Source organism: Paenibacillus lycopersici (assembly GCF_010119935.1).
Classification (GTDB): Bacteria; Bacillota; Bacilli; order Paenibacillales; family Paenibacillaceae; genus Paenibacillus_Z; species Paenibacillus_Z lycopersici.
This window is the reverse complement of the sequence record NZ_CP048209.1, coordinates 467,501-525,171: the sequence shown is the minus strand read 5'-3', so window position 1 is coordinate 525,171 and position 57,671 is coordinate 467,501. Positions and strand designations below refer to the sequence as shown.

Annotated in this window: 46 protein-coding genes, 4 tRNA genes and 1 other RNA gene (2 of these 51 running past the window's edge); 6 read left to right on the top strand and 45 right to left on the bottom strand. The window is 56.3% G+C overall.

Annotated elements, in window-relative coordinates; translation table 11 throughout:
* On the top strand, window positions 1-750 hold the 3' portion of the coding sequence (locus GXP70_RS02365; RefSeq protein WP_162354997.1) for a sensor histidine kinase. 666 nt of this gene lie to the left of the window's left edge; only the last 750 of its 1,416 coding nucleotides appear in the window; its start codon lies beyond the left edge, outside the window; the stop codon is at window positions 748-750.
* A gap of 122 nt (window positions 751-872) precedes the next feature.
* On the opposite strand, the gene GXP70_RS02360 is transcribed toward GXP70_RS02365, so the two are convergent.
* A complete protein-coding gene (locus GXP70_RS02360) occupies window positions 873-6,050 on the bottom strand; it encodes a cadherin-like beta sandwich domain-containing protein (RefSeq protein ID WP_162354996.1) in 5,178 nt (1,725 codons plus the stop codon).
* A 174-nt stretch (window positions 6,051-6,224) separates the two neighbouring features.
* On the opposite strand from GXP70_RS02360, the gene GXP70_RS02355 reads away from it, so the two are divergent.
* Window positions 6,225-6,557 (top strand): FAD-dependent oxidoreductase, encoded by a 333-nt coding sequence (locus tag GXP70_RS02355; RefSeq protein WP_162354995.1) that lies wholly within the window; start codon window positions 6,225-6,227, stop codon window positions 6,555-6,557.
* 488 nt (window positions 6,558-7,045) lie between these two features.
* On the opposite strand, the gene GXP70_RS02350 is transcribed toward GXP70_RS02355, so the two are convergent.
* The 10 genes from GXP70_RS02350 to GXP70_RS02300 all read right to left on the bottom strand — a co-directional run bounded on the left by GXP70_RS02350 (window position 7,046) and on the right by GXP70_RS02300 (window position 21,274).
* Window positions 7,046-8,857 (bottom strand): S-layer homology domain-containing protein, encoded by a 1,812-nt coding sequence (locus GXP70_RS02350; protein ID WP_162354994.1) that lies wholly within the window; start codon window positions 8,855-8,857, stop codon window positions 7,046-7,048.
* 94 nt (window positions 8,858-8,951) lie between these two features.
* Window positions 8,952-12,125 (bottom strand): Ig-like domain-containing protein, encoded by a 3,174-nt coding sequence (locus tag GXP70_RS02345; RefSeq protein ID WP_162354993.1) that lies wholly within the window; start codon window positions 12,123-12,125, stop codon window positions 8,952-8,954.
* 405 nt (window positions 12,126-12,530) lie between these two features.
* Entirely contained in the window at window positions 12,531-12,827 is a 297-nt protein-coding gene (locus GXP70_RS02340) for a hypothetical protein (protein WP_162354992.1), read from the bottom strand.
* Between the two features lie 108 nt (window positions 12,828-12,935).
* Complete coding sequence (locus GXP70_RS02335; protein ID WP_162354991.1) at window positions 12,936-13,205, bottom strand: RQC-minor-1 family DNA-binding protein; 270 nt, start codon at window positions 13,203-13,205, stop codon at window positions 12,936-12,938.
* An 828-nt stretch (window positions 13,206-14,033) separates the two neighbouring features.
* Complete coding sequence (locus tag GXP70_RS02325) at window positions 14,034-14,981, bottom strand: DUF3800 domain-containing protein (protein WP_162354990.1); 948 nt, start codon at window positions 14,979-14,981, stop codon at window positions 14,034-14,036.
* Between the two features lie 390 nt (window positions 14,982-15,371).
* Window positions 15,372-15,736, bottom strand: a transfer-messenger RNA (tmRNA) gene (ssrA, locus tag GXP70_RS02320).
* A 242-nt stretch (window positions 15,737-15,978) separates the two neighbouring features.
* Window positions 15,979-16,458: an SsrA-binding protein SmpB gene (gene smpB / locus GXP70_RS02315; protein WP_162354989.1), complete on the bottom strand. Its 480-nt coding sequence runs from the start codon at window positions 16,456-16,458 to the stop codon at window positions 15,979-15,981.
* Window positions 16,459-16,600: 142 nt separating this feature from the next.
* Window positions 16,601-19,756 carry a ribonuclease R gene (rnr, locus tag GXP70_RS02310; RefSeq protein ID WP_162354988.1) on the bottom strand — a complete coding sequence of 1,052 codons (3,156 nt, stop codon included), beginning with the start codon at window positions 19,754-19,756 and terminating at the stop codon, window positions 16,601-16,603.
* 229 nt (window positions 19,757-19,985) lie between these two features.
* The gene (gene secG, locus GXP70_RS02305) at window positions 19,986-20,222 is read right to left on the bottom strand and encodes a preprotein translocase subunit SecG (protein ID WP_162354987.1); all 237 of its coding nucleotides are present in this window, start codon (window positions 20,220-20,222) and stop codon (window positions 19,986-19,988) included.
* Window positions 20,223-20,338: 116 nt separating this feature from the next.
* Entirely contained in the window at window positions 20,339-21,274 is a 936-nt protein-coding gene (locus tag GXP70_RS02300; RefSeq protein WP_162354986.1) for a phytanoyl-CoA dioxygenase family protein, read from the bottom strand.
* A gap of 189 nt (window positions 21,275-21,463) precedes the next feature.
* Here GXP70_RS02300 and GXP70_RS02295 point away from each other — a divergent pair, with 189 nt between their 5' ends.
* Window positions 21,464-22,405, top strand: coding sequence for an AraC family transcriptional regulator (locus GXP70_RS02295; protein WP_162354985.1), 942 nt, complete (start codon window positions 21,464-21,466; stop codon window positions 22,403-22,405).
* A gap of 275 nt (window positions 22,406-22,680) precedes the next feature.
* On the opposite strand, the gene GXP70_RS02290 is transcribed toward GXP70_RS02295, so the two are convergent.
* The 7 genes from GXP70_RS02290 to GXP70_RS02260 form a co-directional block, all read right to left on the bottom strand.
* On the bottom strand, window positions 22,681-23,448 hold the full coding sequence (locus tag GXP70_RS02290; protein WP_225442637.1) for a sugar phosphate isomerase/epimerase family protein: 768 nt from the start codon (window positions 23,446-23,448) through the stop codon (window positions 22,681-22,683).
* Between the two features lie 183 nt (window positions 23,449-23,631).
* Window positions 23,632-24,924 (bottom strand): phosphopyruvate hydratase, encoded by a 1,293-nt coding sequence (eno, locus tag GXP70_RS02285; RefSeq protein WP_162354983.1) that lies wholly within the window; start codon window positions 24,922-24,924, stop codon window positions 23,632-23,634.
* Between the two features lie 100 nt (window positions 24,925-25,024).
* Window positions 25,025-26,560 carry a 2,3-bisphosphoglycerate-independent phosphoglycerate mutase gene (gpmI, locus tag GXP70_RS02280; protein ID WP_162354982.1) on the bottom strand — a complete coding sequence of 512 codons (1,536 nt, stop codon included), beginning with the start codon at window positions 26,558-26,560 and terminating at the stop codon, window positions 25,025-25,027.
* A gap of 1 nt (window position 26,561) precedes the next feature.
* Window positions 26,562-27,314, bottom strand: a complete 753-nt coding sequence (gene tpiA / locus GXP70_RS02275) for a triose-phosphate isomerase (protein WP_162354981.1) — start codon at window positions 27,312-27,314, stop codon at window positions 26,562-26,564.
* A 38-nt stretch (window positions 27,315-27,352) separates the two neighbouring features.
* Complete coding sequence (locus tag GXP70_RS02270; RefSeq protein WP_162354980.1) at window positions 27,353-28,534, bottom strand: phosphoglycerate kinase; 1,182 nt, start codon at window positions 28,532-28,534, stop codon at window positions 27,353-27,355.
* Between the two features lie 365 nt (window positions 28,535-28,899).
* Window positions 28,900-29,904 (bottom strand): type I glyceraldehyde-3-phosphate dehydrogenase, encoded by a 1,005-nt coding sequence (gene gap, locus GXP70_RS02265; protein ID WP_162354979.1) that lies wholly within the window; start codon window positions 29,902-29,904, stop codon window positions 28,900-28,902.
* A gap of 126 nt (window positions 29,905-30,030) precedes the next feature.
* Window positions 30,031-31,068: a sugar-binding transcriptional regulator gene (locus tag GXP70_RS02260; RefSeq protein ID WP_162354978.1), complete on the bottom strand. Its 1,038-nt coding sequence runs from the start codon at window positions 31,066-31,068 to the stop codon at window positions 30,031-30,033.
* Window positions 31,069-31,337: 269 nt separating this feature from the next.
* Here GXP70_RS02260 and GXP70_RS02255 point away from each other — a divergent pair.
* The 3 genes from GXP70_RS02255 (at window position 31,338) to sda (ending at window position 32,897) form a co-directional block, all read left to right on the top strand.
* Window positions 31,338-31,412 (top strand) — tRNA-Arg (locus tag GXP70_RS02255).
* A gap of 342 nt (window positions 31,413-31,754) precedes the next feature.
* Window positions 31,755-32,336, top strand: coding sequence for an ATP-dependent Clp endopeptidase proteolytic subunit ClpP (gene clpP / locus GXP70_RS02250; protein WP_318652431.1), 582 nt, complete (start codon window positions 31,755-31,757; stop codon window positions 32,334-32,336).
* Between the two features lie 243 nt (window positions 32,337-32,579).
* The gene (gene sda / locus GXP70_RS02245) at window positions 32,580-32,897 is read left to right on the top strand and encodes a sporulation histidine kinase inhibitor Sda (protein ID WP_162354976.1); all 318 of its coding nucleotides are present in this window, start codon (window positions 32,580-32,582) and stop codon (window positions 32,895-32,897) included.
* A gap of 103 nt (window positions 32,898-33,000) precedes the next feature.
* Here the strand turns inward: sda and GXP70_RS02240 are convergent, their stop codons facing one another.
* The 27 genes from GXP70_RS02240 to GXP70_RS02110 all read right to left on the bottom strand — a co-directional run.
* Window positions 33,001-33,774 (bottom strand): SIMPL domain-containing protein, encoded by a 774-nt coding sequence (locus GXP70_RS02240; protein WP_162354975.1) that lies wholly within the window; start codon window positions 33,772-33,774, stop codon window positions 33,001-33,003.
* Window positions 33,775-33,952: 178 nt separating this feature from the next.
* The gene (locus GXP70_RS02235) at window positions 33,953-34,222 is read right to left on the bottom strand and encodes an HPr family phosphocarrier protein (RefSeq protein WP_090583454.1); all 270 of its coding nucleotides are present in this window, start codon (window positions 34,220-34,222) and stop codon (window positions 33,953-33,955) included.
* 100 nt (window positions 34,223-34,322) lie between these two features.
* Window positions 34,323-35,252, bottom strand: coding sequence for a DNA-binding protein WhiA (whiA, locus tag GXP70_RS02230; protein ID WP_162354974.1), 930 nt, complete (start codon window positions 35,250-35,252; stop codon window positions 34,323-34,325).
* A 6-nt stretch (window positions 35,253-35,258) separates the two neighbouring features.
* Window positions 35,259-36,245 (bottom strand): gluconeogenesis factor YvcK family protein, encoded by a 987-nt coding sequence (locus GXP70_RS02225; protein WP_162354973.1) that lies wholly within the window; start codon window positions 36,243-36,245, stop codon window positions 35,259-35,261.
* 8 nt (window positions 36,246-36,253) lie between these two features.
* Window positions 36,254-37,141: an RNase adapter RapZ gene (rapZ, locus tag GXP70_RS02220; protein ID WP_162354972.1), complete on the bottom strand. Its 888-nt coding sequence runs from the start codon at window positions 37,139-37,141 to the stop codon at window positions 36,254-36,256.
* Window positions 37,142-37,406: 265 nt separating this feature from the next.
* Window positions 37,407-38,357, bottom strand: a complete 951-nt coding sequence (locus GXP70_RS02215; protein WP_162354971.1) for an ROK family glucokinase — start codon at window positions 38,355-38,357, stop codon at window positions 37,407-37,409.
* Between the two features lie 405 nt (window positions 38,358-38,762).
* A complete protein-coding gene (gene trxB, locus GXP70_RS02210) occupies window positions 38,763-39,710 on the bottom strand; it encodes a thioredoxin-disulfide reductase (RefSeq protein ID WP_162354970.1) in 948 nt (315 codons plus the stop codon).
* Between the two features lie 32 nt (window positions 39,711-39,742).
* Window positions 39,743-41,485, bottom strand: coding sequence for a tetratricopeptide repeat protein (locus GXP70_RS02205; protein WP_162354969.1), 1,743 nt, complete (start codon window positions 41,483-41,485; stop codon window positions 39,743-39,745).
* 311 nt (window positions 41,486-41,796) lie between these two features.
* Window positions 41,797-42,747, bottom strand: coding sequence for a ribose-phosphate diphosphokinase (locus tag GXP70_RS02200; protein ID WP_162360259.1), 951 nt, complete (start codon window positions 42,745-42,747; stop codon window positions 41,797-41,799).
* 332 nt (window positions 42,748-43,079) lie between these two features.
* Window positions 43,080-43,769, bottom strand: coding sequence for a bifunctional phosphoribosyl-AMP cyclohydrolase/phosphoribosyl-ATP diphosphatase HisIE (gene hisIE, locus GXP70_RS02195; RefSeq protein WP_162354968.1), 690 nt, complete (start codon window positions 43,767-43,769; stop codon window positions 43,080-43,082).
* On the bottom strand, window positions 43,766-44,524 hold the full coding sequence (gene hisF / locus GXP70_RS02190; RefSeq protein WP_162354967.1) for an imidazole glycerol phosphate synthase subunit HisF: 759 nt from the start codon (window positions 44,522-44,524) through the stop codon (window positions 43,766-43,768). Before hisF ends, hisIE begins: the two co-directional genes overlap by 4 nt.
* Window positions 44,525-44,633: 109 nt before the next feature.
* On the bottom strand, window positions 44,634-45,272 hold the full coding sequence (gene hisH / locus GXP70_RS02185) for an imidazole glycerol phosphate synthase subunit HisH (protein WP_162354966.1): 639 nt from the start codon (window positions 45,270-45,272) through the stop codon (window positions 44,634-44,636).
* Entirely contained in the window at window positions 45,273-45,872 is a 600-nt protein-coding gene (gene hisB, locus GXP70_RS02180) for an imidazoleglycerol-phosphate dehydratase HisB (protein ID WP_162354965.1), read from the bottom strand. It abuts the gene before it with no gap.
* Window positions 45,873-45,918: 46 nt separating this feature from the next.
* Window positions 45,919-47,202: a histidinol dehydrogenase gene (gene hisD / locus GXP70_RS02175; RefSeq protein ID WP_162354964.1), complete on the bottom strand. Its 1,284-nt coding sequence runs from the start codon at window positions 47,200-47,202 to the stop codon at window positions 45,919-45,921.
* Between the two features lie 70 nt (window positions 47,203-47,272).
* Window positions 47,273-47,944, bottom strand: coding sequence for an ATP phosphoribosyltransferase (gene hisG / locus GXP70_RS02170; RefSeq protein WP_162354963.1), 672 nt, complete (start codon window positions 47,942-47,944; stop codon window positions 47,273-47,275).
* A gap of 6 nt (window positions 47,945-47,950) precedes the next feature.
* Window positions 47,951-49,186: an ATP phosphoribosyltransferase regulatory subunit gene (locus tag GXP70_RS02165; RefSeq protein WP_162354962.1), complete on the bottom strand. Its 1,236-nt coding sequence runs from the start codon at window positions 49,184-49,186 to the stop codon at window positions 47,951-47,953.
* Window positions 49,187-49,306: 120 nt separating this feature from the next.
* The gene (locus GXP70_RS02160; protein ID WP_225442636.1) at window positions 49,307-50,452 is read right to left on the bottom strand and encodes a polysaccharide deacetylase family protein; all 1,146 of its coding nucleotides are present in this window, start codon (window positions 50,450-50,452) and stop codon (window positions 49,307-49,309) included.
* 6 nt (window positions 50,453-50,458) lie between these two features.
* Window positions 50,459-50,950 carry an acyltransferase gene (locus GXP70_RS02155; RefSeq protein WP_162354961.1) on the bottom strand — a complete coding sequence of 164 codons (492 nt, stop codon included), beginning with the start codon at window positions 50,948-50,950 and terminating at the stop codon, window positions 50,459-50,461.
* Window positions 50,951-50,955: 5 nt separating this feature from the next.
* The gene (ppaX, locus tag GXP70_RS02150; RefSeq protein WP_162354960.1) at window positions 50,956-51,612 is read right to left on the bottom strand and encodes a pyrophosphatase PpaX; all 657 of its coding nucleotides are present in this window, start codon (window positions 51,610-51,612) and stop codon (window positions 50,956-50,958) included.
* A 17-nt stretch (window positions 51,613-51,629) separates the two neighbouring features.
* A complete protein-coding gene (gene lgt / locus GXP70_RS02145) occupies window positions 51,630-52,667 on the bottom strand; it encodes a prolipoprotein diacylglyceryl transferase (protein ID WP_162354959.1) in 1,038 nt (345 codons plus the stop codon).
* Window positions 52,668-52,732: 65 nt separating this feature from the next.
* A complete protein-coding gene (hprK, locus tag GXP70_RS02140; protein WP_162354958.1) occupies window positions 52,733-53,671 on the bottom strand; it encodes an HPr(Ser) kinase/phosphatase in 939 nt (312 codons plus the stop codon).
* Between the two features lie 194 nt (window positions 53,672-53,865).
* A complete protein-coding gene (locus tag GXP70_RS02135) occupies window positions 53,866-54,987 on the bottom strand; it encodes an ABC transporter ATP-binding protein (RefSeq protein ID WP_162354957.1) in 1,122 nt (373 codons plus the stop codon).
* A 90-nt stretch (window positions 54,988-55,077) separates the two neighbouring features.
* A complete protein-coding gene (locus GXP70_RS02130; protein ID WP_162354956.1) occupies window positions 55,078-56,229 on the bottom strand; it encodes a PucR family transcriptional regulator in 1,152 nt (383 codons plus the stop codon).
* A 134-nt stretch (window positions 56,230-56,363) separates the two neighbouring features.
* Window positions 56,364-57,128, bottom strand: a complete 765-nt coding sequence (locus GXP70_RS02125; RefSeq protein ID WP_318652401.1) for an MraY family glycosyltransferase — start codon at window positions 57,126-57,128, stop codon at window positions 56,364-56,366.
* A 323-nt stretch (window positions 57,129-57,451) separates the two neighbouring features.
* Window positions 57,452-57,527, bottom strand: a tRNA-Lys gene (locus GXP70_RS02120).
* A 10-nt stretch (window positions 57,528-57,537) separates the two neighbouring features.
* A tRNA-Tyr gene (locus GXP70_RS02115) sits at window positions 57,538-57,621 on the bottom strand.
* A 38-nt stretch (window positions 57,622-57,659) separates the two neighbouring features.
* Window positions 57,660-57,671, bottom strand: a tRNA-Phe gene (locus tag GXP70_RS02110) (it continues 64 nt past the right edge of the window).

Below are 57,671 nucleotides of genomic sequence, written 5' to 3'. Positions count from 1 at the left end.
ACGAGGCATTATAATTCGATGGCCCAGCGAATCCATTCCCAATTCGGAGAAATCCAGCAGTTCGAGAATAAACGCAAGCTCCTTCTATCTAACCTGTCGCATGATTTGCGAACGCCCCTGACGACAATGCTGGGCTGCGCCGAGATGATTCGCACAGGCAATTATACGGACCAGCAAGAGCTCCAGACCAGGGCCAAAATCATTCTCCAGCGCTGCCGATATATGGACAAGCTGTTGGATCAAATGCTTGAAGTCTCCCGTCAAGACGAGGAAGTCGTCGCTATTCATCTGGAGAATCATAATTTATCGGAGATCATTCGTAAAATCGCGGTGGAATACATCATGATACTCGATGGAGATCAAGTGGAGTTGGACGTCGAAATGCCCGATGCGGATATTCATCTCCTTATCGATGCTCCGCTTATCGAGAGAGCATTGCGCAATCTCATGGACAATGCGCTCCGATATGGCAAGGATGGGCACTATCTCGGCATTGAGCTGACAGCGGACGATCAGGCAGCTGCCATCATCGTTAAGGATAAGGGCAAAGGAATTCCCGTCGAGCATCAGAAGCACATCTTCGAACGCTTCTACCGCGTGGACGGCAGCCGAAAGGGAGAAGGATTGGGAATCGGCTTATCTATCGTCAAGGATATCTCCCTGGCCCACCAGGGCACTCTGGAAATGAACAGTATACCGGACGCGGAAACGACGTTTCGGATCCGGTTACCTATCTCTCCGCCGATTTAGACGACTTCCCGCGCTCTCTCGTCAAGCTGGGAACGACCGCTTGCAATCGGTCTGAAATCTACCGTAACAAAATCCGCATGAATCGGGGACTGCCGACTCATGCGGATCGTATTGAATCTCATTTAAATGTCTAACCATCCAAGCGCTTGCAGCGTTCTAATAATAACGGCCGCCGCTTGCTCGCGCGTCGTCGTCTCCTTCGGGCTGAACGTATCCGCACCTGTTCCTGTCATGATGTTAAGTCGTATCATCGTCCTCACACTTTCCAGGTAGGCCGCTTGTATGCTTCCGACATCTTGATACGCTTCCAAATCGACATATTTACCGGGGATCGGAACATGCTCCATCGTCAATGCGGCCGCCAACATGCTCGCCATCTCCTCGCGTGTCAGCGGTCGATTCGGCAGAAAAATCCGACCGCCTGCAAAATCCAACAGTCCAAGCGACTTTGCATCCACTACCGCTTCGGAATACCATGCGTCGGGCTTTACATCGTTATAGGGTGACGAGCTGTCAGCGGAACCGCCGCGTCCTAATGCCCGAACGAGCATTGTAACGAACTCCGCCCGCGTTACCGTTCGAGCCGGTTCGAACTTGCCATCTCCCGTACCTTGAATAATCCCCTTCGATGCGGCCAGCTCAATGAGCGGCTTCGACCATCCTCGATTAACATCCTTAAAACTTATTGCATGGTCCACTACGACATAGACACTATTCGAGTAAGAGCGGATCAACGCGTACGTTAGCCCGTCGATCGATACGGTTCGGGCAGGGACAAACTCGTACTGCTTCGTCGTTTCGTTGTAGCGGAACGCGCCCCATTGCTTCGGCATGCCGCTAACGCGCCCGGACAATGGAAGGATTCGGGTAATCGCCTGCGAGAAGCGCTCCACCGTACCGATCGATTGGCCCGTCTTCCTATTCACGATCTCCAGGTGAAAATCAACCATATCGCTTATCGCTTCACCACCCGGCAGGTCCTCTTCAAGCGCGGACTGAAGGGTTGGATCCTCCGATCTATCGGTCAATACGAACTTGAAGCCGAGATCGGCAGCCTGCAGATTGTACTTCGCCATCCATTTCGGCAATTCCGGAATGATTAATGCTAAATCGACCGGTACTTGGTAGCTCCCGTATGGCGTCTTCAATTCGAGATAGAAACCGGGATTCTGTATGGCCAGCTCCGTCAAAACACTCGCGGGAATATTAACAATGACGACACCATCTTGCGGCGTTGCTTCAAGCGCAGCGTATGGCTGATTGGTATCGATGTCTTCCAAATCGAATTCTTGCCCATTCAAATCGATAACCGGCTGATCGTCGACCAACGGGATGTTCACCGGCGGCATCGCTCCCCCGCCTATGGCAGGCGCTGCAGCTCGAGCGATCTTGACCTTATACGTATTCGTTACATTGTCATTTGTCCTGACGATGATAGCAATCTCATTGCTCCCCACGACCAGCGGGAGTGAAAAAGCTGCCGTACCGCTCGACATATCGAATGGTCCGCCTATGAGCGTTCCGGAGCTATTATAGACACTTACCGTCATCTCGCTCATGTCTTCATCAGGCGCCTCAATCGTAACTGTCACGTTATCGACGCTATTGTCCACGCTTGATGTATAGTCGGTTCTGAACGGTTCGAACCCCGGGCTTAGCGTACCGTTCGATAAGACTAACCCGCTTAAATCCGCACCGTTGCTGAGTGCTGCCCGCGTTACCGTAACCGTGTATGTTCTGGACACGCCGTCCTGCGCCGTCACGAGGATCGAGATCGTATTGCTCCCTACGCTCAGCGGAAGCGATGGCGACTCTGCCCCGCCGGTCAACGGATGCGGCCCGCTCGCTAATGTACCGTCACCATCATAGACGCTTGCCGCAGCCGTGGCATTGGCAGCATCCGAGAATGTCGCCGTCACCGTGATGCTGCTCACGCTATTGCCCACGGCTGCCGTATACGTTCCCCCGAACGCCGGGGTAAGCGTGCCGCTCGATAACGTTAAATGACTCAATTCCGCGTTGCTGCTTGCGCCTCGCGTTACCGTTACCGTGTATGTCTTCGTCGTTCCATCCTCTGCCGTAACCGACAGACTAATCGTGTTGCTCCCTACGCCAAGCGCCAGTGACGGCGATGCCGTGCCGCTGGCTACCGGCGACGGGCCGCTTACCAACGCTCCGCTTCCGTTGTACAGGCTGACCGTAATTGTTGCATGCGACGGATCCGCTGCCGTCGGCTTAATCGTAACGCTGCTAACGTTATTGTCCACGCTCGCCTTGTACGTCCCGGGAAGGAACGACGGCGTTAACATGCCGCCCGACAACTCCAAATCGCTCAAGTCCGCGTTGCTGCCCGCTGCCCGCGATACCGTTACGGTGTACGTCTTGATCGTTCCATCCTCGGCCGTGACCTTCACCGCGATCGCATTGCTGCCCGCTGCCAGAGGAATTGTAGATGTTCCCCCGCTAATGATCGGTTCATCATTCACGCTCACCGCCGCACGGCCATCTTCTGTCGTCGGCGTCAATGTGATGCTGTTCACGCTGTTTCCTACAATTGACGTATAGCTGGTCGTATCTGCATCGAACACCGGGCTTAGCGTACCGCCTGACAGGATCAGTCCACTCAAATCCGCACTGCCGCCCAGTGCCGCTCGCGTCACTGTTACCGTATACGTTCGAAGTGAGCCGTCCTGCGCCGTCACGAGGATCGAGATCACGTTGCGCCCTACGCTCAGCGGCAGCGATGTCGACTCTGCCCCGCTGGCCAGCGTATGTGGACCACTCGCTAATGTACCGTCATTATCATAGACGCTTGCCGCAGCCGTGGCATTGGCAGCATCCGAGAATGTCGCCGTTACCGTGATGCTGCTCACGCTATTCCCCACGGCTGCCGTATACGTTCCCCCGAACGCCGGGGTCAATGTGCCGCTCGATAACGTTAAATCACTCAATTCCGCGTTGCCGCTTGCGCCTCGCGTTACCGTTACCGTGTATGTTCTCGTCGTTCCATCCTCGGCCGTAACCGACAGACTAATCGTATTACTGCCTACGTCAAGCGCCAGTGACGGCGATGCCGCACCGCTGGCTACCGGCGACGGGCCGCTTACCAGCGTGCCGCTTCCGTTGTAAAGGCTAACCGTGACCGTTGCATGCGCCGGATCCGCTGCCGTCGGCTTAATCGTCACGTTGCTTACGTTATTGCCCACATTCGCCTTGTACGTTCCAGGTAGAAACGATGGCGTTAACATGCCGCCCGATAGCTCCAAACCGCTCAAGTCCGCATTGCTGCTCGCTGCTCGCGATACCGTTACGGTATAGGTCTTGACCGTTCCATCCTCGGCCGTGACCTTCACCGTTATCGCATTGCTTCCCACGATGAGCGGAAGCGATGCGGAAGCTCCGCCGCTGGTCACCGGCACGTCATTCACGCTCACGGCTGAACTGCCGTCAGCTACCGTTGGCTTTACCGTAATACTGCTCACGCCATTGCCTACACTTGCCGTATAATTGGTCGTTTCTGCCCTAAACGTCGGGCTTAGCGTGCCGTTCGACAGGACTAACCCGCTTAAATCCGCATTTGAGCTTATCGTTCTCGTTACATTGATTGTATAAGTCTTCGTCGTTGTTCCATCCTGCGCCGTCACATCGATCGTAATCGCAGTAATGCCGACCGCAAGCGGAATCAGTGGTGACGCAGCGCCATTCGCAACCGTCGCCCCGTTCACCTTTACAGTCGCCATTGCATCCGCCATGGTTGGCGTCACCGTTATTTCACTCTGGCTTGCATTCGCTGTATAGCTCGTTATGTTTGGGGCGAACGCCGGACTTAGCGGGCCGCCCGATAACGTCAGTTGACTTAGATTGGCGTTACTGCTGCGCAATCGCTCGATGGTTATCGTGTATGTCTTCGTCGTTACGCCATCCTCTGCCAAGGCCGCTAGCGTAATCGTATTACTCCCTACATCCAGGGTGATATCTCCCGACTGGGATCCGCTAGCAACGCTCTCTCCGTTTACCTTCACCGTTATTAAAGAATCCGACGTCGTTGGCGTCACGCGAATACTGCTAACCCCATTAACGACACTCGCCGCGTATTCAAACGTGCCGGGTGCGAACGCTGGGCTTAACGTACCGCTCGACAGCACGATATTGGTTAAACTCGCATCGCTCGAAGGGATGTAAGTGACTTGCTTGCGTATCGCATAGTTGTATTTATCGGCAATATACATGTCCCCGCCGCTAGACATTGCCAATCCGGCAGGCCCGTCTATTTCCGCAAGTTTACCTGGAGCTCCATCCCCCGAATAACCGGCTGTCCCCGTTCCCGTTATTGTCATGATTATGCCGTTGGGTATCACTTTTCTAATCCTGTTGTTGTCAGTATCGGCGATATACAAATTCCCGCTGCCGTCAACTGTTATACCTTCCGGTTCATTCAATTGCGCATCAACTGCCAAACCGCCGTCACCTGAATAGCCATCGGTACCAGACGTCCCTGCCACAGTGCTAATATTACCGCTTATATCTACTTTCCTTATCCGATTATTATACGTATCGGCAATATACAGATTGCCAGCGTCGTCTACCGCCACTGCATTCGGATAATATAGTCTTGCGTCAACGGCTGGTCCGCCGTCGCCCGAATAACCACTATCATCGGATCCCGCTACCGTCGTTATGAAGCCAGTCGTATCAACCTTCCGAATCCGATGATTGGATGTGTCGGCAATGTATAAATTCCCGGCACTATCTACCGCCACCCCGCTTGGACTGCTTAGCGCAGCATCAACAGCCGGGCCGTTGTCGCCGGCATAATCGCTGCTTCCGGTTCCCGCGATCGTGGTAATCACGCCATCCGGCGCTACCCGCCGTACCCTATTGTTATATTTATCGGCAATATACAAATTACCGGCACTATCTATCGCCACTCCTGCCGGGCTGCGCAGCTCGGCTTCGACAGCTTGCCCTTCGTCTCCGGCATAACCATAATTGCCGTTTCCCGCCACCGTACTGATAGACCCGTCAGTTAATACCTTGCGTATCTTGTTGTTGTCCGTATCCGCGATATACAAATTCCCGCTGCCGTCTACAGCTACCGCCGACGGGTTCGATAATTCGGCATCGGTAGCCGAACCTCCGTCTCCCGAATCGCCATAATTGCCTCCGGCAAAGGTATAAATCTCTCCGCCGGTCCCTGCAAAAACACGTGCGTCTCGGATCGGAATCAGCCCTGTTAATAGTTCTGTCACTAGTAAACAAACCGCAAACAGCATCAACAAGCGACGAATTTTAAAGCCCATAGCATCTACCCCTCCGTCTTTGATAATTACCATTAATGAACATAACATTGGAAAGATAGGCGACAACATTAATGAATTCTTAAAAGAATTTGAGTGGCCTGTGCGCAGTAGTCACAACGCGGTTGCGCTTAAAAAAGAAAAAGCGCCTGCCTCTCGCAGCATTTCAACGAGAAGATGAAGAAGGAGAACGTCCAGGTCTATTACGATTGCGAATTTATCGGCGTCGTTCACGAGGACGGCCGGATCCGGTCGGTCATCGTCTCGACGCGCGAAGGGCTGAGGGCGTTCGAGGGCGAACGGTTCATCGATTGCACGGGCGACGCACGGGTGGCGATCGATGCGGGCGTTCCATACCGTACCGGGCGGGACGAGGACAGCCTGACGCAGCCGATGACGCTGATGTTCACGATGCGGAACACCGGCAAGCCGGTGACGCCCGTGCCGCCGGAGGGCTGCTACGTCTACAACGACGTGTCCGACCTGCCGCAAGGACGCCGTCGACGCTAATGAAACAAGCCGGCTTCTGGCCGTAAACCGCCAACGCTAAAGAACCAAGTTAACGCTATTTACTTCTATTGCCGTTTTTCTGAATCGTAACGAATCCTAATGACGTTAATGGGCGTTTCAGCTTCACTTGGGGGGCATTCCCCCCAAATAAGCCGTCTCTGATTCGTTACTTTCCTCCGGGAAAGCAATAGAGGCGAATAGGATGCTTACGATTCGTTAACAATTTTTGGGATTCCATGCTTTCGTAGCAGGCGAATGCTGTATTCCCAGTCCACCGACAGTGAACAGGTGAATGCTGTACTCCCTGTCTGTCGACAGTGAACACAAACCAATCACCAAGCCTATGCTTCCGTTGCTGGCGAATTGCGAGATGGACAGCGCTTCCGACGCACTTCACAGGATTAAATAAAAAAGCCCCCGCAGCCTAAACACCTTTTTCGAAGTGTCCAGTCTATGGGGGCCGGCTTACTCGGTCTTTCTAAACTATTTTAACGAGAAGCCAGTTGAATTTGGTCGTACGCCCAGTAAGCGGGAGGAACATCTCTCCATGTTACTGAAGCGGTATGCCGGGAGCCTGTAATCCCCAGCATTCGATTGACGATCGTTACCGCCTCAGCTCGCGTTAATGGCTGATCCGGGCGGAACATCCCATCCTTATACCCGCTCATTAATCCCTCTGCCTGAGCCGCGCCAATGGATGCGGAAGCCCAGTGCTTCGCCGTATCGCCGAAGGCAGCCGGTTGGGCTTCAAGATGCCTGATACGGGCGATCATGTCCGCGACTTCCGCACGGGTAATCGGGGAGTCCGGGTGAAATGTACCGTCCGGGTAGCCGACCATGAACTGATTCCCCACCATAGCTTGAATGGATTGCATCGCCCAATAGGTTGAAGCCACGTCCGAATACGCTTTCCAACCCTCTGCGCTTGTCAACGGAAGAATTCGTGTCAGCATGGAGGCCCACTCTGCGCGGGTGATCGGACTATCGGGACGGAACGTGTCGTCCGGATAGCCGTTCATATACCCTCCGGCGCTGCTGCTCGCAGTATGGTTATTGGTCATATCGAAGCTCAATTCCACGATCGTCTGTCCAACGTGAATGACGCCATTGCGAATATAACTGGTATCCCCGTGATTCTCGTCTCGCGGATCCTTACGGCTGTCATAGGTTTGATAACCGTCTTTCTTCGCAATCATATAGTAGTCCCCGTCCGGGAATACCATCCAGCCGTAACGTCCATCCGTTGTACTGATTTGCGGATTGCGATTTTGGTTGGGATCGAACTCCGAAAGCTCCGGCAATGCAACAAGCGTATCCGGCGTTCTTCCCTTGCTGCGGTTCAATTCCGTGTCTGCCCAGTAGAGCTGGGCGTTCACATCGGCAATCGGCTGCTTCGTCACATGATCGGTAATCACGCCATACGGATCGATCAAATCGAGCTCCATCGAGGCCGTTCCATTGGCATGCACCGTTAATTTCCCTGGCTGTCCTGCCAACACTTGTCCGTCTGGGGCAATAACATTCATGACGAGCGAATATTGTCCTGCTGCGACGTTGCTGCCAATGATAAACTGACCATCCGGCCCGATCGTAATATCGGGGATACCGGTCCCCCCCGGCGCCGCCGAAATCTTAACTTTCAAGGTCACGTTAGATCCTAGCATCTTCGTTAAAGCAGCTGGACTGTTGGAATCCGTTGTCACTTGTCCAACGATCGGGTTAGAGCTATGAGAACTGCTCCCCTGTTTGAATGAGGCAATCGCTTGGTCCAACTGTATTTGCACATCTTGGGTCGACTTATACCCGGATATCGGTTTGTTGTCTATCAGTCGTTGGCATACTTGATCCTGCACGTCATCCGTTAATGCATGATACGCATCGTAATGAAGGCTTGGCTGGTCGGTATCACCGACCAGTAACGTCCATAACGAAAATGAATCTGACAGGCTGTTCAGATTGATCATGAACGATCTTTGCTGCATCCCGCTCGCAAACGTATCGCGTAAATCAGCGATGCTGGAATACCCGGCAGGGGGGCGATTGGCGATTAACCAATCGGCGAGAAAGTCTTTATCCGCCTGTTTAAAGGTCGCGTAGTCATTAAATCCCGCCGAAACGTAAAACAGGGTATCCTTGTAGGCAACCATGGCAGATTCCATCGTTGTGATGTCCGTTGGGCGATTAAATGAATTCAGACCTGAATCGTCCGGGGTTGCAAAAGCGGATACGGGCAGGATCAAGGTTAGAATCATGGTCACGCTCACGAGCAGTCGTTTGAGTACGTACGTAATGTTATTCACCCTCTTCAATAAATAGAAACGACATGCCTAAAGCCTGCTAGGATGGAAACGCCCCGGTATGAAGAACGCTATTCTTCATACCGGGCGCTGACGATTATGGCGTGTGCAGCCCAATTAAGGCATACGATAGCGGGAGCTTATTCCATTCGCCGGCCTCCGAGTAGGTTTGCGAGCCGCTCCAGATCCCCGACTTCCGAATGAGTGTCCCGCCGCCAGGCATAAACTGATCATGCGAGGCCGGGTCGCCTAACACGTCGACGATTTGTCCGTTCTTCTTCAAGACGTAAGCAACCACGTTGTAATTGGCCGGATCATACAGCATCGTGTCGATGTTATAATACGTTGCGTTGGTCAAATCGAAAAAGTCCTCGAATATGGTATCGATTGCGATGTAAGGGTTGAACCAATACGGAGCCTTTGGACCCTGTGTATTAATGAGCAGCATTGGATTAGGCTCGATGACCAGCTTATTCGTTTTCTTCATCCATTTGTAGACATCAAGCTCATAGCCAGCCCCATTGTCCGGTTGATTAATAGCGCCATTGTAGTACATTTGAAGCGCTATCCTCCCATTCCCACCGTCCAAGTATTGGGAGAAGTACAAGCCTTGGGGACCCTGAGCATCCGCAACCACGCGAATGACGGCTGCTTGGCCATCTGCGCCAATTACCCATGTGTACATAGGAAGCGTATTAAGCGCGAGCGAAGTGCCTGACATGGCGGCAGGTCCCGTAAAGGTGGAATCCGGTGTTCCCATATACGTCGTGAATGAAGTCTGTCCTGGGAAAAGGGTAGATAAATCGTACGATAGAGGATCTTTGACCCCTTGCTTGGTGTGTACCGTAATCATCCCGCCAGGGACAAGCGGTGCCGTGCGTACCGTAAACGTGTACGTTCCGATGCCGCCGTTACTATCGTCGGCCGAGATCGTAACCGTCGTGCTCCCCGCCTTAATACCCGGCGAGAGCGTCAAGTCGCTGCCATTTACAGAAACCGCAGCCGCATCGGAGTCTGCGGCAGTAGCCGTGAATTGCAATATATCGCCGTCTTCGTCTTCAAACAATTGCGATAGATCGTAGGTTCGCGGATTGGTAACCCCGGACGTTAACACTTGTTCATAGATGGCAGCAACGGCCGTCGGCGCATGATTATTCGAAGCTGCGTTTACCGTGACCACGAAGCTAGTTGCAACCGTTCCTCCCTGCCCGTCGTCCGCCGTCACGTTGATCGTACTCGTTCCTTGGGCAAGCGGTGCAAGGGTTAATGTATGGCCCGAGACGTCGGCGGTTACCTTGTTGGGGTCAGACGAAACAGCAGCGAACGTCAATGTGTCTCCGTCACTATCGGCAAAGACCGTGCTTAGATCTAGAGTGGTGTTGCTTGCTCCCACTGTCGTCGTTTGGTCTGAAACAGGATTGGCAACCGTAGGCGCATGATTCACCGGCGGTGCTGCGTTTACCGTGACCACGAAGCTAGTTGCAACCGTTCCTCCATGCCCGTCGTCCGCCGTCACGTTGATCGTACTCAATCCTTGGGCAAGCGGTGCAAGGGTTAATGTATGGCCCGAGACGTCGGCGGTTACCTTGTTGGGGTCAGAGGAAGCAGCAGAGAATGTCAATGTATCTCCGTCACTGTCGGCAAAGACCGTGCTTAGATCTAGAGTGGTGTTGCTTGCTCCCACTGTCGTCGTTTGGTCTGAAACAGGATTGGCAACCGTAGGCGCATGATTCACCGGCGGTGCTGCGTTTACCGTGACCACGAAGCTAGTTGCAACCGTTCCTCCTTGCCCGTCGTCCGCCGTCACGTTGATCGTACTCGCTCCTTGGGCAAGCGGTGCAAGGGCTAATATGTGGCCCGAGACGTCGGCGGTTACCTTGTTGGGGTCCGACGAAACAGCAGAGAACGTCAATATATCTCCGTCACTGTCGGCAAAGACCGTACTTAGATCGATGGTGGTGCTGGTAGCCCCCACTGTCGTCGTTTGATCCGAAACAGGATTGGCAACCGTAGGCGTATGATTCACCGGCGGTGCTGCGTTTACCGTGACCACGAAGCTAGTTGCAATCGTTCCTCCTTGCCCGTCATTCGCCGTCACGTTGATGGTACTCGTTCCTTGGGCTAGCGGTGCAAGGGTTAATGTGTGGCCCAAGACATCGGCAGTTACCTTCTGGGCGTCCGAGGATGTAGCAGAGAACGTCAATGTATCTCCGTCACTGTCGGCAAAGACCGTACTTAAATCTATGGTGGTGCTGCTAGCTCCCACTGTCGTCGTTTGATCCGAAACAGGATTGGCGACCGTTGGCGCATGATTCACCGGCGGTGCTGCGTTTACCGTGACCACGAAGCTAGTTGCAACCGTTCCTCCTTGCCCGTCGTCCGCCGTCACGTTGATCGTACTCGATCCTTGGGCAAGCGGTGCAAGGGTTAATGTGTGGCCCAAGACATCGGCAGTTACCTTCTGGGCGTCCGAGGATGTAGCAGAGAACGTCAATGTATCTCCGTCACTGTCGGCAAAGACCGTACTTAAATCTATGGTGGTGCTGCTAGCTCCCACTGTCGTCGTTTGGTCTGAAACAGGAATGGCAACCGTAGGCGCATGATTCACCGGCGGTGCTGCGTTTACCGTGACCACGAAACTAGTTGCTATCGTTCCTCCATGCCCGTCGTCCGCCGTCACGTTGATCGTACTCGTTCCTTGGGCAAGCGGTGCAAGGGTTAATGTATGGCCTGAGACATCGGCGGTTACCTTCTGGGCGTCCGACGAAACAGCAGCGAACGTCAATGTGTCTCCGTCACTATCGGCAAAGACCGTGCTTAGATCTAGAGTGGTGTTGCTTGCTCCCACTGTCGTCGTTTGGTCCGATATAAGATTGGCGATCGTAGGAGAGTGGTTGGCCGAGACAATAACATTAAAACTGGTCGTTGTCCTTCCCGCGTTGCCGTCATTTACAGCAATTTGTATTTTGCCTGTTCCTGGTGACAGCGGCGTTACTGTTAATTGAGCGCCACTTACGGCTACCGATGCAATCCCTTTGTTCATGGATACCGCGGTGAAGCTCAAGGTGTCCCCGTCCGCATCAGAAAAGTAGGGGCTTAAATCGATTAGAACGCTGTTTTGACCTAAAGTAGCAGCTTGATCGATGATTGGCTTCACTACGACTGGCGCATGATTCGCATTAGCGGCGAAAGCTACGGGAACAGCCCCATTTAAGATCGCAAGGATAGCACTGCCGCATAATGCCTTTTTGAATTTCTTTCGTGAAAGCAACGGATTTCCCCCTATAGTGCTACAAATTCAATCCCACTTGAAAAACCACGGCCACGACGAACGAATCTTGTTGAACGATAAGGCTGACCTTATTGGACTTCCTGGAAACTGCGATTTTATGACCTAATTATACCAATAATTCGACATATTTCTACAAAAATATTCGACGGTGTTCTACCAATTCCTTTATAACTGTGACACTGTCATAGCTATACTTTCAGCAATCATCGCTTGAGCTTTCCTCAACGCAAAAAAAGCCAGCCGTATGCGGCTGGCTTTCATGTTGAGGGAGGCGAGCCGTGGCTAATCCAAACCATCTTCGTTGAAATCGACGTGTATGATTTCATCCCGGCTACAGGCCGCCTCCAGCGTTGTTAAACATCTAGCTTAACTCTTCATAACTGGTTACCTTTGTTTTAAAAGCGGTAAATCCGCCATCAACAGATAAATACCGCCGGTTAAATATACGTCTTGAGCTAAATACAAAATAAAACGAGCGATATCCTCGGGCTCGGCAATACGCGTCAAATGCAGAGACTCTATGGCCCGACGCGACTCGGGAGCCGACAGCCATTCTTGTTGTACCTCCGATGTACCACCGTCTTCGCTTCTGATTTTTGCGCATGCGCTACTCCCCTCCTTATTGGCGCAGACGGACTTTTTCCAAACAGTCGATACATCTTTCCGGAAGCCGTAAGCCATCGCTCATATAATAATCCGTTCCTCAGCGCATCAATCACGTTACGTATCTCAGTTTGAACTTTCTTGGAATCGACATGTTCCCACAGCGTCAGGAAAGGAATGTACTTCTTATAAGGGCAGCTTACCGCTCATCATTATTTGCAAAAATCCGGTATGAATCATTTGATCCACTTTATCCATGATCTGCTCCAATGAGAGATCCTTGTAATATCCGTATGAAGGATTCCGTTCCAGCCCCAACTCCAGCAGCTTTCGTTCTTTCGAACCCTTTAATACCTTCGATAGCAGAGTACGCCCGCCTCCGGCAATAATATCGTCGGCCGCTCGCAGAATTGCTCTCAGTTCGTGCTCCGGCCATGGCAGATCTTTAGTTCTCATTGGAGATTCCCTCCGTTCATCGATTTGCTTCAATTGTTTCGGCCTTTATCTCATAAACAGAATAACGCAAAAATCAGGCGACCAGCAAATAATCTGCCAATCGCCTGAGTTCATCTCCAAGTCAATTTTCAACTATAGCCCAATGTAGGGTGAGAGCTGTATCCCATACCGCTTGCGTATTCCCCAATCGCGCCAGTTCTTCATCCGTGAACGAAACGTCTCCGAAGGTCGAAGCTTCAACGCCTCTACCCCGCCGAACCTGGATCAAGCAAAACATGACTTATGTTGAAGTTCTTTTCCTCGATAACGAATCGTTACCTTCACCAAAGGCAAGCTGTACAGCATGTCAATTTTTAATCTGAGGCCGCGTAGCCCTGCCCATTTCTCACGAAGCTTAAGCGTATCTCACGATGTATGAAAAAAGACATACTCACGGTAAGGCTGCTCCCCGATGCAATTCATAATAACGCTTCATGGCAACTGCGGGATCATCAAAACGATCAACTAATGCGACCTCTTCAATAAGGCAGAAAACCTTCCGCAGAACGAGACTTCAAAGCCTCACAGACCACCCACTCGTCTGGAATATATCATTCTGCAAACGGACTCTCAGACAACCCCAGCGCCACACGTAAGAAGTTCAGATTCGACCTTTCCGGATTCATTCGGTATTGCTCATATTCCTTTTTCCTTACGAGTATTTCGACGCTCTCTTCGGGGTATCTCTCTTGCTCATCGCATACCCAATCTGTATTATCCGAAATAGGCGGGGATGTAGTTGGCAGCGTCTGAATCGTTAGAAGTCTTCTCACCTACGGTACGATATTTTCATTGCATCAGAAACGCATTCCTTCCCCTTCCCTCCAACTCGTCCAGATACCCTAGCAGCGTACGGAAACGGGAGTTAGAATACTCCATCAACTTTCGATATTCCTTGGAGGTCAACTCAGGATTTCGTAATCGGATGGCTTGCAGCCTATTCATTTCCGTTACATCATAATGTGTCTTATGCACCATGAAACTTGAAATATAATTGCCAATGGATAGCTCAGACAAGTTTTCACTGCCATTCCAAGCAAACAGCTTGATTTGACTCTGAAACCGATCAACATTGTTTCCTTGGGATAGAAAGCGATAGATCAGATCGCTTTTAATTCGAGCAGCATCCGACTGCCCCGTATAACTTTGCTCCATCAGGAATACAACGATCCCCATAAAAGCATCTATGATTTGCAGTGGGATAGACGCATGGGAATCTTCGGACTCAACAGATACGATCTTATATCTTTTGTTCCGGTATACAGAGTGGGCATTCATCTGCTCTTTAATTTTTGAATGCAGTCCAAGTGCATCGTACTCATCATTGTGGTCGATTTTAATCTCGACGTCCATTTGATCGGTGAGTTGGCGAGTGACACCATAGAATAGCCGCTCCGGTATTTTAATATAGAACAGACTCCTTAATTCCATCGTCGTTAAGTTTAATTGCTTAGCAATGGATTGGGCTTCCATGTTGTTGACAACGAGGAGATTAAGATTGATTTCTTGGTTAATAATATGATTAAGAACTCTGAAATACTTCTCAACATGCTTATCATGATTGTACTCTCGAAAATGCAATTCGCTCTTGGTTCCTAATTTTTCGAAAATGTCTTGAACGGAGCGAACTATTTCCGTCATAACTTGTTCATTGCCACCATACGCCCCATAGTATGAATACACTTTGTCAGGTTGGTCTATCTTATTGGCCTCATCAAAATAGATCCTGTAGCTCATCCTACACATCCTATATCCATCATTGATTATGCAATGTCTATGAAGTCAATACTGCAGTCAATCCTCGCTTGACTTTCTACGACATACATAATATCATGATTATACAGAAATACTACGGTTGGGTATAGCTTTCTCAGCTTCGCTAGCAGAGCTGGCTATACTCATAAGAAACCCTTCTCAGCCTCGTTGGCAGAGCTGGGTTTCTTTTTTTAGGTAGCAATCGGCTTCATTTCCTCGCTATACACGCCAGCACTGCAACATATCCTTTCCGAGATTCCTCGGATTCATGTCCACGAACGCTACAAACCCAGCAACGACAATGTTTTCGAACCGCTATGTATACCGAGAATGCAAAAAAGACACCTGACACGGTGTCTCCTCTGATAGGTTTGGTGGAGGCGAGGGGATTTGAACCCCTGTCCGAAGACAACGCCACACAGGCTTCTACGGGTGTAGTCACGGTTTTGATGTCACCCTAGGAACTCCCCGTAACCGGATTCCCTTCGGGTCAGCCTGATTGTCTTCTTCCGTCGACCCCAGGCGGAGACCGAACGGCGTATCCCACTATATGTTAGCCCCTAGTCTAGTCACATGGGCGATGCTAGGTAGGAGCACGCTAACAGGTTATTAAGCTGCTAAAGCGTAGGATTGTTGTTGTTTGCCGTTTAATAGGCTTTAGCGTTGATGAAGTGGACGCGTCCCCACTACCCGCAACCCATGCTCGAACTATCCCCGTCGAATCCATAAACGCCCCCAATATCGCATAAACGGCGATGATCGCTCCGTTTAGCAGGTGAGACGCTCCGACGAATGAAATGATGCCGCGCGTAACGGCCGGACATCGGAATCATCTGAGCATGTTATAACGATCTTGCTTGCTTCGTTCGTTGCTCACTTAGTATAACACAGGTTGTACCCTTGTGAGCCAATGTCTTGCTGGAAACGATGGGGACGTTCTCCACGGCTTCCGATTGCCTCCTTACCGCACGCCATCGCGTTAACGGGCAACCTTCTGCTTCTCGCGAAGCGCGCGTTGAATGTCGCGTTGCGCATCTTTCTTCGCCGCCGACTCGCGCTTGTCGTACTGCTTCTTGCCCTTGCCAAGGCCGATCAGCAGCTTCGCGTAGCCGTTGCGAACATAAATCTTCAGCGGCACGATCGCATAGCCCTCTTGTTTGGACAAGCCAAGCAGCTTATGAATCTGCGCCTTATGCATCAGCAGCTTGCGGGCCCTTGTCGGGTCGGAAGGATTGTTTCGGTTCCCCTGTTCGAAGTAGCTGATATGCATGTTATGGATGAAAATCTCGCCGTTTCGGATGGTGGCGAACGCATCGCTGATATTCGCCTTGCCCATACGGACCGACTTGATCTCGCTGCCCATCAGCACCATGCCCGCTTCGAAGGTGTCCTCGATGAAATAGTCATGGGAAGCCTTCTTATTCTGCGCAAGCAGTTTGTCGTCGTTCTTCTTCGCCATGCCGTTTCACCTCTTCCGTAATCGCTTCGTAAGCCTGTCTCCTGCCGGAGCAAAGAACGGACTTCTAACCGCAGCTAGAAGTCCATTGTAGCAACTTTGCGAACCGAAATCAAGAATGGGGAAAGCTTCCGAACGCCGCGTCCTACTTGCGTTTCTTCCGGACGAAAGCCGCCGTCGCATTACCGCCGTCGCCGGATTTCTTCTTGCGTTTCCGCGCGCCGCCGGCTGTACCGGCGGTTTCGCCGCCGCTAGCATTCGGCGCCGCTTGCAGCTGACCGCCAGCCGAGCCGCCACCACCGCTGCGGGGCTTCTTGCGGCGGGAGCCGGTGCCGCTGCTCTGATCGCCGCCGGCACCGGCATTGCTGCCGCCGGCCGCCGCCGCGCTCAAGTCGCGCTGGCTGCCTTGGCGGTTGCTTCGTCGACCGCCGCCGCCGGATGACCGGCCCGCGCCGCCGCCGAAGCCGCTGCGGTCGCCGCCTGAACGACCGCGGCCGGAGCCGCCGTCGCCGCGTCTGCCCCGCGAGCGGTTCGCGTCGTCCGGATCTTCGCCGTAGTCTTTCAACGAGCCCGCGTTGCGAACAGGCAGGCCCCACATGTCGGTGCGGACCGCTTTGCGCCGTTCGCCGCGGCTGCCTTCGGAACCGCCGCCGTTCGCCGTACCGTCGCCGGCGCCGTCATTGACGCCGAGGATACGATCCAGATTATAATCGTCCTCCGGCTTCCACGCCCGCTGCTCGCCCCTGCCGCGCGGCGCCGCACCGGCGCCAACGTCCGCACGGGCCGGCTGGCCGCCGCCAAGCTCCTCGCGGCTGCCGCGCCTGCGGCCGCGCCGCTCCGCAGCGCCGCCAGCGCCGGCTTCGCCGCGCGCCGGCCCACGGCCCCGCGGGCCGGTGCCCGCATGCGCCGCCGCGCCATCGGCGCCGCCGCGCCCGCTCCGCTGCGCGGAGCCGCCATCGCGGCCGGCTTCGCCCCGGCCGCCTCGGCCCTCGCCGCGCGCGCCGCCGCTGCGCGGCTCGCGCCCCGCGCTCCGCTGCGCGGAGCCCGCTTCGCGGCCTGCTCCGCCACGGCCGCCTCGTCCGCCGCGCGCAGACCCGCGCTCGCGGCCGCCGAACCCGAGCTCGCGCGCCACGTCGCCGCTGTCCGCGCCCTGCTCCAAATTCTCGAGCATCGCGAAATCGATTGTATGCTCATCCATATTGACGCGTTCCACGCGAATACGCACCTCGTCGCCGATGCGGAACGTCTTCGACGTCCGCTCGCCGATGAGCAGCATATGCTGCTCGTGGAAGTGGTAGTAATCGTCCGTCAGCTCGCCCAGTCGGATAAGCCCTTCGACCGTGTTCGGCAGCTCCACGAAGATGCCGAAGCTCGTCACGCTGCTCACGATGCCTTCGAATTCCTCGCCGATTTTGTCCAGCATGTATTCGCATTTCTTGAGCTTCTCCGTGTCCCGCTCCGCATCGACGGCGACCCGCTCCCGCTCAGACGATTGCTGCGCGATGTCCGGCATCTTCGCGGCAAGCGCCTCGATCCGCGCATCCGGCAGCGTGCCGCCGTTCTCGAACACCTCGCGCATGACGCGGTGGATGACCAGATCGGGATACCGCCGGATCGGCGAGGTGAAGTGCGTGTAGAACTCCGCGGCAAGGCCGAAGTGACCCAGGCTCTCCGCGTCGTATTTGGCCTGCTTCATCGAACGCAGCAGGACGGTGGAGATGACCGTCTGCTCCTTGGAGCCGTGAACGTCCTCCAGCAGCGTCTGCAGCGCGCGCGGATGAATGACGCTGCCGCCCTTGCCTTTGATCGCATACCCGAAGTTCGCCGCGAACTGCACGAAGTGCAGCAGCTTCTCCTGGTCGGGATTGTCGTGCGTCCGGTAGAGGAACGGCACCTTCAGCCAATAGAAATGCTCCGCGACCGTCTCGTTCGCCGCAAGCATGAATTCCTCGATGATCGACTCCGCGATGGAACGCTCGCGTTTCACGATATCGACCGCTTTGCCCGACTCGTCGACGATGACCTTCGATTCGACGAAGTCGAAATCGATCGCGCCGCGCTTCATGCGCATGCCGCGCAGCCGCATCGCGAGCTCCTCCATCAGCTTGAACGTATCCACCAGGTCGGCATAACGCTCGGCCACCTCTTCGTCTTCGCCCTGCAGGATCTTCCGCACGTTCGCGTACGTCATCCGCTCCGTCGTCCGAATGACGCTCGTGAATACATCGTGGCGCACCCGCTTCAGCGTCGTCGCGTCGAATTCCATCTCGCACGACATCGTCAGGCGGTCCACCTTCGGATTGAGCGAGCAGATGCCGTTCGACAGCCGGTGCGGCAGCATCGGGATGACCCGGTCCACGAGGTAGACGCTGCAGCCGCGGCGGTACGCTTCTTGATCCAGCGCGGAATTCTCCCGCACGTAGTAGCTGACGTCCGCGATATGAACGCCGAGCACGTAGTTGCCGTTCTCCAGCCGTTCGATGTTGACCGCGTCGTCGAGATCCTTGGCATCCTCGCCGTCGATCGTCACGATGACTTTATCGCGCAGGTCGCGGCGGCCTTGGCGTACGATCTCGTCCTCGGTAATCGCGTCCGGCGCCGCTTCCGCTTCCGCCATGACATCGTCCGGGAAGCCCTCGGGAAGCTGATGCTTGCGAATGATGGACAAGATATCGATGCCGGGATCGTCCTTATGGCCGAGCACCTCGATAACTTCGCCTTCCGCGGCCGACCGGCCCTCGGGATACGAAACGATGCGCGCCACGACCTTCTGCCCCGTGACCGCGCCAAGAAATTTCCCCTGCGGGATGAAAATATCGCGGTTCAGCCGTTTGTCGTCCGGCAGCACGAAGCCGTAGGCCTCGTGATTCTGGAACGTGCCGACGATTTGCGTGACCGCGCGCTCCACGACGCGCACGACCTCGCCTTCCATGCGGCCCCCCGCCGCGCTCCGCGACGTGACCCGCACAAGCACGATATCGCCGTTCATCGCGCTCTTCAAATCATGGGCGCCGATGTAGACGTCCCCATGCCCCTTGTCTTCCGGGATCAGGAAAGCGAACCCTTTCGCATGCGCCTGAATCCGCCCGCGCACCAAATGCATCCGTTCGGGGACACCGTAACGGTCGCTCGCATTGCGCACGATTTTCCCCTCGTTCTCCAGCTCGTTCAGCAACACCAGGAACGTCCGGAACGATTCCGCGTTGCCCGCTCCGCCTAACTGCTTGTCCAGCTCTTGGTAAGTCAACGGCTTATACGTCTGCTCGCGCATATAATCAAGGAGCTGCTGCTCAGTTATCATTCTTTTCTCACCTCATAATACCGCGATGCCGTCCATCCACAATTGCAGCAGTCGGTTAGTAGATTATCATATACCATATAGTATACACGAAAGCGGGAACGACCATCCGCGCCTGCTCCCTTACCTGCTCCCTTATTTACAAAATTACCCCAAAACATGCCATGTTAACATCTTCCACCGTCAAACGGCACTAAAAAAAGCGGGCCGAAGCCCGCTTTCAAGGTTGTCATTAAGTTTTCACCAAATAGGCAACAACAAGCGCCAGGATGAAGAAGCCCGCTGCAACACCAACTGTCAAACGCTGCAGGAACAGGTCCAGACCGCGTGCTTTCGTTTTGCCGAACAAATGCTCTGCACCGCCGGAGATCGCGCCGGAAAGCCCTGCGCTCTTCCCTTTCTGAAGGAGAACGACGCCAATCAGCGCAAGCGCGAAAATAACGAGCAAAATTTTAAACGTAACATCCATGAGTTCCACCTCCTGCACAAGGAGCAAATTTGTCGTTTGCCGCTGCCTTGTCGATAGAGGGGACAAGACCTAGAAACAGCACTCTCATTGTATCACAGGGGGAAGATGAATACAAGCTAACAGATTTTATCCTTCTGCCAGCGGATGGATTCGTCGAACGGCAGGAACTGAAACTCCTCCCGTTGCCAGTAGTACATCAGATCCTCTCGCGTCCAGCCCTCGTACAGCTCCTCCCACTCGAACGGCCCGTGCGGCATGAGCGACGCGTGCTCGATCGGCTGGCTGACCGGCTGATAACGCAGGTCGAGCGACAGACGGACGCGTCCGGGCTCCCGGTTCGGCAGCGCCTTGTGCACCGTCAAGCTGTGAAAAATGATCATGTCGCCCGCTTCGTAATCGCCCTCCGCCCACTCGTAGCCGAGATTGCACAGAATCGTCTCCAATCCGCCGGCGCCTTCGGCCGCCGTAACGCCGAGCAGGCCGGCCTTGTTGCTGCCTTCGAGAATCGAGAGCCCGCCGAGCGAACGCGGCACGTCGCCCATCGGCGCCCAGCAGGTCCATGTATCGGCGCTCCCTTGAATGTGCAGGAAGTCCTGGTGCGGCGGCGTTACTTTCAGCTCTTCGCTCGGCAGCATGATGCGGGCGATGTTGCGCGGATGCGGGAAAACCCGTTCGCCGAACAAGGCGCCGAACATCGCGAGCAGCTTAGGATGGTGGGCGAAAGCATGAAATTGTTGCAGCTTCTGCACCTTATGGTACACCTGCCGCGTCGTGCCGATCCCGTTCCAGTTGACCTCCTCCTGCGACAGCGCGTCGATGACCGGCTGATTGCCGATGCCGTCCAGCAGCGGCCGACCGGGATCGAGCAGTCCTTCCTCTTGCAGAATGCCGAGCAGCAGGCTCCTCATCTCCATGATCTCTTCCCGGGCGAAAAAGTGCTTAAAAAACAAGTATCCCTTCTCCGCCGCGACTTTCCGCAGCTCCTCCGGCTGCGTCAGCAGCGGCGTTGCGTCCTCGAATGGCCGTGTGGCCGGTTTAGTTGCCGGATCCATGCCGATCCCCGCCTTTTCGTTTAGGATGATTGAAGATGACCGGCATGAATCATTCCGCACGGGCGGTTTAACCATTGCCGACCTTATGCGCTCATTGTATGCTTATCGCAATAAGAAGTATTTGCAATCGTTCGATGATCTTTTAACGCTGAACGATAGATTGCAAACGCATTCGCGAGGTGAATCCATATGCTTGAGCCTGCACGCCAAGGCATCCCGGATCGGCCGGTCACAATTGCCTGGGAAGCGCTGCAGCCCGTCGTCCGGTATGCGAACCGGATGCAGTGTCTGCCCGGCTTCAGCTTCGGACCGCGGGTCATTGCCGAGCATCAATTCATCCTGGTGGCGGAAGGACGGGGCGCTGCCTCGATACAGGGGGCGCATTACGAAGCGACGCCCGGCTGCCTGTTCTATTACGGGCCGGATACGGTGCATCGCTTCGTCGCGGACGAGGATAGACCGTTCCTGCTGTACGGCCTGCACTTCAGCCCGACCGGGGAGTATACGGCGCAGGACGCGGCGCTCTCGATCCGGGAGGCATCGTTCGATCCGGCGATAGACGAGCGCCGGGATAACCGGATTCGGATCGGCAGCGGCGGCAGTGAAACGTCCGATGAAGAAGCCTTGGTGCTGTCGGATTGCCGTGCGTTATCCGTAGAGCGGTTCGAGCCCCGTTTTGCCCGGATCGCCGAATGCTTCGGCATGGAAGAGCGGTGCTTCAAGGGACCCATGCTGCGCGGCTTGCTGCTCGAGCTGCTGGCCGCTCTGAAGCAGCATGAACGGCTCCCCGGACATAAGGAACCGGTCCCGCCGCTCATCGGCGGCATCGCCGAACAGTTGAACGCCCGCGCCCGCGAGCGGTACAATCATCGCTGGCTCGGCGAATGGAGCGCCTACCATCCGGATCATATCGCCCGCCTGTTCAAGGCGCAGCTTGGCGTCACGCCCTACGACTATTTCATGGGCCGCAAGCTGCAGCTGGCCAAGGACCTGCTTGCCCGCTCCGACCTGCCGCTCCTCGCCATCGCCGACGAGCTCGAGGCCGGCAGCATCCACAACTTCACCAAATGGTTCAAGCAGCATGCCGGCCTCCCTCCGGGCAAATATCGCAGCGTCAGCCGGTTTATTTGATGCGCCGAATCATTCGGGAGCAGGCTGCCGCGCAGCCTGCTCATCCTCTTATGCGTCCGGCGGCGATAGGCGTTATGCGCAAGGCGGGCGCCGTTCCTCGCGCCTTCTCCCGCTTCTCCGCCCGCAACGGCAAACGGCTGCAGCCCGTTACGCACGGGATGCAGCCGCTTCTATTGCACGCTAATTGCGCTATGACTTCCAGTTACTACTTGCGCGTAGGATCGCGAAAAAACCCCGCCGCTCGAGCAGTCTCAAGCGCGGGGCCCGCCAATCGATTAGAATCCGTTCTCGCGGAAGAAGTCCAGGCTCAGCTTCGCGCTCTCAAGCGACGATTGCTGGAACTGCTCCTGCTCCACGATGAAATATTCGATGCCGGCTTGCTCGGCGATCGCCAGCACGCCCTTCAGGTCGACGACGCCTTTGCCGACTTCCGTATCGCTGCGGCCGACGCCGAAATCTTTAAAATGCGCCAGCGGCACGCGGCCGGCATAACGCTTCACATAATCGACCGGGTTCTGGCCGCCCATATGCACCCAGCCCAGATCGAATTCGGCGATCAGGTAGTCCGGGGATACTTTCTCCAGCAGCAAGTCGATGATCGGCTTGCCTTCGACTTGCTTGAATTCGAAGTCGTGGTTGTGGTAGCCGTATTTCAACCCGGCCGCCGTTACCTGCTTGCCTGCCGCTTCCAGGATGCCCGCCAGCTTGTCGACGTCGGTCATCGTCGGATTCTCCGGCAGCGGCGCCCAAGGCGTTACGATATACTTAAGGCCAAGCTCCTTGGCATATTCGATTTGCTTGTCCAGGTCGGCGGCGATTTTCTCCGGTTCGCCGAAATTAAGCCCGACGTGGGAAGAAGGCGCTTCCAGTCCGAGCTCGTCGAGCAGCGCCTTCAGCTCTTTCGCCGGCGTGTTGTAGTACCCCGCGAATTCGACTGCCGAATAACCCATTTCCGCCACTTTGCGGATCGTGCCCAGAAAATCCTTCTCCGTCTGGTCGCGAAGCGTGTACAATTGCAAGCTGACTACCGGTTTTGCCACCATATCCACCTCAATAATAAGTATTGTCGATCGCGTCTAGCTATAGAAAGAGGAGAGCCGCAGACGCTGCGCCTGCTTCTCTCCCCTCATTATGCGCCGTCCCTCCCGGCGAAACTACCGCGCCTTTTGGGACATTCTTTTGTTTTTTTGGCTTCTGCCCGCGCCTTCGAACCCGATAAACCTTAATTATTTGAAGTTTTTCAGGTTGTAGAACGCGCTCTTGCCGGCGTATTGCGCCGTGGAGCCCAATTGATCTTCGATGCGAAGCAATTGGTTGTATTTCGCAACGCGGTCCGTACGGGACGGAGCCCCCGTTTTGATTTGGCCGGCGTTCGTCGCAACCGCGATGTCCGCGATCGTGCTGTCTTCGGACTCGCCGGAGCGGTGGGAGATAACGGCCGTGTAGCCGGCGCGTTTCGCCATTTCGATGGCGTCGAACGTTTCCGTCAGGGAACCGATCTGGTTGACTTTAACGAGGATCGAGTTGCCTACGCCTTTCTCGATGCCGTCGGACAGGCGTTCCGTGTTCGTTACGAACAGATCGTCGCCAACGAGCTGCACTTTGCCGCCCAGCTTGTCGGTAAGGAGCTTCCAGCCTTCCCAGTCGTCTTCGGAGCAGCCGTCTTCGATCGTGATGATCGGATACTTGTCAACCCACGAAGCAAGCAGGTCCACGAACTCGGCGGACGTGAACGAACGGCCTTCGCCTTCGAGGTGGTATTTGCCGTCTTTGTAGAACTCCGTGGACGCAACGTCCATGCCGAGGAATACGTCTTCGCCCGGCTTGTAGCCAGCGCGCTCGATTGCGGAGATGATCGTCGTGATCGCTTCTTCGTTGGAACCAAGGTTCGGCGCGAAGCCGCCTTCGTCGCCGACTGCCGTGTTCAGGCCTTTGTCTTTCAGAACCGATTTCAGGTTGTGGAAGATTTCGGCGCCGATGCGAAGCGCTTCTTTGAAGCTGTCCGCGCCGACCGGCAGAACCATGAACTCTTGCACGTCGATGTTGTTGTCGGCATGCTCGCCGCCGTTGACGATGTTCATCATCGGTACTGGCAGCGTCTTGGCGTTGAATCCGCCCAGATACGTGTACAGCGGCACGTCAAGCGCATCTGCTGCTGCGCGCGCGCAAGCCATGGATACGGCGAGAATCGCGTTGGCGCCAAGGTTGCCTTTGTTGTGCGTGCCGTCCAGCTGGATCATCTTGCGGTCGATCAGCACTTGGTCCAGCGCGTCCAGGCCGATGATTTCAGGCGCGATGATCGTGTTCACGTTCTCGACGGCTTTCAGCACGCCTTTGCCGAGGTAACGGGATTTGTCGCCGTCGCGAAGCTCAACGGCTTCGTATGCGCCCGTGGATGCGCCGGATGGCACGATTGCGCGGCCTTTGCCGCCGGACTCCAGCACGACTTCGACTTCAACGGTAGGGTTGCCGCGGGAATCAAGCACTTCGCGTGCATATACGTCAGTAATGATAGACATGAACGAAACACTCCTTCGGATATTTATCGTTTAGTTGCGGCCGGGCGCGCCGCTCATGGCGCAGCCGAACCGCACTTGGTCGTTATCGATTGTACTGTATCTACCCGCCTTGGACAAGCGACTGGCCGGTCATTTCTGCCGGCTGCTTCAGACCCGCGAAATGCAGGATCGTCGGCGCGATATCCGCCAGGATGCCGCCTTCGCGCAGCGCTCCGACTTGCTTCGTTACGATGAACGGAACCGGATTCGTCGTATGGGCCGTGAATGGACGGCCTTTCTCGTCGATGACCATATCCGCATTGCCGTGGTCCGCCGTGATGAGGCATACGCCGCCTTTGGCCAGCACCGCTTCCACGACTTGTCCCAAGCACTCGTCCGTCGCTTCGACCGCCTTGATCGTCGGCTCCAGCATGCCGGAGTGGCCGACCATGTCGGGGTTGGCGAAGTTCAGGATGATGACGTCTTGACGGTCGGCTTCGATTTCTTTCACCGCTGCCGCCGCAACGTCGTACGCGCTCATTTCCGGCTTCAGGTCATAAGTCGCGACTTTCGGCGAAGGGATGAGAATGCGCGTCTCGCCCTCAAGCTCCGTATCGCGGCCGCCGCTGAAGAAGAACGTGACGTGCGGGTACTTCTCCGTCTCGGCGATACGCAGCTGGCGCTTCTTGTTCTGCACGAGCACTTCGCCGAGCGTGTTGTCGAGGTTCTTCGGTTGATACGCAACATACCCGCCGACGGTTTCGCTGAACAGCGTCAAGCAGACGAAGTACAGGTCCTTCGGCGCTTTCGGGCCGCGCTCGAAGCCGCGGAAGTCTTCGTTCGTGAACACCTGCGACAGCTGGATCGCGCGATCCGGACGGAAGTTGAAGAACACGACCGCATCGCCCGATTCCACGACGCCCACGGGGCTGCCGTCTTCTTTGACGATGACCGTCGGCATGACGAACTCGTCGAATACCGATTTCTCGTACGATTCCGTTACCGCCTCGATCGGGTCCGCGTATGCCGGACCTTCGCCGTACACCATGGCGCGGTACGATTTCTCGACGCGCTCCCAGCGCTTGTCACGATCCATGGCATAATAACGGCCTTGTACGGTCGCGATTCGGCCAACGCCGATTTCCGCGATCTTCGCCGTCAGCTGTTCCAGATAGCCTTTCGCGCTGTCGGGCGATACGTCGCGGCCGTCAAGGAACGCGTGGATATATACGTCTTCCAGCCCTTTGCGTTTCGCCAGCTCAAGCAAGGCGAACAGATGCGCGATGTGGCTGTGAACGCCGCCGTCGGACAGCAGGCCGTATAGGTGCAGCTTCTTGCCGTTTGTCTTGGCATGGCGAACGGCGCCAAGCAGCGTTTCGTTGGCGAAGAATTCGCCGTCGCGGATCGACTTGCTGATGCGGGTCAAGTCCTGGTACACGATCCGGCCTGCGCCGATGTTCAAGTGCCCAACCTCAGAGTTGCCCATTTGGCCGTCCGGCAAACCTACCGCTTCGCCGCTCGCCGTGAGCGTCGTATGCGGATAAGTCGCCCAGTACCGGTCATAGTTCGGCTTGTTCGCTTGCGCGACCGCGTTGCCCGTCACGTCGTTGCGAAGGCCGAAGCCGTCCAGAATAATCAGTGCTACCGGTGCCGTCATGTTACTTCGCCCCCTCGACAAGCTGGATGAAGGAAGCAGGCTCAAGGCTCGCTCCACCTACCAAGGCGCCGTCGATGTTGGATTGACCCATATATTCGCTTACGTTGTTCGGTTTTACGCTGCCGCCGTATTGGATACGGACCGCATTTGCCGTTGCCGCGTCATACAGACCTGCGACCACGCCGCGAATGAAAGCAATAACGTCTTCCGCGTCGGCGGACGTCGACGATTTGCCCGTTCCGATCGCCCAGATCGGCTCGTACGCGATAACCACTTCAGCGGCTTGCGCCGCGGACAGCCCTTGGAAAGCCGCTTCCGTTTGCACTTTGCATACGTTCTTCGTTTGCTCGGCTTCGCGCTCTTCCAGCTTCTCGCCGACGCAGACGATCGGCGTCAAGCCGTGCTTGAAGGCCGCTTGCACTTTCTTGTTCACGACTTCGTCCGTTTCCGCGAAGTACGCGCGGCGTTCGGAGTGGCCGATGATGACGTATTTCACGCCGAGATCCTTCAGCATGATGCCGCTGATTTCGCCCGTGTACGCGCCATTGTCCTCGAAGTGTACGTTCTGCGCGCCAATGGCGATCGAAGTGCCTTTCGCCGCTTCTACAAGCGCCGGCAGCGTCGTGAACGGCGCGCAGATGACGGCCTCGACGCCGTCGACTTCCGCTTTGCCTTTCACGTCCGCGAAGAATGCAGTCGCTTCGGAAACGGTTTTGAACATTTTCCAGTTACCCGCAATAATCGGTTTACGCATAGTCATTATCGCTCCTTCGGCTTACTCTTGCTTACGCCTTATTTATCGTTCAATGCTACGACGCCCGGAAGCGCTTTGCCTTCCATGAATTCCAGCGATGCGCCGCCGCCCGTGGAGATGTGGTCCATCTTGTCGGCCAGGTGGAACTTCTCGGCTGCCGCAGCGGAGTCGCCGCCGCCGATAACCGTGTAGCCCGCCGTTTCCGCGCAAGCCTGCGCTACGGCGCGCGTGCCGTGCGAGAACGGTTCGATTTCGAATACGCCCATCGGTCCGTTCCAGACGACCAGCTTGGAGTTCTTGATCACGTCCGCGTAGATTTCGCGCGTTTTCGGACCGATGTCGATGCCTTCCCAGTCGGCCGGGATGCCGTCGACGTCGACGATCTTCGTGTTTGCTTTCGCGCTGAACTCGTCCGTAATGACGATATCGACCGGCAGCAGGAATTGCTTGCCGAGGGATTTCGCTTTCTCGATGAACTCGAGGGCCAGATCCAGCTTGGAATTGTCGCACAGCGATTGGCCGATTTCATGGCCTTGCGCTTTGAAGAACGTGTAGGACAAGCCGCCGCCGATGATGATGTTGTCGGCGATTTCGATCATTTTGTTGATGACATCGATTTTGTCCTTAACCTTGGAGCCGCCAACGATTGCCGTGAACGGGCGCTCAGGGTTCAGCAGCGCTTTGCCGAGCACGTCCAGCTCTTTCTCCATCAGCAGGCCGGATACGGCCGGCAGGAAGTGCGCGATGCCTTCCGTCGACGCGTGCGCGCGGTGAGCGGCGCCGAATGCGTCGTTGACGAACAGGTCGGCCAACTCGGCAAAGGCTTTCGCCAATTCCGGATCGTTCTTCTCTTCGCCTTCATAGAAACGAACGTTCTCGAGCAGCAGCACGTCGCCTTCTTTCAGCTCGGCTACCTTCGCTTTCACCGCGTCGCCGATCGCTTCGTCGGCTTTGACGACAGGCTTGCCCAGCAGCTCGGACAGACGCTCGCCGGCTTTCGTCAAGCGCATTTCTTCCACGACTTGACCCTTCGGACGGCCCAGGTGGCTCGCCAAAATCACTTTCGCGCCGTTCTCGATCAGATACTTGATGGTCGGCAGCGTCTCGCGGATCCGCGTATCGTCCGTAATCGCTCCGTTCTCCATCGGCACGTTAAAATCCACACGAACAAATACACGTTTGCCTGCTACTTCTACGTCGCGCACACTCTTCTTGTTCATAAGCAGAATTCCTCCCGAGTACCCAAGCCGCCGCAAGGCGGAAAAAAGGTCGAAGTATATTTATAATTCTCCATGCTATCCATTCCGCAAGCCAGCGGATCTCTTGTCTATGTGTAATGGCCGCGCAGCGGCCGTGCTCTTGCGCTTCAGCGGCGCCTCGGGCGCCGTGCCGTCCCGGTTTCAGCAGGGAACCGCCATACGCCCCCGCGAAGCCCCGCAGGGCGGAGCGACAAGGGCGTATGGCGGGCCCCCGTAAACCACCGCGAAGGAGCTACCGGGGCAGCTCCTTCGCCAAACATCGGGTGTTCAGAGGGGAGCCTCGGAAGCCCCCTTACGCAAGGGAGCCTCGTGGGCTGACCGTCCTCTTACAGACCTTTCGATGCGATATATGCAGCCAGGTCAACGACGCGGTTGGAGTAGCCCCACTCGTTATCGTACCAGGAAATGACTTTCACCATGTTGCCTTCGACAACCATCGTCGACAGCGCGTCGATCGTGGAGGAAGCCGGGTCGCCGTTGTAGTCGCTCGATACGAGCGGCTCTTCGGAGTAGTTCAAGATGCCTTTCAGCGACGTTTCGGAAGCGGATTTGAACGCTGCGTTCACTTCTTCAACCGTAACGTTGACTTTCAGCTCGGCAACGAGGTCCGTAACGGAAACGTTAGGCGTAGGAACGCGCATAGCCATGCCGTTCAGTTTGCCTTTCAGCTCAGGCAGTACCAGGGATACCGCTTTTGCAGCGCCTGTCGAGGAAGGAATGATGTTTTCTGCTGCAGCGCGGGCGCGGCGCAGGTCTTTATGAGGCACGTCCAGCACGGATTGGTCGTTCGTGTAGGAGTGAACCGTCGTCATCATGCCTTTAACGATGCCGAACTTGTCGTTCAGTACTTTCGCGAACGGAGCCAGGCAGTTCGTCGTACACGAAGCGTTGGAGATAACCGTGTGCGAAGCCGCATCGTATTTGTCTTCGTTAACGCCCATAACGATCGTGATGTCTTCGTTGGAAGCAGGTGCGGAGATGATAACTTTCTTCGCGCCGCCTTTCAGGTGAAGCTCGGCTTTTTCTTTCGCCGTGAAGATACCCGTCGATTCAACGACGATTTCGGCGCCTACGGATGCCCATGGAAGGTTCTCAGGATTGCGCTCGGCAAAAACTTTGATTTCGCGGCCGTTCACGATCAGTGCGCCTTCTTTGGCTTCGACAGTACCGTCAAGCTTGCCGTGCGTCGTGTCGTACTTCAGCAGGTGAGCCAGCGTGTTCGTGTCCGTCAAGTCGTTGACAGCGACGATTTCAACATTCGGGTTGTTCAGCGCTGCGCGGAATACGTTACGACCGATACGACCAAATCCGTTAATACCAACTTTTACCATTTTAGTTTCCTCCTAGACATCATTTCATTTATTTCAAGACGCGGCCGCGGACAGCCGAAGCTATCCCCGATGCGTCATGATAACGCCGCTGTTCGTAATCATTCGCTCATTCATTCATTCATGCAGCTAATCCGGTTTCTTGTCGATGATCGCCGCGATTTCCAGCGCAGCCGATTCATCCGTCACCAGCACGTCATCATGGCCGAAACGCATGACGGCGGCAATGGCCTCGCCCTTGCTTCGCCCGCCCGCGATCGCGATGACGACTTCGGTTCCCATAATGTCTTCCAGCCGCAAGCCTGCGGTCAGCATCTTGTGCACGACGGCGCCGTTCCGGTCAAAATAATACCCGAACGATTCGGCGAGCGCGCCTTCCGCTGTCATAGCCTCGACGACCGTGTCGTCCACGCGTCTGCGCCTGGCCATTACCATAGCGTCTCCGATGCCGTGAATGACAATGCGGGCCTTGCGGATGACTTCCACGATTTCGCGCACGTTCGGTTCCTGCATTAAGGACGTATATGCTTCTTCGCCTAAATGGTCAGGCACGTGAAGCATCCTATACTGCGCTCCCGTCCGCTTCGCCATAGTGGAAGCGATGGTGTTGGCCTGGTAATCCAGGCTCTCGCCGAGCCCGCCCCGCGCCGGGACGAACAGATTCCCTTTGAGCGGCGTCTGCGAGGTCAGCTGGTTCGCCACCTGGGCAAGCGTCGTTCCGCCCGTAACGGCGACGACATCGTTGTTGCCCATTGCCTTCCGAAGCACGCTGCAGCCGGCTTTGCCAAGCTCCCGCCTCGTGACCGGCGACTCGTCCGCGTCCCCCGGCACGATGACCACTTGCTGCAAGCCGAAATGCCTGCGGATCTTCTCTTCCAGCTCGGACAAGCCGAACATCGCTTTGTAGAACGGCTCCATCTCGTCGAGCAGGCGGCGGCCGGCTTCGCTGATTCGCATGCCGGCGGCATCGATAATCAGCAGCTCTTGCGCCTTCAAGAAATCCGTTTCCGCGCGGAGCACCCGCTCCGTCATCTCCAGCGAGGCCGCAAGCGAGCGGCGGCCGATCATATCCGAGAGCATGACCTGGCGGAGAATCAGATATCTCTTGCGCATGACGACAAGCAAATCCGGCAGAAGCTGTTGTTGTATGGCGATGAGATCGTGCATAGTCAACATCCACTCCTGTTGCAGAAGAGCTGGGGCAATTCGAATTGAGACATCAATCAATCATCATGTGAGACGTCATTACCGTGGACGAAAAATGTCCCGCATGATCATTTTAAGTCCCACTTATATTGTAACCCATTCGATTCTTGGGGGCAAGGTCGGTTTGGCGATTGAAAACGATTACTGTCACGATTTACTCAAAATTATTTTTCGCACCGGCCTTGCTTTTCTGCTCGTAATCCCCTATAATCATATTTGCTGTCACAAACGCGCCCGTGGTCCAATGGATATGACGTAGGCCTCCGGAGCCTGAGATCGAGGTTCAATTCCTCGCGGGCGCGCCATTTACTTCTCGATTGATCTTAGTTTATATAAACGGATCGTACATTTACATAAACGCAGGGTCTTCCGACGTATCGGGAGGCCCTTTTTGCATGCCTCATTGGCCGTTCGCCACCTCAACCAGCATCTCCAAATCCGTCCCGGAGTAACCTTGCGACTTCCGGACTTCCGCAGGAACGCGTGCCGCTTCGAAGCGCTGCTTCGCGGCGTTATCGGAGCGCCGAATGCCTTTGACTAATGATTTGACCTTCTTTGACTTTTAAGTTTCTTTCCGTTATGATGAGTGTATATAAGCAGCACATCACAACCACTACCGTTCTAGGAGGGAAATACAAATGGAATCGATGAATTTCGTACCTATGGTTATCGAGCAGAACAACCGCGGAGAGCGCGCTTACGACATTTACTCCCGTTTGCTGAAGGATCGGATTGTATTCCTTGGCACGCCTGTCAACGACATGGTCGCCAATTCCATTATCGCGCAGCTGCTGTTCCTTGCGGCCGACGATCCCGACAAAGACATCTCGCTCTACATTAACAGCCCTGGCGGTTCGGTCTCGGCAGGTCTTGCTATATTCGATACGATGAACTTCATCAAGCCGCAGGTGTCGACGATCTGCGTCGGCATGGCCGCTTCCATGGGCGCCTTCCTTCTGGCGGCCGGCGCCAAAGGCAAGCGTTACGCGCTGCCTAACAGCGAAGTAATGATCCACCAGCCGCTCGGCGGCGCGCAAGGCCAGGCGAGCGATATCGAGATCCGCGCGAAGCACATTCTGAAGACGCGCGACACGCTTAATCGTATTCTGGTTGAACGCACCGGCCAGACGCTGGAGAAGATCGAGCGCGACACCGACCGCGACTACTTCATGTCCGCGGCGGAAGCCGCAGCCTACGGTCTCGTCGATAAAGTCATCGAGAAGCTGTAAACCCGGTTCGCCGGAACCGAGAGAGCGCTAATCCATCGCGGATTAGCGCTCTTTTCATTCCCTTAACATTCAACACTCTTACCACACGACGACAGTTTTGTCAACTACTATTCAACCCGTTGAATGATTAGGGACGTTGCACGGGAATCATGTTACGATAAACTAAATCATTCCATATCCACCTTGAGTTAGGTTGCCGTTACTATGCCGTCATTGAAATCTAAAAAACGGAGTTGCACACGCATGAAACTTACGAACCCCTTCGCAAGCGTGCGAAATTTCATTCGACCCAACCAACCGAACACCGCCTATGCACCTTATGCACCTGCGTTCGAACCGAATTTTCAGCACGCTTCCGCTAATGAAGCCGACACGCAGAATTTGTTTTTACCGATGCAAGACAGGTCTCTATTACTGCGCCCGCTCAGCGACACTCACTTAATCGAAGTCTATCAGGAAGCTAAAGCGATGCAGCTTTCGGAAGAGTTCATTGCCTTAATCGAACATGCCATCGAACAGCGCGGTCTGAATGTCAACACGGAACGCCAGTCACCGGCCTAGACCGTCCGAACTGCCGGTTCGGCGGACGTCATGAATGTCTGAGCTCATCATAAAGGCAGCCCCTTCTCCGACCGGAGAAGGGGCTGCCTTCTTAGCTTCTTGCTTATTGCATTTCGTACACGACGGTAATGTCGGTGCTGATCGTAATCTCGCCGGCCTGTACGCTTGTGCTCGCCGAATCCGCCGCTGCATTCGTCGCTGCCGCCATTTCCGCCTTGCCGTAGAAGATCGGGCCGCTGTTCGCGCTGTTCTGCGTGATGGTCAGCACTTCCTTCACTTGCTTGCCGGCCGCTTTCGCCAGCGCCTCCCCTTTCGCCTTCGCATTCGCCATCGCTTTATCCAGCGCCTGCAGCTCGTATTGCTCTTGTTTCTCTGTATCGAACTGCACGCCGTCCACGCGATTGGCTCCCGAAGCCGACAGATCATCCAGCAGCTTGCCGATGCCATCCAGGTTACGGGTCGTCACTTGAATGTTGTGAACGGCCAGATAGCCCTTGATCTTGCTCGTGCCGTCCTTGCTGTTGTATTCATATTCCGGCTGCACGGAGAATCCTGTCGTCTTGACGTCCTTCTTGTCCGTCTTGTACGTATCGTACAGCAGCTTCGTCAGTCCCGCGAATTGCGTCGCATTCTTCGACTGCGCTTCCTTCGCCGTAGCCGCTCTCGCTTCCACCGCCACATTCAAGTACGCCACATCCGGAGCCGCATCGATCTTCCCGGTGCCCGCTACCGTAATCGTGCTCTTCTGCACGATCGCGCCGTTGTCCACCGCGTACGCCGGCTTGACGCCATGTCCGCCGGTTCCGAACATCGCGCCGACGCCGACCGCCAGCGCCAATGCGGGCACAAGCGCCCACTTCGGTTTCATCATCATCATTTTGCTCGCCCCTTTTACCAGGAATAGGTGTTGCATACCTACTAGACGCGCTTGGCGCCGCCGATGTTGCGAGCGCTTCAAAAAGTTCCCGATCGCCCGGTATAAACAGAAAAAACCCCCCTGCGGGAGTTTCCTCATCATCGAAACGAACGGCCTGGAACAGCCGGTATGATCCTAATTATTGGTTCTCGAGCTCTTCCTTGCTAACCAAATTGACTAAAGCGGTTACAGCTTGGTCGGCATCCGAACCTTCCGCGCTTATCGTCACTTCAGTACCGGAACTGATTGCAAGGCTCATAATCCCCATAATCGATTTTGCGTTCACTTTTTTATCGTCTTTCTCTACGAAGACTTCGGAAGAAAACTTGTTCGCTTCCTGAACAAAAAGTGCGGCCGGTCTTGCATGAAGACCCGTCTTCAGTCGAACGACAACCGGATGCCTTGTCATGGAAACCTTACCCCCTATACGAAATTCAACCCTTACATGCAAACTAACGTCATTTTACTCGTTATTATACCACTTATACGCCTTGTACACTAGCCTTTGCCTAACCGTTCCTAATTTTTTCCGCAAGCTCGTCGATTTTGCGCAAGCGGTGGTTAACGCCGGATTTGCTCACTTTCCCTTTGAGCATCTCGCCGACTTCCGTTAAGTTCAGGTCCGGATGCGCCAGCCTTATATGCGCCACTTCGCGAAGCTTCTCGGGCAGCGATTCGAGCCCGATCTCCCGTTCCAGCAGCTTAATATTATCGATCTGACGGACAGCCGCCCCGATCGTCTTATTCAAATTCGCCGTCTCGCAGTTAACGATCCGGTTGACGGAGTTGCGCATATCCCGCATGATTCGGACATCCTCGAACTTGAACAGCGCCTGATGCGCGCCGATGATGCTGAGAAGCTCGATGATCTTCTCGCCCTCTTTCATGTAGAAGATGAACCCCTTCTTCCGTTCGATGCAGCGGGCATTCAAGTCGAACTTGTTCGCCAGCTCTACGAGCGCCTGACAATGCTCCTCATACATCGTGGCAATTTCCAGGTGATACGAAGAGCCTTCCGGGTTGTTCACCGAACCGCCCGCCAGGAAGGCGCCGCGCAAGTAGGAACGCTTGCAGCACGATTTGCGGATAATCTCCTTATCGATGCCCTGATTGAATACGAATCCCTCGGAGACGATCTTGAGCTCGCTCAAGATCTCCTGCACTCTGGCCGGAATCCGCACGATGTAGACGTTGTTCTTCTTCAGCCTCATTTTCTTGCGAACGAGCAGCTCGGTATGCACCGCGAACTGTTTCTTGATGAGGGAATAAATCCGCCTTGCGATTGCTGCGTTTTCCGTCGATATATCGAGGATGACTTTCCGGCTGGACAACGAAACCGAACCGTTCATGCGGATTAGCGCCGACAGCTCCGCCAGCTCGCAGCATGGATCCGCTTCGATGAGCGTCAATTCTTTTTTGGTTTGTCCCGCAAAAGACACGTACCCTCACCTCTTTCGTTGCATCCAGTTTTCCACAAGCTGATAGATATGATGACTCAGCCTTGCCGCGTCATGCCGCAAATAGGTGCGGAACAAGACGAGCTTGTCGGCAATGACCTTATAGCCCCGCCGCGTCACTTCTTCCAAATCCAAATGAACCGCTTTGGCGCCCATTTCGGCGTATTTCTGCTGCACCTGCTCCGGAATTTCGCCATCGTTCACGATGACGTAATCGAAGAGATGATGCCCGATATGCGCGTGAACCGCCGCCAAATGGTCGCTGACCGTGTAATCGTCCGTCTCTCCCGGCTGCGTCATCACGTTGCAGACGAAGATCTTGACCGCTTCCGATTCCACGATGGACTGCGCCAATTTCGGGACGAGCAAATTCGGAATGATGCTCGTATACAGGCTGCCGGGGCCGATCAGAATCGCATCCGCTTCCCGGATCGCCTCGACCGCTTCTTCCAGGGGCTCCACGTCGGCCGGCTCGATGAAGACCCGCTTGATCGCCTGGCCGGCTTTCGGGATATTGGATTCCCCCGTGATGATCGTCCCGTCGACCGTCTCGGCCTTCAGGACGATCGCCTCGCCGGCTGCCGGAAGCACGCGCCCCCGGACGGCCAATACCTTGCTCAGCATGCGGACCCCGGAGACGAAATCGCCGGAGATATCCGTCATGGCCGCCAGCATGAGATTGCCCAGGCTATGCCCCGCAAGCCCTGCTCCGGAATTGAACCGGTACTTCAGCATGTCGGAGAGCAGCGGCTCGACATCCGCAAGCGCGATGAGCACGCTTCGGATATCGCCCGGAGGGGGCATCTGCAATTCGCTCCGGAGGATGCCGGAGCTGCCGCCGTCATCCGCAACGGTAACGATGGCGGTAATGTCGAGCGGCTTCTCCTTCAATCCCCGCAGCATCACCGATAAACCCGTGCCGCCGCCGATAACGACGATCCGAGGCTTCTGTTCTTGTTGTCTATGCTCCGTCATGTTTCGCCTCAGCTCCGATCACGATCTGCATCCCGATGGCTGACACGCACGATCTCCGTATCGCTGCTGCCCAGCATGCGGCCCAAATATTCCGCAATGGCGACCGAGCGGTGTTTCCCCCCGGTGCAGCCTATGCCGATGACGACTTGGCTCTTGCCCTCCTTGTGGTACAGGGGGATCAGGAACTGGAGCATATCCAGCAGCTTCGCCAGGAACGTCTGCGTCTCCGGCCACTTCATGACATAATCATACACTTCGGGATCCTGGCCCGTGCTCGGACGCAGATGGTCCACGTAATGCGGATTCGGCAGGAAGCGGACATCATAAATCAGATCGGCATCGATCGGAATGCCGTATTTGAACCCGAAGGATGTCACGTTCACCGAGATCGTGCTCAGGTCGGTATTCGTGAACCGGGACTTAATGCGTTCCTTCAAATGCGCCGGCTTCAGGTTGCTCGTGTCGATCACCTGCGTCGCCCAGCCCTTCAAGTCCTCCAGCATCCGGCGCTCCAGCTTGATGCCTTCCAGCGGCAGCCCTTCGGACGCCAGCGGATGCATCCGGCGGCTTTCCTTATACCGCTGAACGAGCACGCTGTCCGTCGCGTCGAGGAACAAGATTTCGTATCCGATCGTGAAATGCTCCTTCACGTAGTTGAGCGATTCCGACAATGCCGTGAAGAACTCGCGCCCGCGCAAGTCGATCACGAGCGCCACCTTGCCGATTTTGCCATTGGACTGCTCGATCAGCTCGGCGAACTTCGGAATAAGCACCGGCGGCAAATTATCGACGCAGAAGAAGCCAAGATCCTCCAGGCTTTGCACCGCAATCGTCTTGCCGGCCCCCGACATGCCCGTGATGATGACGAGTCTAGCCTTCGCCGTTCCCGCTTCCATCGTCAATCCCTCCTCCTCCTGACCGAACGCGCTGCCGCCGGTCCGGACGGCGCGCGTCGCATCAAGCCAGCCATAAGCGCGCGGACGACAGCTTGAACGCAATCGGTTCGAAGAAAAAAGCCGCCGCCGCCCTTGCGGGCAGCGGTGCGCGATTGTTCCCTATCCGATCCCCCGGTCCGTACGCGCGTGAAACGCATATACGCACTGTCCTGCCCGGGAGCCGTCACCTCTTCTACTGTCTATTCGCACGCGGATGAACTCGCGATTAAGAACGAATAATAAGACCTGCCGCGCCGACGACGCCGGCATCGTTGCCGAGGATCGCAGGGACGATTTCAACGCCCTCCTGCGCCATATCCGGAGCCGTTTTGCGGAACACCTCGCGAATTTGCTCGAACAGGAACTCGCCGGCTTTCGACACGCCGCCGCCGATAATGAAGCGCTGCGGATTCAGCACGACCGCTACGGCCGCCATCGATTTACCCAGGTAGAACGCCGCGCGGTTCACGATGCGCGCCGCCGCTTCATCGCCGGCCTTCGCCGCGTCGATGACATCCTTCGCCGTAATATTCTCCACGAACGACAGCGAAGTGCGGTCACCGCGCTCAACGGCGTCATTCGCCATGCGAATGATGCCCGTTGCGGACGATACCGTCTCCAGGCAGCCTTTGTTGCCGCAGTTGCACTGGATCGCTTCGAGATCCGGCACGATTGTCATATGGCCCAGCTCGCCGGCCATGCCCCGGAAGCCTTCCACGATTTTGCCGCTGATGATGACGCCGCCGCCGACGCCTGTTCCGAGCGTATAGCATACGCAGTCCGAGATGCCGCGGCCCGCGCCTGCCCATGCTTCGCCGAGCGCCGCCACGTTCGCGTCATTATTGACGAGCACCTTCTTGTTCAGCTTCGCTTCCAAAATATCTTTCAGCGGTACGTTCTCGAAGAACAGATTGACCGATTTATGAACGTATCCGCGCGGGATGTCCAGGAATCCTGCGATACCGATGCCCACGCCCTCGACTTGATCCCATTCGTACGGGGACTGATCGACAATCAGACGGGCATAAGCCGCGATGTTCTCGCAGACAATATCCGATCCCTTCTCGACTTCCGTCGGTCCTTCATACGTCTGAAGCAGCGCGCCCTCGATATTGCAAATGCCGACTTTAATGGACGTACCGCCAATATCCACACCAACCACGATTTTCTCTGACATGAATGGGCCACCTCTATAATTAAGATAAGGGAATTGTGATGCTTTCGTTCCAACTAAACTATAAGCGAACGCTTCCAACCGGTCAAGGTGAAACGGCCAGTGCCATTGCTGGCGGCGCAGCGCGTTTCATTCCGAAGAAATTCAAGCTTACGCAGAAGGCGAAGCTTATACAGGCTTGAATTTCAAGGTGAAACGGCCAGTGCCATTGCTGGCGACGCGGCGCGTTTCATTCCGAAGAAATTCAAGCGTACGCAGAAGGCGAAGCTTATGCAGGCTTGAATTTCAAGGTGAAACGGCCGGCGCCTTACGCAAGCGCGGGACATAGGCGCGCTGACATGAAGCGACGCTGTTCGGCAGTCCGAACAGCGTCCTGTTGCATTTCCGCGAACTGCTCATCGAGTGCTCTTACAGCGCCTGGCTCCAGTCGTGGACGGCGTGTCCCTCCAGGAACTTCTCGCAATCCAGCGCAGCCATGCAGCCGCTTCCCGCAGCCGTGATCGCTTGGCGGTACTTGTGATCCTGTACGTCTCCGCAAGCGAAGATGCCCGGGATATTCGTTTCCGACGTGCCCGGCTTCACGACCAGGTAGCCCGTCTCGTCCGTATCCAATTGGCCGTTCAGGAACTTCGTGTTCGGCGTATGGCCGATCGCCACGAAAATACCGTTCGTTTCGATGACTTCTTCTTCGCCCGTCGCGTTGTTCTTAACTTTCAGGCCCGTTACGCCCATCCCGTTCGCCACGACTTCAAGCGGCGTACGATCAAGCGCCCAGCTGATTTTGCCGTTCTCGCGGGCGCGGTCCTGCATGATTTTGGAGGCGCGCATTTCCGGGCGGCGATGAACGAGCACGACTTCCGAGGCGAAGCGCGTCAGGAAGTTCGCTTCTTCCATCGCGGAGTCGCCGCCGCCGACAACGATGATCTTCTTGCCGCGGAAGAAGAAGCCGTCGCAGGTCGCGCATGTGCTGACGCCGCGTCCGACGTTCTCGCGCTCGTTCGCGATGCCCAGGTACTTCGCGGACGCGCCGGTCGAGATGATCAGCGCTTCGGCCTGCAGCTCGCCTTGACCTTCCACTTGCAGCGTGAACGGACGCTTCGACGTATCGACGGCATTTACCCAGCCGGTACGGAATTCCGCGCCGAAACGCTCCGCTTGCTTGCGCATGTTCGCCATCAGATCCGGACCCATAATGCCTTCCGGGAAGCCCGGGAAGTTCTCGACCTCCGTCGTCGTCGTCAATTGGCCGCCCGGTTCGGGACCTTCAATAACGAGCGGGTTCATATTGGCGCGAGCCAGGTAGATGGCTGCCGTCAGTCCAGCGGGGCCTGTTCCGATAATGATTGCTTTGTACACGAATGTTGCCTCCTTTGTGCGATTGAGCTCCCTTATTCGCGGTGATCCGCCAATGCCGGGAAAATCATTCTCATTTTCTCTTTGATACCGCATATTTCATCAATGCGCTTGGCGCATTTGCTGACGGTCGCGATCGAAACGCCGTAACGCTGCGAAACCTCATGGTACGATATTTCGCGGCGGTGCATTTTGGCGGTCAAGTATTCCAGCGCGGCGGCCCAGCCCTCCACCTTGCCGAACTTCGGCACGTCGGGATAGACGCGCGACAGGAATTCGATCCACAAGGTAAGCAGATCATGCTGCTGCACCAGGTCGTAATGCTTGTTCATGCGCGCGAGCGCCGCTTCCAGCACCGACTGCCATTTGTCTTCCCAGATCGGCAGACGGGACGGCATCCGGCTGTGCTCGATGACCGTTTCCTCGCCCTCCAGTATGGCATGCAAAGATTCGTGCACGCCGATGGAGCGGAGCACGAAGATGGCGATCCGCTTCAAGTAATCGTCTTCCTGCGGCTCGATAATGAACTCGCGCAGCGCATCCTTCACTTCGTTGTCGGCAATCATGCCGAGCGCTTGAATGACTTGCAGCTTCGTATGGCGGTCGCCGTGGCGCAGCGCCCAGAAGAAGGACGAGCGCACGAGCGGATCGCGCTTCATATGATCCGGCAGCGATTCCGTCGACTTCTCCCACAGCCTGAACTGCTCCTCGAACGGAAGATGATAATGGTAACTTGCCGGCGCCGCATGCTGGCCGTTCTCCATCCGCTCCAGCTGTTCCAGGTAATAGCCGGGCACATGCGACTCGGGATCCAGCTTCTTCACCTGCTGCCACAGCCGGCGCGACTCATCGTAACGGCCCATGTTGCAAGCCGCAACGGCCGCATAATGGAACAAGCAAGGATCGGATTTCAGCGCGCCGTCCTTCAAGAGGCGCATGAAGTGCCGGTAAGCTTCGCCGTGTTCCCCTAGAATGCCCATCGTCGTAGCCAGCTTAAACACATGCTCTTGATGGAAAGGAACGGTCTTGCACAGCAGCTCGACCAGCGGCGCAAGCTCCTCCTTGTCGCCGGCATGCTGGTAGAAGATCGCCAGGTTGCACAGCGCGTGCAAATTGCCGGATTCCAGCTCCAGCACCTGCTTGATCGTCGCCATCGCCTTGTCGAACATGCCCATGTAATAATAGGCCAGCGCCAAATTGTTCCGCGCCGCGAGGAACTCCCCGTTCTTCTCGACGATGCTTTCGAGCAGCCGGACCGCTTCCGCGAACTTGCCATCTTCCAGCATCGCCCTAGCGCGGTCATGCTCGAAGAATCCTTCGCGCGCCTTGATGAACGCAAGCTTCGTCGGACGCTCCAGCTCGTAATGGAGCAGCTCCATCATTTCTTCCGCTTCCTCGAGGAACTGCCCTTCGGCGTCTTCTTCCAGATAGCGCACGAGAGAGTCCTCGGCCGCTTCGTACATCTCCATGTTAGCGTAATTGTTCGCCATATAAAAATGACATTCCGTCATCTCGGGATCGAGCTCGTTGACAATCGAGTCGAGGATCCGGTTGGACTCCTCGTAATTGCCCATCTCAGACAAAATGCCCGCCATATTGCAATGGTTGACGGGATTCTCCGGCTCGTATTCGGCCGCGCGCCGGAAATACTTGAGTGCCTTGTCATAATGATATCGGTCCATGGAACGAACCGCTCGCTCGAAAAAGTACGTTGCGTCCCACTGAATCGGAATGATCTTGGTGCTGCGGTCGGCTAGCGCAATTTTCTTTTCTTTCATAACACAAGGCACCTCCTTAGGCTGCATACCCGAGCTGCGAACGCAGTTCGCGACCAGGGTTGGCTGCATACCCGAGCTGCGAACGCAGTTCGCGGCAAGGGTCGGTTGCACGGGCGAGCAAAACTCGTATATGCATCGAATTTAAGCACGTTAGTACGATCAGCCCCATACAAAGTTTCTACGATTATACCATAGCGCGGCCTATCCTTACACGAAAGAATATGTGGCAAATCGCGGGCGCCGGCCCGCGATTCGCGAAGGTGGCCGCCCGCGGCGGCCGTATTTGCGGGCATTGACCGGCGTCGCCGGTGCTAGATGCCCGCGTTTTTGAAGAGCGTGCTGATGGAGCCGCCTTCGATGATGATCCGCGTCGTTTCCGCCAGGATCGGCGCGACCGACAGCACTTTGAAGCGATCCGAACGGTTGTCCGGAATCGAGATCGTGTCGGTGACGATGACTTCTTTAATATTGGGATGGTCCAATCGCTGCAGGGCAGGGCCCGAGAAGAGCGGATGCGTAGCGCATACGTAGACGTCCTCGGCGCCGCGTTCTTTGAGGCCTTCCACGACATTCACGATCGTGCCGCCCGTATCGATCATGTCCTCGATAATGATCGGCGTGCCGCCCTCGACATCGCCGATGACGTGGGTGATGGTAGACTCGTTGTGGGCATGGCGTTTCTTGATCATGATCGCGAACGGCGCGTCCAGATAGTTCGCCAGCTTCTCCGCCGTCGAAGCACGGCCGGCATCCGGAGACACGACTACCGGATTCTTGATGTTCTTCGCCTTCAGGTAATCGCTGATCAGGTCCAGGCCCGTCAGGTGATCCACCGGAATGTTGAAGAACCCTTGAATCGCCGGCGCATGCAGGTCGATCGTGATGATGCGGGTCGCCCCGACCGTCGTCAATACATCGGCAAGCATCTTGGCTGAGATCGGTTCGCGCGGAGCCGCCTTGCGTTCCTGCCGCGCATAACCGTAATACGGCATAATGATGTTGATGGTACGTGCGGAAGCACGCTTCGCCGCGTCGATCATCACGAGCAGCTCGACAAAGTGATCGTTGATGGGATGCGAGAACGACTGCACCAGGAACACGTCGCAGTTACGGATCGTCTCCTCGTAGTGCACGTAGATCTCGCCGCTTTTAAACCGGGACACTTTGATTTTACCGAGCGGAAGTCCGAGCTCTTCGCTGATTCGTTGAGCCAATTTGGGATTCGAGGAACCCGAGAAAATACGCAGCTTGTCGCTAAACAACATAATACCCTCCTGAGCGATTAGACCACTAAATTGATAAGCTTCTTCCCTTCCGCTAGGGCAGGGAAGCCGAACAGAAACGACTACCGATTTGGGTATCCGCAATACCGCTTTGTTTCGACAACTTTCATTATACATGGAAATGATCATAATTCAAAAATCGATCTCTAGGGATTACCCGCCATGTATCCGGTTCAACGGGCTTCTCTCGTCCCTATTCGGCTTCTGTCGCGGTTTGTCCCCGCATTGTTACATGTCCGGCGGGCCGAACGCGACAGAACCGAGCTTGCTGGCCGCAGGCTCGGTTGCGATGGCCGCCTTCCCGGCGCAGCTTACGCGGAAGGCTTCGTTTTATTATGGCGGCGTCCGAGCTCCGTCATGACTTCGTCCAGCGACAGGCCGCGATCGCGCAGCAGCACCATCAGGTGGAAGATCAGATCGCTCGTTTCGCAGCGAAGCTCGTCGTTGTCTTTGTTTTTCGCCGCGATGATCACTTCAGCGGATTCCTCGCCGACCTTCTTCAGGATCTTGTCGACGCCCTTCTCGAACAGGTAGGTCGTGTAGGCGCCTTCCGGACGCTCGACGTACCGCTGCGCGATCGTCGCTTCCAGCTGGTTCAGCATCGCGAAACGGTCGCTCGACTGCTGGAATGCGCTTGCGCCCGCTTCCGTGCCTTTCACGCCCTGGATCTCGCCCGTGAAGCAGCTGTACGAGCCCGTATGGCAAGCCGGGCCGTTCTGTTCCACGCGGACGAGCAGCGTGTCGCCGTCGCAATCATAATGCAGCGATACGATGCGCTGCGTATGGCCGCTGGTCGCGCCCTTATGCCAGAGCTCGCTGCGCGAACGGCTCCAGAACCACGTTTCTCCCGACTCTACGGAGAGAGCGAGCGATTCCCGGTTCATGTATGCCATCATCAGCACTTCTTTGCTCTTGACATCCTGTACGATCGCCGGGACCAATCCCGCCTCGTTCCATTTGATCTCCGCCGCCGCCGCTTCCAATGTTTTGCTCGTGCTCATCGAATCTCGACCCCTTTCTGCCGCAAATCGTCCTTCACTTCGCGGATCGTCATCTCTTTATAATGAAAAATCGTTGCCGCCAGGCCTGCGTCCGCATGGCCCTGCAGGAACACGTCATGGAAATGCTCCACCTTGCCCGCGCCTCCGGATGCGATGACGGGAATGCCGAGCGAATCCGACACCGCCCGCGTCAGCTTCAGGTCGAAGCCGTCCTTCGTGCCGTCCGCGTCCATGCTCGTCAGCAGGATTTCGCCGGCTCCGAGCTGCTCCGCTTCCTTGGCCCAGGCCAGTGCCTTGATGCCGGTCGCCGTCCGTCCGCCGTGCGTGTATACTTCCCATTCGCCCCACGCCGGGTTGAACTTCGCGTCGATCGCCACGACAATGCACTGCGAGCCGAACTTCTTCGCCCCGTCCTTCACGAGCGACGGGTTCTTGACCGCTGCCGTATTGATGCCGATCTTGTCGGCGCCCGCCCGCAGCAGCCGCTTCATATCGTCGACATGCGAGATGCCGCCGCCGACCGTGAACGGAATGGTGATTTCGCCGGCCGTCCGTTTGACGACCTCCACCATCGTCGCCCGGCCTTCCACCGAAGCCGAAATGTCGAGAAAGACCAGCTCGTCGGCGCCTTCCTTATCGTAAATCGCCGCCAGCTCGACGGGGTCGCCGGCATCGCGCAGGTTCACGAAGTTTACGCCCTTCACGACGCGCCCGTCCTTCACGTCCAGACACGGGATGATCCGTTTGGCTAACATTGAGGTCACCCCTCTCTTAAGTTAATGGTATGCGCGAGCCTGGCCGTGCAGGCGAATCCCGGATTACCGCATGCCGGACCGGCACAAGCCGGGCAAGCGGCATGCCCGTTTAGCGCGCGTCCGCTTCAATAACGCTCGGTTCGCGCACGCTCGTAAGCGCCAGGAAATTGCGCAGCAGGCTCATGCCGAGATCGCCGCTCTTCTCCGGATGAAATTGCATGCCGTACACGTTGTCCCGGCCGACGATCGCCGTCACTTGCCCGTTATAGTCCGTCGTCGCCAGCAGATCGCTCGCGCGCTCCGGCTTCACATGGTACGAGTGCACGAAGTACACATGCCCCTGCTCGAGTCCGGCGAACAACGGCGTATTCTGACGGAACTCCAGCTTGTTCCAGCCCATATGCGGCACCTTGAAATCGCCCTTGAACCGGATGACCGTACCCGGGAGCAGGTTCAGCCCCTGATGCGGACCGTATTCCTCGCTCTCGCTGAACAGCAGCTGCATGCCGAGGCAGATGCCGAGCAGCGGCTTGCCGGACGCCGCGTAGAAGCGCGTCACTTCGTCAAGGCCGGTATTGCGCAAGTTCTGCATCGCGTCGCCGAATGCCCCGACGCCCGGCAGAATCGCGCCGTCCGCTTCCATGATCGTCTTCGCGTCGGCCGTGACGACCGCCTCGCAGCCGAGCCGTTCCACCGCCTTGCTGACGCTGTGCAGATTGCCCATGCCGTAATCGATGATCGCGATCATCTACAGCACTCCTTTCGTCGAAGGCACTCCTTGCACGCGCGGGTCGATGCTTGTCGCCTCGTCAAGCGCGCGGCCAAGCGCCTTGAATACCGCTTCGATCATATGGTGCGTATTAAAGCCGTAATGCACGATGACGTGCAGGTTCATACGGGCCTCCATCGCCAGCTTCGCGAGGAATTCATGGACGAGCTCCGTCGTGAAGCTGCCCACTTGCTGGGACGGATACTGCGCGCGATATTCGAAATGCCCGCGATTGCTCAAGTCGATGACCACCTGCGCCAGCGCCTCGTCCATCGGCACGAATACCGATGCATAGCGCTTGATGCCGCGCTTGTCGCCAAGCGCCTCGCGAATCGTATGGCCCAGGCAGATGCCGATGTCCTCGACCGTGTGATGGTCGTCGATCTCCACGTCGCCGCGGGCTTCGACGGTCAAGTTGAAATGGCCGTGCTTGGTGAACAGGTCCAGCATATGGTTCAGGAACGGAACGTCCGTTTCCAGCTTGGAGATGCCCGTACCGTCGATGCCGAACGAGAGCTTGATGTCCGTCTCGTTTGTTTTGCGCGCCACCTCGGCTGCGCGAATTGCGTTATCCGCCATAGTAAGCAACCTTCTTTCGCGTAATATATCGGGACTGCTCCCTCGTCTAACGCTCCCGCTCCAGCCGGATCTCGATGGCTCTCGCGTGCGCTTCCAGACCCTCGTGGCGGGCTAGCGCAATGATTTGATCGCCGTTTGCCATCAGCGCGTCCTTGCTGTAATAGATCAGGCTCGACTTCTTCACGAAATCGTCCACGTTCACCGGCGAGGAGAACCGCGCCGTGCCGTTGGTCGGCAGAATGTGGTTCGGTCCGGCGAAATAATCGCCGACCGGCTCCGAGCTGTACGGACCGACGAAGATCGCGCCCGCGTTCTCGATCCGGCCCAGCAGCGTCATCGGCTCGGCCGTCATGATCTCCAGGTGCTCCGGCGCCATCCGGTTGACGGCGGCGATCGCCTCGTCCATCGTCTCGGCCAGCAGGATCGCCCCGTAGCCTTCGATGGACTGCCTTGCCGTACCTTCCCGCGGCAGCGTCGACAGCTGCTGCTCGACTTCCGTCGCCACGGCGTCGGCCAGCGCTTCCGAGGCCGTCACGAGAATGGCCGACGCCATCTCGTCATGCTCCGCCTGCGACAGCAGATCCGCCGCGACATAGGCGGGATCCGCCGTTTCATCGGCCAACACGACGATCTCGCTCGGTCCCGCGATGCTGTCGATCGCCACGACGCCGAACACCGCGCGCTTGGCCAGCGCGACGTAGATATTGCCGGGTCCGCAAATTTTATCGACCGGCGGGATCGTCTCCGTGCCGTACGCGAGCGCGGCAATCGCCTGCGCGCCGCCGACCCGGTACATTTCCTTGACGCCGGCTTCCGCGGCCGCGACGAGGATGTACGGGTCGATGCCCGTTTTGCCACCGGTCGCGGGCGGCGTCACCATCACGATCTCCGGCACGCCGGCTACCTGCGCCGGAATCACGTTCATCAGCACGGACGACGGATAAGCCGCCTTGCCGCCCGGCACGTAGACGCCGACGCGCTTAAGCGGCCGCAGCAGCTGGCCGAGCATCGTGCCGTCCGGCTGCACGTCCACCCACGACTGCCGCAGCTGCTTCTCGTGGAAGGCGCGGATATTCGCCGCCGCCTGGCGGATCGCCGTCAGGAAGTCCGCATCGACGCGGTCGTACGCCGCCTGAATCTCTTCCTCCGTCACGCGAAGTCCCGCGGCGTCCACTTGCACCCGGTCCAGCTGCTCCGTGTACCGCAGCAGCGCCGCGTCCCCTTCCGTCCGAACCGCCTCGACGATCCGGGCGGCCGTTTCGTTTTGCTCCGGTGAACCGTAGTCCACTTTGCGCGTCAATCCAAACTGCTCCGCTCGCAGCTTTCTCATGCCGCATCGCTCCTTTCGCACTTGCGCTCTATAGGGACGGCAGGCCTCTCGGCCTTACGTTCCAGTTCATTTACATGCCCGGCTTCGCCGCGATCGCGCTCTGCAGCTTGTCGCACAGGCTCTGTATGGCTTCGTTCTTCATCCGGTAGCTGACGCGGTTCGCGATCAGCCGGCTCGTAATGCCGAAGATCGTCTCCATCTCGACGAGACCGTTCTCGCGGAGCGTCTGGCCGGTCTCCACCATATCGACGATCCGGTCGGCCAGCCCGATGAGCGGCGCCAGCTCGATCGATCCGTTCAGCTTGATCACCTCGACCTGCTGCCCCTGCTCGCGGAAATACTGAGAAGCCACGCTCGGATATTTCGTCGCGACGCGGGGATGGATGACCGGCTGCCAGTCCGGCAGTCCGATGACGGACATCCGGCACTTCGCGATGCCGAGATCGAGCAGCTCGTAGACGTCCTTGTTCTCCTCCATCAAGACGTCCTTGCCCACGATGCCGATATCCGCCACGCCGTATTCCACATAGGTCGGCACGTCGACCGGCTTCGCCATAATGAACGACATGCCCGCTTCCGGCAGCTCGATGATCAGCTTGCGCGTATCGTCGAAGTCGCTCGGAATCGGCACGCCGGCTTCCCTGAACAGCTTCGAAGCTACTTTATAGATGCGGCCCTTCGGCATCGCCACCTTCAACAGCTCGCGTCCCGAATCGGCCGCCTGCAAATTCTCCTGATTCATGTCCGCCTACTCCCTTTCCCGGCTGCCGCCGAAGTAGGTCAGCAGCTTCGTAAATGCAGCGCCTTTATAGCGCAATTCCCCGTCGTTCGCGCCGGCTGTCTCGGCTTCCCGCAGCGCTTGCCGCGCATCCGCATCCACGCGCTCCGTCACGACCGCGGCGGCCGTGCCGCTCTCGCGCAGCGTGCGCGCCTTGTCGAAGGCCGCCGCGCGGCCGTCCGCATCGTACGCGATCAGCACGCGCTCGGCGTTAGGCTCGCCGCCGGCGCCGATCAGCTCCAGAATCCGCGTCGTCTTGAGCGCAAACCCCGTCGCCGGCGCCGGACGCCCGAACTGCTGAAGCAAGTTATCGTAACGGCCCCCGCTCGCCACCGGGAAGCCCAGATCGGCGGCGTAAGCCTCGAACGTCATGCCCGTGTAATACTTAAAGTCGCCGATCATCGTCAAATCGATCAGCACATGCTCGCAGACGCCGTGCGCCGCCAGCGCGTCCCACATTTCGCACAGATGGCGAATGGAGGCCTGCGCCGTCGCATCCAGGCTGAGCGCCAGCGCTTGGCTGCAGATCTCCTGGCCGCCGCGCAGGCGCGTGATGCCCTCGAGCTCGCTGCGCATCGCATCGGACAGCGTGAGCGAGCGCAGCCGCTCCCGGTAGCCGACATAGTCGCGTCCGAGCAGGAACGCCTTTAGCTCCTCCTGCGCCTCATGCTCGCCGGGCAGCGCCTCCTCGAACAGGCCGTTCAGGAACCCGACATGGCCGATGGCGATTTTGAACCGGCTTACGCCGGCCGCTTTTAACGAAGCGATGGCCAGCGCCACCACTTCCGCATCCGCATCCGGGGATGCGTCGCCGACGAGCTCTACGCCGGTCTGGAAGAACTCCGCCTCGCGGCCGGCTTCTTCTTCGATCGCCCGGAACACGCTCGCGTGGTAGGACAAGCGGATCGGGAATTGCACGTCCTTCAGGACGGAAGCGACGACCCTCGCGATCGGCGCCGTCATATCGGAACGCAGCACGAGCGTCGTGCCGCGATTATTGAGCAGCTTGAACAGCTTCTGGTCCGATGTCGAGCTCGCGACGCCTACCGTGTCGTAATATTCCATCGTCGGGGTCATGATTTGCTCATAGCCCCACGAGCCCATGCAAGCGAGCACTTGATTTTCGATCTGTCTCAGCTTCGTCACCGCATGCGGCAAATAATCCTTAACCCCAATCGGTTTTTCGAACACCTTCGGTTTGGACATTTATTTTCACCTTCAGCGCTTTAGTTTGTTAACGTGTTACCATATTACCATACTGCCAAAATAAAGGATTAGTCGTAATGATACCACGGTCGTATTATTCCGTCAATACGGCGTCCGCCATCAGCCCGCGTTCTTGTCCGCGCCCCGCCGCCGCTTGCGAAGCATTCGCCGGCCATGCTTGTCCTCCCAAGCGTTCACCAGCAGCTTCGCCGAGACGATTGCCAGAATCGCCGTGCCGAAGGCGCCGAACTCCAACAGAAACCGGGAAGCATCGCTTCCCGGTTTCTGCATGCCCGTGCCCTCTTTCATCAAATCGATCAGCGCGGTCGGATTGTCCTCCTCGCCGCCGGCGTTGACGCGGTAGCCGTTCTTCTGCCCGTAGGCGTTGATGCCGCTCTTGACCGTGAACGTGATGTCGATGCCGAGCTTATGGCAGAGGCGAAGCACCGGCATCGAGTACGCTCCGTACGGGAACGCCAGAACCTTGTCTTGATTGCCGAGTCGCTGCGCCAGAATCGTGTCCGCTTTCGTCAGATCGGTCTTGACCCGGTTCAGGTACTCCTTCGTCGTCTCGCTGCGCTTCAGCTTCTTCACGTACATCGGCGCTTCCAGCATCGGCAGCTGCTTGCCGCCTTTGCCGTCATGTGACGCGTAGGCATGGGAATCGAACGTATGGTTATAGAAATCGTAGCCGTTCCGGTGCATGTCCTCCACCTGCTGCCAGGTCACCTTCGGAATGCCGACATGCTTCGGATTGCCGACCGTGTTCACGATCAGGAAGTTCGTCGCCGGCACATGAAATTGCTTGAGCACGGGGTACGTGTCCGTGTAGAACGATTCGTAGCCGTCGTCGAACGTCATCAGCACGGCATTGTCCGGTACGGGCGCATCCTTCAGAATAAACTGCCTGTACTGTTCCATCGTGATCCAGTGGAAATTGTTCCGCTGCATCAGCGTAAGCTGCTGCTTGAATTTCGCCAGCGAAAGCGCCTTGTCATCCTGCGGCTTAGCGGCCACTTCATGGTACATCAGCACGATCACGTGATTCCGGTAGTAGACGCCGTGCGGCGTATCCGCTGCGGCGCTCCCCGCAATCGAACCGCTTGGCGACGGATGGCCGGCCGCCACCGGCCGCCGCGAAGGGCCGCGCTGCTGTACGGCAGCGGCGGAGGACGAATGCGAGAATTTCATCTGCATATAATACCCGCCTGTCAGCAAGGCGCTGAAGGCAACCAATACCATCATCAAAGTCGCTTTCCGATTCATGCCGTCTCACCGGTCCCTTCGCTTCTGAATCTCCTGCATCGGATTGCCGCCGACGAATGCCCCGGGCGGCACATCCTTGTGCACCACCGATCCCGCCGCCACGACGGCGCCGTCGCCGATCGTAACGCCCGGCAGAATCGTCGTGTTCGCGCCGATCATGACGCTCGAGCCGATGCGAACCTGACCGAGCCGATACTCGCCGATCAGATACTCGTGCGTCAAGATCGTCGTATTATAGCCGATAATCGAATTATCTCCGACCGCGATTTTCTCCGGGAAAAACACGTCCACCATCACCATCAGCGCAAACGCCGAGTGGCGCCCTACCTGCATCCCGAGCACATGCCGGTAAATCCAATTTTTCACCGGCAGTGAGGGACAGTAGCGCGCCACTTGTATGAATAGAAAGTTGCGTATCACCTTCCAGCGGCTGATGGTCCGGTACACCTGCCAAAGCGCGTTCGGCCCTTCCACAGGATAACGTTCCACGTTTCTCACAACGATTACTCCAATCCCGCTATGGCGTAGAGATCGCGCATATCGTGGATAATATGGCGCGCGCCGTTCTCCTTTAGCAGCGCTTCGCCCTTGAGCGACCAGGCCACGCCGACGGATGCGACGCCCGCCGCCTCGGCGGATTGAATGTCGACGACGCTGTCGCCGACCATCAGCGCTTCCTCGGGCCGGATGCCGAGCGCGTCCAGCGCCCGCTGCACCGGCTCCGGATGCGGCTTCGGATGCGTCACATCCTCGATCGTTACGATCGCTTCCGGCACCACGTAATCGTACAAGCCGACATAGCGCAGGCCGCGTTCGGTCGTCAGCCGGATTTTGGTCGTGACGATGCCGATCCGGATACCGGCCTCATGCAGACGCGCAAATACATCCTTCACGTACGGAAAAGCCTTCACGTATTCGTCATGCAGCTGCAAATTCACTTCCCGGTAAGCCGCGACCAGATCCTCGACCTGCTCGCGGCCCGAGAACAGCCGGAATTGCTCCGCCAGCGGAAGTCCCATGCTCGGAATGATATGTTCCCGGTTAAACTCGGGCGGAACGGTGCCTTTCAACGTTCGAAGGAAGGACTCGATGATCAGCTCGTTCGTATCCATGATCGTGCCGTCCAAGTCGAACAACATTGCTTTCAATTCAGTCGTCATGCCGGTCGAGTTGCTCCTTATTCCTTGATGCCGGAATTGCCTGCGCCGTCCACGGAATCGCCGCTTGAATGCTCAAGAGGCTTATCATCGGATTGGGCGGAAGCGCGTGCAGACTCTTCCGCGCCTGCAGGCCGTCCGGTCTTGAAGTTAATGATCGGATCGTTATAGCGTTCCGAAGCCGCACCCGAGCGGCGGCGAATGAAGATCATCGCGATCGAAACAATGATGAGCAGTACCGCGAGCAGCTGCGAGACGCGAATATTGCCGTAGGTTTGGTCCAAGAAGCCTTGCTTGAAGCCGAACGCCTTCATCGGCGACCAAATCCCGTTCAACAACGATGCCGCCCAGTCCGCGCCGCGGAAAGCCAAGCTGTCCGTACGGAGACCTTCGACGTAGAAACGTCCAAGGGAATACCAGATGAAATAGGCAAACAGCAGCTCGCCCGCCCGCAGGAACGGTCGGCGGCGGAGGATGAAGAAGATCACCAATCCGAGCAGGTTCCACAAGGATTCGTACAGGAACGTCGGGTGATGGTAGATCCCTTCGACATTCATTTGATTGACGATCCAATTCGGCAGATGAAGCGTATGGCGCAGGAAATTCTCCGACACCTCGCCGCCGTAGGCTTCTTGGTTAACGAAGTTGCCCCAGCGTCCGATCATTTGGCCTGCGATTAGCGAAGGAGCGCAAATGTCGGCGACTCGCCAGAAGCTGTACCCCTTTTTCCGGAAATAGATGATGCCGCAGGCGAACGCCCCGATCAACGCGCCATAGATCGCTATGCCGCCGTTCCATATTTTGAAGACATCCATCAGATGATGCTTATACTCATTCCATTGAAACGCCACAAAATATATGCGCGCTCCGATAATGGCCGACGGTACGCCGAACAGCAATAAATCCATGAAGAAGTCCGGCGACAGCCCGAAGCGTTTGCCCTCCTGAACGGCAAGCAGCAAGCCCACGAGCGCGGCGGTCCCAAGAATGATGCCGTACCAATGCACGTTGATCGAACCCAGCGAGAACGCAATCGGATCTAAACGTAATCCAAACATGCCGTATCAAGGCTCCTTTACTAATTATCCGTAATGGTGAAACAGATCAACGCCCGCGTCAGGACTCAATCGAAATCATCGGCATCTTCCGCGATCGTTTCCGTCAGCTTGTTCGTGAACTGCAGCGCGGCATTGTAGCCCATCCGCTTCAGCCTGAAGTTCATCGCCGCCACTTCGATGATGACGGCCAAGTTCCGTCCGGGCCGAACAGGCACGGTAACGATCGGCACATCCGTATCGATGATGCGGGTCGTCTCTTCATCCAGGCCGAGACGATCGTACTGCTTGTCTGCCTGCCAGTTCTCCAGCTTGATGACCATGCTGATGCGTTTGTTGTTCCGTACTGCGCCCGCGCCGAATAACGTCATGACGTTAATAATGCCGAGACCGCGAATCTCCAGCAGATGGCGAATCAATTCAGGCGCCGTGCCGTGAAGCTGGCCGTCCGACGTTTGCCGAATCTCGACGGCGTCGTCGGCTACGAGCCGATGGCTCCGCTTGACGAGCTCGAGCGCCGTTTCGCTTTTGCCGATGCCGCTGCCGCCTGTAATCAGCATCCCTACGCCGTACACGTCCACGAGAACGCCATGTATCGTAGCGGAAGGCGCCAGCTTGCGCTCCAGGAAATTCGTGATGCGGCTCAAGAAAATCGTCGTCGCCGTGTTGCTGCGCAGCACCGGAATTTGCCGCTGATTCGACTGCTCCAGCAATTCCGCCGGCGCATCCAGTCCCCTTGTAATGATGAAGCATGGCGTCTCGTCATCGAAGAGCCGCTCTACGCGGTCGATCCGCTCTTGACTCGTGAGCGTATCCATGAACGTAATTTCCGTTCTCCCGAGAATCTGCACCCGTTCCTTCGGGTAATAATCGAAATAGCCCGCCATCTCAAGTCCGGGACGCGACAAATCGTCCAGCGTAATGCTGCGTTTCAGGCCATCCTCGCCACTCAAGATCTCGAGCTGAAATTGACTCACGAGATCCGATACCTTCACTTTCTTGCCCAATTGATTGGCCTCCTAACAAATCGCAGCCAGCTACGAGTGATTGTATATAAATTAATCCAGTTGTATTCATCCTATAGGAAATAAGCACCGAAAGCAACGCCTAACCAGGCAGTCCGGCCGACAGTCGGGGATCCGGCAGCAAAGCAAAAAGGCCGCCCGATTGATTCGGACGGCCTCTGGTATTAAAGGAATGCTTATGCTTCGAATACGTTCAGTTCGCTTTCTTTGTCGAAGATATGAACTTTGTTCATATCCAAAGCGAGTTTCACGTTCGTACCTTCTTTAACGCCGGAACGTCCGTCGATACGCGCGATAACCGTATCTTTGCCGAGGCCGTTCAGGTACAGGTACATTTCGTGACCAAGGTTCTCGGCAACTTCAACGTGAGCGTTCACGATCGTTTGCGGGGAAGCCTCGATGAATACCGGCTCTTCATGCAGATCTTCCGGACGGATACCCAAGATGATCTCTTTGCCGATCAAGCCTTTTTCACGCAGCAGCTGCGCTTTGCCGTCTGGAACAAGAACATCGATGTTCGTCGATTTGAAACGAACGGCACCGCCGGCTTCGTTCAACGTACCTGTGATGAAGTTCATTGCAGGAGCGCCGATGAAACCTGCTACGAAGATGTTGACCGGGTGGTTGTACAGCTCTTCCGGAGAAGCGGCTTGTTGAATGATACCGTCTTTCATAACGACGATACGGTCACCCATTGTCATAGCTTCGATCTGGTCATGCGTTACGTAGATAACGGTCGTTTCCAGACGTTTAGCCAGTTTGGAAATTTCCGCGCGCATTTGACCACGGAGTTTAGCATCCAAGTTGGAGAGCGGCTCATCCATCAAGAATACTTGCGGCTCACGAACGATTGCACGGCCGAGAGCGACACGCTGACGTTGACCACCGGACAACGCTTTTGGTTTACGGTCAAGCAAATGTTCAATATCGAGAATTTTAGCGGCTTCACGAACGCGTTTGTCGATTTCCGCTTTTTTGAATTTACGAAGTTTAAGGCCGAACGCCATGTTTTGGTAGACGTTCATGTGAGGGTACAGGGCGTACGATTGGAATACCATCGCGATGTCACGGTCTTTAGGGGCAACGTCGTTAACGAGACGCTCGCCGATGAACAGTTTACCTTCGGAGATTTCTTCGAGACCTGCGATCATACGAAGCGTTGTGGATTTACCGCAACCGGATGGACCGACAAGAACCAAGAATTCCTTGTCTTTAATGTCAAGGTTGAAATCTTTAACCGAAGCGAGATCACTACCCGCATATTTTTTGTAAACGTGCTCTAAGCGTACACCAGCCATTTGTATTTCCCCCTAACGATTATTGTCTTTCACTACATTTAGTTTATATCAGCACTGTCCAAATGACTATGCACATACTATACAAAAAAATTAAGCCCTTTTCGTCACTTTATACAATAGTAAAATAATTTTCACAAGTACCGCGTCCCGGAACTGCCGTACATCCAATTCCGTCTCCTGCTTCAGCTTGTCCAGACGGTAAAGCAGCGTATTGCGATGGATATACAGCTTCTTCGCGGTTTCGCTTACATTGCAGTCCAGCGCGAAGAACGTTTCGAGCGTCGTTAGAATCTCAGGATCCAAGAAAGCATCCGTCCGCTTCAACGTCTGCTCCACGAATTTGATGCGGTGGGCTTCGGGAATCGTGTTCAACAGTCGCTCCAGGTGAAGCAGCCAGGGCAGATGGATGTTCGAACCAAGGTGAAACGCCCTGCCAAGATGAACCGTTTCCCTGAGAAGCGCCGTCGTGCCGACAATGGAATTAGCCGGCGAGACCGGATGGGACACCGCCAAATGACATTCCCCGATCCATTCGCTTTCGAGCATCTCATGCAGTCCGAATGCGATCGATGCCAGGCTTTCCTCCAGCGATTCTTCTTCCTCTTCGTCGCGCTCGCCCGCCTGCGCATCGCTAATGAGGGAAGCCGGGCCGAGAATCAGCCACTCCTGTTCCTTCAATGGAATGATCTGCACGTCTTCCGCCAGAAACGTACGCAGCAGCTTCTCCAGCTCGCTGAAGCCCGACACGCTCGGTTCAGACTGTTCGCATACGAGCAGGAAAGGAATCATCGTCGAGAACAATCTGCCTCTGGAAATCAGCCGGTCCGGCAGCAGCAGCTTCGGGTCGCTTGCGTCGAGCTGTTCATCGATCCAAGCGCCCAGCTCCCTAGCATACCGTTCCGATTCGCCCATGCCTACATAATCCTTCGAACGATCGGCAAGCATCTGGGACGCCGTCCAACCGATCAGACGCAGCTCTACATCGCTGAAGGGCTTCCGGTTCACTTCTAGAACATGAACCGTATCGGCCTCCTGTTCAAGCGCGAACCACGCGACGCCTTCGGGACCGTTAACATACTCGCCAATTGTAACCGCATTCGTTTTGTCCTTCGTCAGTTGATCTTGCAGACGACGGCCTTGTTCGCTGCTAAGCAGAAGCCAGTCTTGTAATGGGAGCCTATGCTCTCGAACCGGGCAATCCAGAACAGCTTGCAATTGCGTTATCCATTGTGCATCACTCATGGCCTTGCCCCTATCCAATGCACATCATCGTGCACGTTTTTAAAAGATTAAGAAAGGAGAAGTTTCATCCTATTAAAAAGAACGCTTACGGCAGTTTCACCTTGTCGACAGTATATCACAAAAAGGCGCTTTATTCAGCTTAACGCAAGCAGCAGGATCAGCGATAGGAGAGAGAACAAGGCAGCGACGAGATAGATGAAGGAAACCGTTTGGATCTGCGTGAGGCCCCAGCGCATGAGGACATGATGGGTATGGAGCTTGTCGGCGCGGTGCAGGCCCTTGCCCGATATCAATCGGCGCAGCATCACGACGGCCGTATCCAATATAGGCACGCCGAGCGCCAGCAGCGGCACAGCCACCGTTACGAGCGTTGCGCTCTTGAATGCGCCGTCGACGGCAGTAACCGCCAGCGCATACCCGAGAAACGTCGCGCCTGCGTCCCCCATGAAGATCCGTGCCGGATAGAAATTGTAGAACAGGAACGCCGCGCAGGCGGCAACCAGAATGATCGCGAGCAGCGCAGTCGGGTATTGCTGCTTAATAAGCGCCGCGATGAACAAGGTGAAGGAGGACAAGGTCGCCACCCCAGAGGCCAGCCCGTCCACGCCGTCTATAAAATTAATCATGTTGATTAAAGCAAACACCCAGATAATCGAACTCACGACGCCCAACCAATACGGAAAGAAAATCATGCCGTGCGGGCCTGTAAGGCCTTCGATGCGAATGTCGAACAGGAGCGGTATTGCCGCTACGCCCATATAAGCGATCACACGCGGCCATACCGGGAAGTCGGCGCCGCGCGACTTCGCCGCATCGTCCATCAGCCCGACTACGACAAGGATGCAGCCGCCGATACTAATCGTCATACTGAGCGGCGTTATGCCTTGAACAATAAACATCGTTGCGATAACGCCAATGTACAGCGCCGCACCGCCCATAAGCGGGATAGGCGATTTGTGGATCTTACGCGCGTTTGGCCGATCGACAAAACCGAACCGGATCGCATATGTCCGGAGAACCGGAACGAGTATCGCTACGATTGCAAAACAAACAAGTGCAGCCACTCCGTACTTCATGCTGTGACAGACCCCCTGAATCGACATCGCTGTGCTTTTTCATGTCTTTGGGTTCAGTTTGCCCTCGGCAGGATGAAATACTCGGCTTTGCAAACATCAAAAAAACCTGCAGGTCTAAGACCGGCAGGTTGTAACTGGCGTCGAAATGGTGAGCCATGTAGGACTCGAACCTACGACACCCTGATTAAAAGTCAGGTGCTCTACCAACTGAGCTAATGGCTCTTGCTGTAAATGGTGGAGGGCGATGGATTCGAACCACCGAACCCGAAGGAAGAGATTTACAGTCTCCCGCGTTTGGCCACTTCGCTAGCCCTCCATGCATATGGCAAAAGGCGTTAGCCTCTTGAACATAAATGGTGGCTCGGG

Excerpts from the sequence above, each read along its gene's own strand:
- GXP70_RS02360 (WP_162354996.1), bottom strand. The coding sequence starts at position 6,050 with ATGGGCTTTAAAATTCGTCGCTTGTTGATGCTGTTTGCGGTTTGTTTA.
- GXP70_RS02355 (WP_162354995.1), top strand. The coding sequence starts at position 6,225 with ATGAAGAAGGAGAACGTCCAGGTCTATTACGATTGCGAATTTATCGGC.
- GXP70_RS02340 (WP_162354992.1), bottom strand. The coding sequence starts at position 12,827 with ATGGCTTACGGCTTCCGGAAAGATGTATCGACTGTTTGGAAAAAGTCC.
- GXP70_RS02335 (WP_162354991.1), bottom strand. The coding sequence starts at position 13,205 with ATGAGAACTAAAGATCTGCCATGGCCGGAGCACGAACTGAGAGCAATT.
- GXP70_RS02325 (WP_162354990.1), bottom strand. The coding sequence starts at position 14,981 with ATGAGCTACAGGATCTATTTTGATGAGGCCAATAAGATAGACCAACCT.
- smpB (WP_162354989.1), bottom strand. The coding sequence starts at position 16,458 with ATGGCGAAGAAGAACGACGACAAACTGCTTGCGCAGAATAAGAAGGCT.
- rnr (WP_162354988.1), bottom strand. The coding sequence starts at position 19,756 with ATGATAACTGAGCAGCAGCTCCTTGATTATATGCGCGAGCAGACGTAT.
- secG (WP_162354987.1), bottom strand. The coding sequence starts at position 20,222 with ATGGATGTTACGTTTAAAATTTTGCTCGTTATTTTCGCGCTTGCGCTG.
- GXP70_RS02300 (WP_162354986.1), bottom strand. The coding sequence starts at position 21,274 with ATGGATCCGGCAACTAAACCGGCCACACGGCCATTCGAGGACGCAACG.
- GXP70_RS02295 (WP_162354985.1), top strand. The coding sequence starts at position 21,464 with ATGCTTGAGCCTGCACGCCAAGGCATCCCGGATCGGCCGGTCACAATT.
- GXP70_RS02290 (WP_225442637.1), bottom strand. The coding sequence starts at position 23,448 with ATGGTGGCAAAACCGGTAGTCAGCTTGCAATTGTACACGCTTCGCGAC.
- eno (WP_162354983.1), bottom strand. The coding sequence starts at position 24,924 with ATGTCTATCATTACTGACGTATATGCACGCGAAGTGCTTGATTCCCGC.
- gpmI (WP_162354982.1), bottom strand. The coding sequence starts at position 26,560 with ATGACGGCACCGGTAGCACTGATTATTCTGGACGGCTTCGGCCTTCGC.
- tpiA (WP_162354981.1), bottom strand. The coding sequence starts at position 27,314 with ATGCGTAAACCGATTATTGCGGGTAACTGGAAAATGTTCAAAACCGTT.
- GXP70_RS02270 (WP_162354980.1), bottom strand. The coding sequence starts at position 28,534 with ATGAACAAGAAGAGTGTGCGCGACGTAGAAGTAGCAGGCAAACGTGTA.
- gap (WP_162354979.1), bottom strand. The coding sequence starts at position 29,904 with ATGGTAAAAGTTGGTATTAACGGATTTGGTCGTATCGGTCGTAACGTA.
- GXP70_RS02260 (WP_162354978.1), bottom strand. The coding sequence starts at position 31,068 with ATGCACGATCTCATCGCCATACAACAACAGCTTCTGCCGGATTTGCTT.
- clpP (WP_318652431.1), top strand. The coding sequence starts at position 31,755 with ATGAATTTCGTACCTATGGTTATCGAGCAGAACAACCGCGGAGAGCGC.
- sda (WP_162354976.1), top strand. The coding sequence starts at position 32,580 with ATGAAACTTACGAACCCCTTCGCAAGCGTGCGAAATTTCATTCGACCC.
- GXP70_RS02240 (WP_162354975.1), bottom strand. The coding sequence starts at position 33,774 with ATGATGATGATGAAACCGAAGTGGGCGCTTGTGCCCGCATTGGCGCTG.
- GXP70_RS02235 (WP_090583454.1), bottom strand. The coding sequence starts at position 34,222 with ATGACAAGGCATCCGGTTGTCGTTCGACTGAAGACGGGTCTTCATGCA.
- GXP70_RS02225 (WP_162354973.1), bottom strand. The coding sequence starts at position 36,245 with ATGACGGAGCATAGACAACAAGAACAGAAGCCTCGGATCGTCGTTATC.
- rapZ (WP_162354972.1), bottom strand. The coding sequence starts at position 37,141 with ATGGAAGCGGGAACGGCGAAGGCTAGACTCGTCATCATCACGGGCATG.
- GXP70_RS02215 (WP_162354971.1), bottom strand. The coding sequence starts at position 38,357 with ATGTCAGAGAAAATCGTGGTTGGTGTGGATATTGGCGGTACGTCCATT.
- GXP70_RS02205 (WP_162354969.1), bottom strand. The coding sequence starts at position 41,485 with ATGAAAGAAAAGAAAATTGCGCTAGCCGACCGCAGCACCAAGATCATT.
- hisIE (WP_162354968.1), bottom strand. The coding sequence starts at position 43,769 with ATGAGCACGAGCAAAACATTGGAAGCGGCGGCGGCGGAGATCAAATGG.
- hisF (WP_162354967.1), bottom strand. The coding sequence starts at position 44,524 with ATGTTAGCCAAACGGATCATCCCGTGTCTGGACGTGAAGGACGGGCGC.
- hisH (WP_162354966.1), bottom strand. The coding sequence starts at position 45,272 with ATGATCGCGATCATCGATTACGGCATGGGCAATCTGCACAGCGTCAGC.
- hisB (WP_162354965.1), bottom strand. The coding sequence starts at position 45,872 with ATGGCGGATAACGCAATTCGCGCAGCCGAGGTGGCGCGCAAAACAAAC.
- hisD (WP_162354964.1), bottom strand. The coding sequence starts at position 47,202 with ATGAGAAAGCTGCGAGCGGAGCAGTTTGGATTGACGCGCAAAGTGGAC.
- hisG (WP_162354963.1), bottom strand. The coding sequence starts at position 47,944 with ATGAATCAGGAGAATTTGCAGGCGGCCGATTCGGGACGCGAGCTGTTG.
- GXP70_RS02165 (WP_162354962.1), bottom strand. The coding sequence starts at position 49,186 with ATGTCCAAACCGAAGGTGTTCGAAAAACCGATTGGGGTTAAGGATTAT.
- GXP70_RS02160 (WP_225442636.1), bottom strand. The coding sequence starts at position 50,452 with ATGAATCGGAAAGCGACTTTGATGATGGTATTGGTTGCCTTCAGCGCC.
- ppaX (WP_162354960.1), bottom strand. The coding sequence starts at position 51,612 with ATGACGACTGAATTGAAAGCAATGTTGTTCGACTTGGACGGCACGATC.
- lgt (WP_162354959.1), bottom strand. The coding sequence starts at position 52,667 with ATGTTTGGATTACGTTTAGATCCGATTGCGTTCTCGCTGGGTTCGATC.
- GXP70_RS02135 (WP_162354957.1), bottom strand. The coding sequence starts at position 54,987 with ATGGCTGGTGTACGCTTAGAGCACGTTTACAAAAAATATGCGGGTAGT.
- GXP70_RS02130 (WP_162354956.1), bottom strand. The coding sequence starts at position 56,229 with ATGAGTGATGCACAATGGATAACGCAATTGCAAGCTGTTCTGGATTGC.
- GXP70_RS02125 (WP_318652401.1), bottom strand. The coding sequence starts at position 57,128 with ATGTTTATTGTTCAAGGCATAACGCCGCTCAGTATGACGATTAGTATC.